The sequence below is a fragment of the Kluyvera chengduensis genome, assembly GCF_044197065.1.
Lineage (GTDB): Bacteria > Pseudomonadota > Gammaproteobacteria > Enterobacterales > Enterobacteriaceae > Kluyvera > Kluyvera ascorbata_C.
The window spans coordinates 337,793-394,410 of record NZ_JBIQOI010000002.1 but is presented as its reverse complement, the minus strand read 5'-3'; the positions used below and the strand labels follow the sequence as shown (position 1 = coordinate 394,410).

Annotated in this window: 54 protein-coding genes and 1 pseudogene (2 of these 55 running past the window's edge); 43 read left to right on the top strand and 12 right to left on the bottom strand. The window is 56.4% G+C overall.

From position 1 onward, the window contains the following. A protein-coding gene (gene nhaB, locus ACH1XZ_RS07530; protein WP_395595035.1) for a Na(+)/H(+) antiporter NhaB crosses the window boundary here: on the bottom strand, positions 1-800 show its 5' portion. It extends 745 nt beyond the left edge of the window; the window shows 800 of its 1,545 coding nt (coding positions 1-800); it begins with the start codon at positions 798-800; its stop codon lies beyond the left edge, outside the window. Positions 801-1,012: 212 nt separating this feature from the next. Here nhaB and fadR point away from each other — a divergent pair, with 212 nt between their 5' ends. Continuing rightward, a complete protein-coding gene (gene fadR / locus ACH1XZ_RS07525) occupies positions 1,013-1,732 on the top strand; it encodes a fatty acid metabolism transcriptional regulator FadR (protein ID WP_395595034.1) in 720 nt (239 codons plus the stop codon). 160 nt (positions 1,733-1,892) lie between these two features. Here fadR and ACH1XZ_RS07520 read toward each other — a convergent pair whose 3' ends face one another. Further along, on the bottom strand, positions 1,893-3,425 hold the full coding sequence (locus ACH1XZ_RS07520; protein WP_395595033.1) for a SpoVR family protein: 1,533 nt from the start codon (positions 3,423-3,425) through the stop codon (positions 1,893-1,895). Between the two features lie 320 nt (positions 3,426-3,745). Between ACH1XZ_RS07520 and ACH1XZ_RS07515 the strand changes: the two genes are divergently transcribed. From ACH1XZ_RS07515 to ACH1XZ_RS23355, 3 genes and pseudogenes are all read left to right on the top strand, one after another. Beyond that, complete coding sequence (locus ACH1XZ_RS07515; protein WP_395595032.1) at positions 3,746-5,044, top strand: D-amino acid dehydrogenase; 1,299 nt, start codon at positions 3,746-3,748, stop codon at positions 5,042-5,044. Between the two features lie 9 nt (positions 5,045-5,053). Beyond that, on the top strand, positions 5,054-6,124 hold the full coding sequence (dadX, locus tag ACH1XZ_RS07510) for a catabolic alanine racemase DadX (protein ID WP_395595031.1): 1,071 nt from the start codon (positions 5,054-5,056) through the stop codon (positions 6,122-6,124). A 10-nt stretch (positions 6,125-6,134) separates the two neighbouring features. Then, a pseudogene (locus ACH1XZ_RS23355) lies at positions 6,135-6,263 on the top strand (hypothetical protein); the annotation flags it as partial. Here ACH1XZ_RS23355 and ACH1XZ_RS07505 read toward each other — a convergent pair. Beyond that, entirely contained in the window at positions 6,204-7,937 is a 1,734-nt protein-coding gene (locus ACH1XZ_RS07505; RefSeq protein ID WP_395595030.1) for a potassium/proton antiporter, read from the bottom strand. The pseudogene ACH1XZ_RS23355 and the gene ACH1XZ_RS07505 sit on opposite strands and share 60 nt — an antisense overlap. Before the next feature lie 95 nt (positions 7,938-8,032). Next, positions 8,033-8,947 carry a muramoyltetrapeptide carboxypeptidase gene (gene ldcA / locus ACH1XZ_RS07500; RefSeq protein ID WP_395595029.1) on the bottom strand — a complete coding sequence of 305 codons (915 nt, stop codon included), beginning with the start codon at positions 8,945-8,947 and terminating at the stop codon, positions 8,033-8,035. A 93-nt stretch (positions 8,948-9,040) separates the two neighbouring features. Between ldcA and emtA the strand changes: the two genes are divergently transcribed. After that, on the top strand, positions 9,041-9,652 hold the full coding sequence (gene emtA / locus ACH1XZ_RS07495) for a membrane-bound lytic murein transglycosylase EmtA (protein WP_395595028.1): 612 nt from the start codon (positions 9,041-9,043) through the stop codon (positions 9,650-9,652). On the opposite strand, the gene ycgR is transcribed toward emtA, so the two are convergent. Further along, entirely contained in the window at positions 9,653-10,384 is a 732-nt protein-coding gene (gene ycgR / locus ACH1XZ_RS07490; RefSeq protein ID WP_395595027.1) for a flagellar brake protein YcgR, read from the bottom strand. A 269-nt stretch (positions 10,385-10,653) separates the two neighbouring features. On the opposite strand from ycgR, the gene ACH1XZ_RS07485 reads away from it, so the two are divergent. Both ACH1XZ_RS07485 and ACH1XZ_RS07480 read left to right on the top strand, forming a co-directional pair. Next, the gene (locus tag ACH1XZ_RS07485; protein WP_035893566.1) at positions 10,654-10,908 is read left to right on the top strand and encodes a GlsB/YeaQ/YmgE family stress response membrane protein; all 255 of its coding nucleotides are present in this window, start codon (positions 10,654-10,656) and stop codon (positions 10,906-10,908) included. 147 nt (positions 10,909-11,055) lie between these two features. Continuing rightward, entirely contained in the window at positions 11,056-13,170 is a 2,115-nt protein-coding gene (locus ACH1XZ_RS07480) for a TonB-dependent siderophore receptor (RefSeq protein ID WP_395595026.1), read from the top strand. Between the two features lie 130 nt (positions 13,171-13,300). Here ACH1XZ_RS07480 and hpaX read toward each other — a convergent pair whose 3' ends face one another. Then, on the bottom strand, positions 13,301-14,713 hold the full coding sequence (hpaX, locus tag ACH1XZ_RS07475) for a 4-hydroxyphenylacetate permease (RefSeq protein WP_395595025.1): 1,413 nt from the start codon (positions 14,711-14,713) through the stop codon (positions 13,301-13,303). A 260-nt stretch (positions 14,714-14,973) separates the two neighbouring features. Between hpaX and ACH1XZ_RS07470 the strand changes: the two genes are divergently transcribed. The 14 genes from ACH1XZ_RS07470 (at position 14,974) to catA (ending at position 26,767) form a co-directional block, all read left to right on the top strand. Next, on the top strand, positions 14,974-15,435 hold the full coding sequence (locus tag ACH1XZ_RS07470; protein WP_395595024.1) for a MarR family winged helix-turn-helix transcriptional regulator: 462 nt from the start codon (positions 14,974-14,976) through the stop codon (positions 15,433-15,435). Positions 15,436-15,768: 333 nt separating this feature from the next. After that, the gene (locus ACH1XZ_RS07465) at positions 15,769-16,893 is read left to right on the top strand and encodes an amidase (protein ID WP_395595023.1); all 1,125 of its coding nucleotides are present in this window, start codon (positions 15,769-15,771) and stop codon (positions 16,891-16,893) included. 101 nt (positions 16,894-16,994) lie between these two features. After that, positions 16,995-18,122: an acyl-CoA dehydrogenase family protein gene (locus ACH1XZ_RS07460; RefSeq protein WP_395595022.1), complete on the top strand. Its 1,128-nt coding sequence runs from the start codon at positions 16,995-16,997 to the stop codon at positions 18,120-18,122. Between the two features lie 22 nt (positions 18,123-18,144). Beyond that, positions 18,145-18,504 (top strand): IacB protein, encoded by a 360-nt coding sequence (locus tag ACH1XZ_RS07455; RefSeq protein ID WP_395595021.1) that lies wholly within the window; start codon positions 18,145-18,147, stop codon positions 18,502-18,504. Between the two features lie 8 nt (positions 18,505-18,512). After that, positions 18,513-19,067 (top strand): nuclear transport factor 2 family protein, encoded by a 555-nt coding sequence (locus ACH1XZ_RS07450; protein WP_395595020.1) that lies wholly within the window; start codon positions 18,513-18,515, stop codon positions 19,065-19,067. Then, the gene (locus ACH1XZ_RS07445) at positions 19,057-20,367 is read left to right on the top strand and encodes an aromatic ring-hydroxylating oxygenase subunit alpha (protein WP_395595019.1); all 1,311 of its coding nucleotides are present in this window, start codon (positions 19,057-19,059) and stop codon (positions 20,365-20,367) included. The genes ACH1XZ_RS07450 and ACH1XZ_RS07445 overlap by 11 nt, the downstream gene beginning before the upstream one ends. After that, positions 20,368-20,850, top strand: a complete 483-nt coding sequence (locus ACH1XZ_RS07440) for an aromatic-ring-hydroxylating dioxygenase subunit beta (protein ID WP_395595018.1) — start codon at positions 20,368-20,370, stop codon at positions 20,848-20,850. 10 nt (positions 20,851-20,860) lie between these two features. Continuing rightward, complete coding sequence (locus tag ACH1XZ_RS07435) at positions 20,861-21,601, top strand: SDR family NAD(P)-dependent oxidoreductase (RefSeq protein ID WP_395595017.1); 741 nt, start codon at positions 20,861-20,863, stop codon at positions 21,599-21,601. Between the two features lie 10 nt (positions 21,602-21,611). Then, positions 21,612-22,544, top strand: a complete 933-nt coding sequence (locus tag ACH1XZ_RS07430; protein WP_395595016.1) for a PDR/VanB family oxidoreductase — start codon at positions 21,612-21,614, stop codon at positions 22,542-22,544. Positions 22,545-22,555: 11 nt separating this feature from the next. Next, the gene (locus ACH1XZ_RS07425) at positions 22,556-23,050 is read left to right on the top strand and encodes a flavin reductase (RefSeq protein ID WP_395595015.1); all 495 of its coding nucleotides are present in this window, start codon (positions 22,556-22,558) and stop codon (positions 23,048-23,050) included. A gap of 21 nt (positions 23,051-23,071) precedes the next feature. Next, positions 23,072-24,415: an MFS transporter gene (locus tag ACH1XZ_RS07420; protein WP_395595014.1), complete on the top strand. Its 1,344-nt coding sequence runs from the start codon at positions 23,072-23,074 to the stop codon at positions 24,413-24,415. Further along, complete coding sequence (locus ACH1XZ_RS07415; RefSeq protein ID WP_395595013.1) at positions 24,402-25,514, top strand: muconate/chloromuconate family cycloisomerase; 1,113 nt, start codon at positions 24,402-24,404, stop codon at positions 25,512-25,514. Before ACH1XZ_RS07420 ends, ACH1XZ_RS07415 begins: the two co-directional genes overlap by 14 nt. Before the next feature lie 12 nt (positions 25,515-25,526). Next, entirely contained in the window at positions 25,527-25,805 is a 279-nt protein-coding gene (gene catC / locus ACH1XZ_RS07410) for a muconolactone Delta-isomerase (protein ID WP_395595012.1), read from the top strand. Positions 25,806-25,840: 35 nt separating this feature from the next. After that, positions 25,841-26,767: a catechol 1,2-dioxygenase gene (gene catA, locus ACH1XZ_RS07405; RefSeq protein ID WP_395595011.1), complete on the top strand. Its 927-nt coding sequence runs from the start codon at positions 25,841-25,843 to the stop codon at positions 26,765-26,767. Positions 26,768-26,860: 93 nt separating this feature from the next. On the opposite strand, the gene proX is transcribed toward catA, so the two are convergent. Then, positions 26,861-27,856: a glycine betaine/L-proline ABC transporter substrate-binding protein ProX gene (gene proX, locus ACH1XZ_RS07400; RefSeq protein ID WP_395595010.1), complete on the bottom strand. Its 996-nt coding sequence runs from the start codon at positions 27,854-27,856 to the stop codon at positions 26,861-26,863. Between the two features lie 392 nt (positions 27,857-28,248). Here proX and ACH1XZ_RS07395 point away from each other — a divergent pair, with 392 nt between their 5' ends. The 11 genes from ACH1XZ_RS07395 (at position 28,249) to ACH1XZ_RS07345 (ending at position 38,756) form a co-directional block, all read left to right on the top strand. Next, the gene (locus ACH1XZ_RS07395) at positions 28,249-28,557 is read left to right on the top strand and encodes a fimbrial protein (protein ID WP_395595009.1); all 309 of its coding nucleotides are present in this window, start codon (positions 28,249-28,251) and stop codon (positions 28,555-28,557) included. A 628-nt stretch (positions 28,558-29,185) separates the two neighbouring features. After that, positions 29,186-29,758, top strand: a complete 573-nt coding sequence (locus tag ACH1XZ_RS07390; RefSeq protein WP_395595008.1) for a fimbrial protein — start codon at positions 29,186-29,188, stop codon at positions 29,756-29,758. A gap of 53 nt (positions 29,759-29,811) precedes the next feature. Beyond that, positions 29,812-30,357 carry a fimbrial protein gene (locus tag ACH1XZ_RS07385; RefSeq protein ID WP_395595007.1) on the top strand — a complete coding sequence of 182 codons (546 nt, stop codon included), beginning with the start codon at positions 29,812-29,814 and terminating at the stop codon, positions 30,355-30,357. Positions 30,358-30,398: 41 nt separating this feature from the next. Further along, positions 30,399-31,115 (top strand): fimbria/pilus periplasmic chaperone, encoded by a 717-nt coding sequence (locus ACH1XZ_RS07380; RefSeq protein WP_395595006.1) that lies wholly within the window; start codon positions 30,399-30,401, stop codon positions 31,113-31,115. A gap of 24 nt (positions 31,116-31,139) precedes the next feature. After that, positions 31,140-33,770 carry a fimbrial biogenesis usher protein gene (locus ACH1XZ_RS07375; protein ID WP_395595005.1) on the top strand — a complete coding sequence of 877 codons (2,631 nt, stop codon included), beginning with the start codon at positions 31,140-31,142 and terminating at the stop codon, positions 33,768-33,770. A gap of 15 nt (positions 33,771-33,785) precedes the next feature. Then, the gene (locus ACH1XZ_RS07370; RefSeq protein ID WP_395595004.1) at positions 33,786-34,799 is read left to right on the top strand and encodes a fimbrial protein; all 1,014 of its coding nucleotides are present in this window, start codon (positions 33,786-33,788) and stop codon (positions 34,797-34,799) included. A gap of 6 nt (positions 34,800-34,805) precedes the next feature. Next, positions 34,806-35,345 carry a fimbrial protein gene (locus ACH1XZ_RS07365; RefSeq protein ID WP_395595003.1) on the top strand — a complete coding sequence of 180 codons (540 nt, stop codon included), beginning with the start codon at positions 34,806-34,808 and terminating at the stop codon, positions 35,343-35,345. Positions 35,346-35,376: 31 nt separating this feature from the next. Continuing rightward, a complete protein-coding gene (locus ACH1XZ_RS07360) occupies positions 35,377-35,868 on the top strand; it encodes a fimbrial protein (protein ID WP_395595002.1) in 492 nt (163 codons plus the stop codon). Next, positions 35,868-36,377: a fimbrial protein gene (locus ACH1XZ_RS07355; protein WP_395595001.1), complete on the top strand. Its 510-nt coding sequence runs from the start codon at positions 35,868-35,870 to the stop codon at positions 36,375-36,377. The genes ACH1XZ_RS07360 and ACH1XZ_RS07355 overlap by 1 nt, the downstream gene beginning before the upstream one ends. Positions 36,378-36,391: 14 nt before the next feature. Beyond that, on the top strand, positions 36,392-37,063 hold the full coding sequence (locus tag ACH1XZ_RS07350) for a fimbrial biogenesis chaperone (protein WP_395595000.1): 672 nt from the start codon (positions 36,392-36,394) through the stop codon (positions 37,061-37,063). 4 nt (positions 37,064-37,067) lie between these two features. Then, positions 37,068-38,756 carry a PglL family O-oligosaccharyltransferase gene (locus ACH1XZ_RS07345; RefSeq protein WP_395594999.1) on the top strand — a complete coding sequence of 563 codons (1,689 nt, stop codon included), beginning with the start codon at positions 37,068-37,070 and terminating at the stop codon, positions 38,754-38,756. Between the two features lie 2 nt (positions 38,757-38,758). Here ACH1XZ_RS07345 and ACH1XZ_RS07340 read toward each other — a convergent pair whose 3' ends face one another. Then, on the bottom strand, positions 38,759-39,445 hold the full coding sequence (locus ACH1XZ_RS07340) for a helix-turn-helix domain-containing protein (RefSeq protein WP_395594998.1): 687 nt from the start codon (positions 39,443-39,445) through the stop codon (positions 38,759-38,761). A gap of 240 nt (positions 39,446-39,685) precedes the next feature. Between ACH1XZ_RS07340 and ACH1XZ_RS07335 the strand changes: the two genes are divergently transcribed. The 3 genes from ACH1XZ_RS07335 to ACH1XZ_RS07325 all read left to right on the top strand — a co-directional run bounded on the left by ACH1XZ_RS07335 (position 39,686) and on the right by ACH1XZ_RS07325 (position 42,606). Beyond that, positions 39,686-40,285 (top strand): hypothetical protein, encoded by a 600-nt coding sequence (locus ACH1XZ_RS07335; protein WP_395594997.1) that lies wholly within the window; start codon positions 39,686-39,688, stop codon positions 40,283-40,285. Between the two features lie 121 nt (positions 40,286-40,406). Then, a complete protein-coding gene (locus ACH1XZ_RS07330) occupies positions 40,407-41,333 on the top strand; it encodes a LysR family transcriptional regulator (RefSeq protein ID WP_395594996.1) in 927 nt (308 codons plus the stop codon). A 115-nt stretch (positions 41,334-41,448) separates the two neighbouring features. Then, positions 41,449-42,606 (top strand): NADH-dependent flavin oxidoreductase, encoded by a 1,158-nt coding sequence (locus tag ACH1XZ_RS07325; protein WP_395594995.1) that lies wholly within the window; start codon positions 41,449-41,451, stop codon positions 42,604-42,606. A gap of 9 nt (positions 42,607-42,615) precedes the next feature. Here ACH1XZ_RS07325 and ACH1XZ_RS07320 read toward each other — a convergent pair whose 3' ends face one another. Continuing rightward, positions 42,616-43,572: an AraC family transcriptional regulator gene (locus ACH1XZ_RS07320; protein WP_395594994.1), complete on the bottom strand. Its 957-nt coding sequence runs from the start codon at positions 43,570-43,572 to the stop codon at positions 42,616-42,618. Positions 43,573-43,687: 115 nt separating this feature from the next. Between ACH1XZ_RS07320 and ACH1XZ_RS07315 the strand changes: the two genes are divergently transcribed. Together ACH1XZ_RS07315 and ACH1XZ_RS07310 are read left to right on the top strand one after the other, a co-directional pair. Then, entirely contained in the window at positions 43,688-44,884 is a 1,197-nt protein-coding gene (locus tag ACH1XZ_RS07315) for an MFS transporter (protein WP_395594993.1), read from the top strand. Positions 44,885-45,112: 228 nt separating this feature from the next. Further along, complete coding sequence (locus ACH1XZ_RS07310) at positions 45,113-45,289, top strand: hypothetical protein (protein ID WP_395594992.1); 177 nt, start codon at positions 45,113-45,115, stop codon at positions 45,287-45,289. Positions 45,290-45,637: 348 nt separating this feature from the next. On the opposite strand, the gene ACH1XZ_RS07305 is transcribed toward ACH1XZ_RS07310, so the two are convergent. Together ACH1XZ_RS07305 and ACH1XZ_RS07300 are read right to left on the bottom strand one after the other, a co-directional pair. Continuing rightward, a complete protein-coding gene (locus tag ACH1XZ_RS07305) occupies positions 45,638-47,641 on the bottom strand; it encodes a heparinase II/III domain-containing protein (RefSeq protein WP_395594991.1) in 2,004 nt (667 codons plus the stop codon). Beyond that, on the bottom strand, positions 47,638-48,879 hold the full coding sequence (locus tag ACH1XZ_RS07300; RefSeq protein WP_395594990.1) for an alginate lyase family protein: 1,242 nt from the start codon (positions 48,877-48,879) through the stop codon (positions 47,638-47,640). Before ACH1XZ_RS07300 ends, ACH1XZ_RS07305 begins: the two co-directional genes overlap by 4 nt. 528 nt (positions 48,880-49,407) lie before the next feature. On the opposite strand from ACH1XZ_RS07300, the gene ACH1XZ_RS07295 reads away from it, so the two are divergent. From ACH1XZ_RS07295 to ACH1XZ_RS07275, 5 genes are read left to right on the top strand one after another with little or no spacing between them, the layout of a single operon-like run. Continuing rightward, a complete protein-coding gene (locus tag ACH1XZ_RS07295) occupies positions 49,408-50,697 on the top strand; it encodes an ABC transporter substrate-binding protein (RefSeq protein WP_395594989.1) in 1,290 nt (429 codons plus the stop codon). Between the two features lie 13 nt (positions 50,698-50,710). Next, complete coding sequence (locus ACH1XZ_RS07290; RefSeq protein WP_081918560.1) at positions 50,711-51,652, top strand: carbohydrate ABC transporter permease; 942 nt, start codon at positions 50,711-50,713, stop codon at positions 51,650-51,652. Between the two features lie 9 nt (positions 51,653-51,661). Further along, positions 51,662-52,501: a carbohydrate ABC transporter permease gene (locus ACH1XZ_RS07285; RefSeq protein WP_115074719.1), complete on the top strand. Its 840-nt coding sequence runs from the start codon at positions 51,662-51,664 to the stop codon at positions 52,499-52,501. Positions 52,502-52,511: 10 nt separating this feature from the next. Next, entirely contained in the window at positions 52,512-53,606 is a 1,095-nt protein-coding gene (locus tag ACH1XZ_RS07280) for an ABC transporter ATP-binding protein (RefSeq protein ID WP_395594988.1), read from the top strand. 7 nt (positions 53,607-53,613) lie between these two features. Further along, positions 53,614-54,756 carry an alginate lyase family protein gene (locus ACH1XZ_RS07275; protein ID WP_395594987.1) on the top strand — a complete coding sequence of 381 codons (1,143 nt, stop codon included), beginning with the start codon at positions 53,614-53,616 and terminating at the stop codon, positions 54,754-54,756. Between the two features lie 105 nt (positions 54,757-54,861). Here ACH1XZ_RS07275 and ACH1XZ_RS07270 read toward each other — a convergent pair whose 3' ends face one another. Continuing rightward, the gene (locus tag ACH1XZ_RS07270) at positions 54,862-55,206 is read right to left on the bottom strand and encodes a RidA family protein (protein ID WP_185667672.1); all 345 of its coding nucleotides are present in this window, start codon (positions 55,204-55,206) and stop codon (positions 54,862-54,864) included. A gap of 127 nt (positions 55,207-55,333) precedes the next feature. Here ACH1XZ_RS07270 and ACH1XZ_RS07265 point away from each other — a divergent pair, with 127 nt between their 5' ends. Beyond that, positions 55,334-56,618, top strand: the 5' portion of a protein-coding gene (locus tag ACH1XZ_RS07265) for an ATP-dependent DNA helicase (RefSeq protein ID WP_395594986.1). 626 nt of this gene lie beyond the right edge of the window; only the first 1,285 of its 1,911 coding nucleotides appear in the window; it begins with the start codon at positions 55,334-55,336; its stop codon lies off the right edge, out of view.

The window sequence follows — 56,618 nt, the reverse complement described above, 5'->3', positions numbered from 1 at the left end:
CCGAAGGCTTTGCACTTCTCCAGCAGCCAGCAGGTCAGCAGCCCGCAGATAAACACCGGCACGGTGACCGGCGACATGCGCAGGAAAAACTCGCCGAAGTGCCAGCCAGCCACTTTGGCAATAATCAGGTTCTGTGGCTCGCCAACCATCGTCATCACGCCGCCAAGCGCCGTACCGACGCCCGCATGCATCATCAAACTACGTAAGAAGGCGCGGAACTGCTCAAGCACGATGCGGTTATGCTTGTCGATATGGCTGTCGTCGAGCAGGTCGTCATCATCGGGGCGCGATGATGCCACCCGATGGTAGATGCTATAAAAACCAACGGCGACGCTGATAATCACTGCCACTACCGTCAGCGCATCAAGAAACGCCGACAGAAATGCGGCTGCCAGACAGAACGCCAGCGACAGCAGGCGCTTGCTGCGAATGGAGAGCAACAGCCGGGTGAAGATAAACAGCAGCAACTGCTTCATAAAATAGATGCCGGCGACCATAAAGATCAGCAACAGCAGCACTTCGAGGTTGGCCGCTATCTCATCGCGCACGTGGTTAGCGGAGGTCATGCCGATAAACACCGATTCGATAGCCAGCAGCCCGCCGGGAATAAGCGGGTAGCACTTCAGCGCCATCGCGAGCGTGAAGATAAACTCCACGACCAGCAGCCATCCGGCGACAAATGGATTAATTAAAAACACCAGCGGGTTGATGATTAAGAAAATAATCAGCAGCAGCTTGTACCAGTCCGGTGACTGACCAAGAAAGTTACGCCACAGCGCGCGACCGTAAGAGATTTCCATGACAACCGTTTCCCTTCTGAAAAGATGTCATTTTTTACCACTAAATCAGTGGTACTGCCAGAATTCAGCCCGTGTGGGGATTTTCTCATACAAAAAAGAAATGTGAAAAATGAAACGGCGATCCCTTTTTAATTCATTTGTCCTGCTACCTGCACTATGTTGCCTCTGGTATGATGAGTCTAATTGCAACGCTGTGTAATGGAATTCTTACTATGGTCATTAAGGCGCAAAGCCCGGCGGGTTTCGCGGAAGAGTATATTGTTGAAAGTATCTGGAATAACCGTTTTCCTCCAGGGTCTATTCTTCCCGCTGAACGTGAACTCTCTGAATTAATTGGTGTGACTCGCACCACCTTACGTGAAGTGTTGCAGCGTCTGGCTCGTGATGGATGGTTAACCATTCAGCACGGTAAGCCGACGAAAGTGAATAACTTCTGGGAGACGTCCGGTCTGAATATTCTGGAAACGCTGGCGCGTCTCGATCACGATAGCGTACCGCAGCTGATTGATAATCTGCTGTCCGTGCGCACCAATATCGCGACCATCTACATTCGTACCGCTTTCCGTCAACATCCAGAAAAAGCGCTGGAAGTGTTGGCGGCAACCCGCGAAGTGGAAGATTACGCCGATGCGTTTGCTGAACTCGATTACGGGGTGTTCCGTGGTCTGGCGTTCGCTTCCGGCAACCCTATTTATGGGTTGATTCTGAACGGGATGAAGGGGCTGTACACGCGTCTGGGGCGTCACTATTTCTCTAGCCCTGAAGCACGTAGTCTGGCGCTGGGTTTCTACCACGAACTGGCGAAGCTGTGTGAAGAAGGCGCGCACGATAAGGTGTATGAGACGGTGCGTCGCTATGGTCATGACAGCGGTGAGATCTGGCATCGGATGCAGAAGACGTTGCCGGGGGATTTGGCGATTCATAGCCGCTAATCTCTGCGTTGTTTTCGTTCCCTGAAGGCCGGATAAGCGAAGCGCCATCCGGCACTCTGTAGCACATTGCCGGATGGCGCTTCGCTTATCCGGCCTACAACAGAGACGGTAAGCCACCCCGGAGTCGGCGTTCTGCACCTCGTCCGGGCTACGATAGAGGTTACAGCGTATTCGGCCGCGGTGGGCAACGCTCCAGCAACTCCACGCTACCATCCGCATTCTGCTGCTCCAGATGCACATCAAACCCCCACAGACGATGCACATGCTTAAGCACCTCGCGACGCCCCTTATCCAGCGGCGCGCGGTTATGCGGCACATAGCGCAGCGTCAGCGAACGGTCGCCGCGCAGATCCACGTTCCACACCTGAATATTCGGCTCCAGATTGCTGAGGTTATACTGGGACGAAAGCTGCGAACGAATCTCCCGATACCCCTCCTCATTATGGATAGCCGAAATCTCCAGATAGTTATTACGATCGTCATCCAGCACCGTGAACAGACGGAAATCGCGCATGATCTTCGGTGACAGGAACTGGCTGATAAAGCTCTCGTCTTTAAAATCACGCATCGCGAAGTGCAGGGTAGTGAGCCAGTCAGAGCCCGCGATATCCGGGAACCAGTACTTATCTTCCTCGGTCGGGTTCTGGCAGATGCGCTTAATATCCTGGAACATGGCAAAGCCCAGCGCATACGGGTTAATACCGCTGTACCATGGGCTGTTGTACGGCGGCTGGTACACCACGTTAGTATGGCTGTGCAGGAACTCGAGCATAAAGCGCTCAGTCACTTTTCCTTCATCGTACAGATGGTTAAGGATGGTGTAGTGCCAGAAGGTCGCCCAGCCTTCGTTCATCACCTGGGTCTGCTTCTGCGGATAAAAATACTGGCTGACCTTGCGCACGATGCGCAGGATCTCACGCTGCCACGGCTCCAGCAGCGGGGCGTTTTTCTCCATAAAATAGAGCAGGTTTTCCTGCGGCTCAGACGGATAGCGGTGGGCCGACTCGATGGCTTTCTCTTCATCACGCTTCGGCAGGGTGCGCCACAGCATATTCACCTGGCTTTGCAGATACTCTTCACGGCTCTTCTGCCGCGCTTTCTCTTCCTGCATGGAGATTTTGGATGGCCGTTTGTAGCGGTCCACCCCGTAGTTCATCAGCGCATGACAAGAGTCCAGCAGGCGCTCCACCTCGTCCACGCCATAGCGTTCTTCGCAGTCGGCAATGTATTTGCGGGCGAACAGCAGATAATCGACGATGGAGCTGGCATCGGTCCAGCTACGGAACAGATAGTTGTTTTTAAAGAAGGAGTTGTGGCCATAGCAGGCGTGCGCCATCACCAGCGCCTGCATGGTCACGGTGTTCTCTTCCATCAGATAGGCGATACACGGGTTGGAGTTGATGACGATTTCGTAGGCCAGCCCCTGCTGCCCGTGCTTATAGCCACGCTCGGTCTCAATAAATTTTTTGCCAAACGACCAGTGGGTATAGTTAATCGGCATCCCGACGCTGGAATACGCGTCCATCATCTGCTCGGAGGTGATGACTTCAATCTGATGTGGATAGGTGTCCAGCCGGTACAGCTTCGCCACCCGGTCGATTTCCGCCAGGTAGGTTTCGAGCAGCGGAAACGTCCAATCGGGTCCATCGCTCAGACGAGTGGTGTCCTTATTCATCGAGTCAATCGTAGCCATTAGCGCGCCCTCATTGTTGGCGACTCTCTCTGTCTGGAGAGCCTCTCTTCAAGAATAGAACACCGCAGAAATTCTGTAACAAGCGCCATTTCTTTTCTTCATGATTTATTCATTTTGATAGCGACTATTTTTCAATTTTGCAGAATTTTATGCTGACAAAAAATAGAGGGTAGCAGGAGATATCAAATTCTCCGCTAGCCCGTGTGATGGGCACTCTGTGAGGTAAGTCACCATAAAAAAAGCATATGTTGAATAATATTTTCACCTGGGTTATCAATTTGTAATTAGAAGATTGTTCTTTTACTTGTTCTGGAGTGGCTATGCACATTGTCATACTGGGAAGTGGCGTGGTTGGCGTAACCAGCGCCTGGTATTTAAGTCAGGCGGGGCATCAGGTTACGGTCATTGACAGGGAAGCCGGTCCTGCGCTGGAAACCAGCGCAGCCAACGCGGGGCAAATTTCGCCAGGGTATGCGGCTCCCTGGGCGGCACCCGGCGTGCCGCTGAAGGCGATTAAGTGGATGTTCCAGCGCCATGCGCCGCTGGCGATCCGTCTGGACGGCACCGGTTTTCAACTGAAGTGGATGTGGCAGATGCTACGCAACTGCGACACCCGCCACTATATGGAAAATAAAGGTCGGATGGTGCGGCTTGCCGAGTACAGCCGTGACTGCCTGAAGACGCTGCGTGAAACTACCGGTATCGCTTACGAAGGGCGACAGGGCGGCACGCTGCAGCTATTCCGTACCGAACAACAGTATGAAAACGCCACCCGCGATATCGCGGTGCTGGAAGAGGCGGGCGTTCCGTATCAGCTGCTGGAGGCCTCGCGCCTGGCGGAAGTCGAACCGGCGCTGGCGGACGTGGCCCACAAGCTGACCGGCGGCCTGCGTCTGCCAAACGATGAAACCGGCGACTGCCAGCTTTTCACCCAGCGTCTGGCAAAAATGGCCGAACAGGCGGGCGTGCAGTTCCGCTTTAATACGCCGGTCGACAGCCTGATTCAGGAAGGGGATCGCATCGTCGGCGTGAAGTGTGGCGATGAAATGGTGAAAGCCGATGCCTACGTGATGGCCTTTGGCTCTTACTCAACCGCCATGCTGAAAGGGCTGGTGGATATTCCGGTTTACCCGCTGAAAGGCTACTCGCTGACCATTCCGATTGTTGAAGAGCGCGGTGCGCCGGTCTCGACCATCCTCGACGAAACCTACAAAATCGCTATTACCCGTTTTGATAACCGCATCCGCGTCGGCGGTATGGCGGAGATCGTCGGCTTTAACACCGAACTGCTGCAACCGCGTCGTGAAACGCTGGAGATGGTGGTGGGCGATCTCTTCCCGCGCGGCGGCAAAATTGAAGAGGCCACTTTCTGGACCGGGCTGCGCCCGATGACCCCAGACGGCACGCCAGTGGTGGGAAAAACCGCGTTCAAAAACCTGTGGCTCAATACCGGGCACGGTACGCTGGGCTGGACCATGTCCTGCGGTTCCGGTCAGCTGCTGAGTGATTTAATGTCTGGCCGAATGCCGTCTATCCCCTATGATGATCTTAGCGTTGCACGCTATTCGCCGGGCTTTACGCCGGCACATCCTCAGCATTTGCATGGCGCACACCAATAAGGAGAACGCATGTCACGTCCCGTGCTCGCCACGATTGATTTGCAGGCGCTGAAGCAGAATCTGGGCATTGTCCGCCGCGCGGCGGGCGGTGCTCGCGTCTGGTCGGTGGTGAAAGCCAACGCCTACGGCCACGGTTTGGATCGCATCTGGAATGCGCTGCGGGAAACCGACGGTTTTGCGATGCTCAATCTTGAAGAGGCCATTTTGCTGCGCGAACGCGGCTGGAAAGGGCCGATTCTATTGCTGGAAGGCTTTTTCCACGCCGATGAGCTGGAGCTTTTCGATAAATACCGGTTAACGACCAGTGTGCATAGCAACTGGCAAATTAAGGCGCTGCAAAACGCCCGCCTGCATGCGCCGATTGATGTCTACCTCAAAGTCAACAGCGGTATGAACCGCCTCGGTTTTGCGCCGGAACGCATCCATACCGTGTGGCAGCAGCTACGGGGCATCGGCAACGTCGGCGCGATGACGCTGATGTCGCACTTTGCCCAGTCGGAACTGACCGACGGCGTAGCGGAGCCGATGCAGCGTATTGAGCAGGCCGCCGAAGGGCTGGAGTGTCCGCGCTCGCTCGCCAACTCGGCGGCAACGCTCTGGCACCCGGAGACCCACTTCGACTGGGTGCGCCCAGGAATCGTGCTCTACGGCGCTTCGCCGTCCGGCCAATGGCAGGATATTGCCAATACCGGCCTAAAACCGGTCATGAGCCTCAGCAGCCAGATAATCGGGATACAGAACCTGAAGCCGGGCGATGCCGTCGGCTATGGCAGCCGCTATCGCGCCAAAGAGGAGCAGCGTATTGGCATCGTGGCCTGTGGCTATGCTGACGGCTATCCGCGCATTGCCGCTAACGGCACGCCGGTGCTGGTGGACGGTATCCGTACCGGCACCATCGGGGCGATTTCGATGGATATGTTGGCGGTGGATTTAACGCCGTGTCCACATGCCGGAATTGGTACCGCCGTTGAGCTGTGGGGGCAGGAGATTAAAATTGATGAAGTGGCCGCCAGCGCGGGAACCGTCGGGTACGAGCTTATGTGCGCGCTGGCGCCGCGTGTGCCAGTTGTGACAGTGTAACTTTTATGGCATTGCCCGGTGGCACTTCGCTCACCGGGCCTGTAGGCCGGATAAGCGCAGCGCCATCCGGCACAACAAACTACTCCGATTCTTCCTCAGCCACCCGCACACCGACTTTCAGCACCTGATTTTCCGCTTTCTCCGCCACCGTCCACACCATACCGGCAAACTCCACCTGGTCACCCACAACCGGCGCTGCGCCTAACAGGTGCTCGACAATATCCCCCAGCGACTGCTGGTTATCGCGGAACTCTTCACCGCCATCCAGACCATAAATCATGGCAACGTCGGCAAACTTCGCCCCGGCTTCCAGAATAAAATCACCAAAGAAGCTTTGATCCAACGCGACCGGCGGCGACTGGCTGAACATTTTACCCAGCGACGGCAGGTCACGTTCGCGGCCAATCACGCACAGAATATCGTTTTCACGCAGACGTGTGCTGCCGGTCGGGTGTAGCAGCACATTGTCGCGGAACAGCGCGGCAATCCGCGTTTCCGGCGGCATATGCAGGTCGCGCAGCGCGGCACCAACGCACCATTTCTCGGCACTCAGCTGATAGACAAACTGCTCCCACGGATTTTCCGGATGGATATCAAGCCCGACGCGAGAGATAGGCCAGCCGACCGGCGGTACCACCACTTTGGCTTTTTTCGCCGCCCAGGAGAGCGATGTCCCTTGTAACAGCAGCGACACCAGCACCACGAAGAAGGCGACGTTAAAGAATAGACGCGCGTTATCGAGCCCGGCCATCATCGGGAAAACGGCGAGAATGATGGGCACCGCGCCGCGCAGACCAACCCAACTGATAAACGTACGCTCGCGCAGGTTAAACCCGCGGAACGGCAGCAGCCCGGCGAACACCGACAGCGGACGGGCGACGAAAATCATCCAGATAGAAAGCAGCAGCGCCGGAATGGCGATTGGCAGCAGGTCGGACGGCGTCACCAGCAGCCCCAGCACCAGGAACATAGCGATTTGCGCCAGCCAGGCCAGCCCATCGAAGTTTTGCAGAATGCCGAAGCGGTTGCGAATTGGCCGGTTGCCAAGCAGGAAGCCGCACAGATAGACCGCCAGAATACCGCTGCCGTCAAGCGAAGTGGTCACGGCGAAAATCATGATCCCGCCGCTCAGCGCCAGCAGCGGATACAGCCCGGCGGGCAGGGCGATGCGGTTGATCATCTGCAGCAGCAGGTAGCCGCCAGCGCCGCCAATCAGAATCCCCAGACCGAACTGCTGAATAATGTGCACCAGGAACATCCAGCTCAGCCCGCTTTCGTGCTGCTGGATCATCTCGATAAGCGTAATGGTCAGAAACACCGCCATCGGGTCGTTACTGCCGGACTCAATCTCAAGGGTAGAGCCTACGCGTTCGTTCAGCCCTTTGCCGCCGAGCAGCGAAAACACCGCTGCCGCATCGGTTGAGCCGACGATAGCGCCAATCAGCATCCCTTCCATGATATCGAGTTTGAACAGCCACGCTGCCATCATCCCGGTTAGCCCGGAGGTGATTAGCACCCCGACGGTCGCCAGCGACAGCGCCGGGCCTAGCGCCACGCGAAAGGAGCTGGCCTGGGTACGCATCCCGCCGTCAAGCAGGATAACCGCCAGCGCCAGGTTACTGACCATATAGGCGAAAGGGTAGTTATCGAAGGGGATACCGCCGATGCCGTCAACGCCCGCCAGCATGCCGATGGCTAAAAAGATAACCAGAATAGGAATACCGAGGCGGGAAGAAAATGAGCTTAAGAGAATACTGCAGGTTACTAAAACTGAACCCAAAATAAAGAGACTAATGACTGCCGTGGCGTCCAATGTTCACGCACTCCCCGATAACGTACAAGCTAGTTACAAAACGTTACCATACTTGCGGCGCGAACATTGGACTAATAAACGGTGATTATTGTTTTTTATTCAACTAATACAGGATGGCCGGTTATTGTCAGCCGGGATTGCCCTGCGGCGTGGGTCAATTGTGCCTGTGCGCCGAGCGCCAGCGTCACCGTGCGCTGTTCATGACCAAAGTCGAGGCCGGTGATGACCGGAATAGACAGCCGTGAACGGAGGTACTCATACATTGACTCGAGGGAATAGCCGGCGTCGTAGTCGTTCGGCGCCGCGCCGGTAAAACTACCCAATACGATGGCGCGCTGGCGCGGCAGAATACCCGCATAGAGTAGCTGTAGCAGCATACGCTCGACGCGGAACGGATGTTCGTTGATATCCTCCAGCACCAGAATCCCGCCTGCAATATCCGGCATCCACGGCGTGCCAATCAGGGAGACGAGCATCGCCAGATTGCCGCCCCACAGCGTTCCTTGTTCATCACATACCGGGCCATCGCCGTTCCACTCAACGCTATAGCGGGGCTGACGCAGGGCGCGCCAGAAGTGCTGTTCGGTAAACGCATTCAGGGTTTCCGCGCCGAAGTTTCCGGCCAGCATCGGGCCGCTGAAGGTAATCACGTTGCTTTTGGCCAGCAGTCCGGACTGAATAGCGGTGAAGTCGCTATGGCCGCAGATAAGCAGCGGGTCCTGCCGCTGGCGGGCAGCCAGCGCCTGCCAGTCAATGCTGTCCAGCAGACGGCTGGCGCCGTAGCCGCCGCGTACCGCCAGCACTATCTGATTCTTCTCCTTGAGGGTCGCCAGCGCGTTGATGTCGTGCAGGCGCTCCGCTTCCGTTCCGGCAAAGCGGCGATCGCGACGAGTGATAACCTGCTGATTATTGACCCGATGCCCGGCCTCTTCTAATCGCTTAACCCCGCACTGCGCGGCGGACTGATTGATGCAATAACCGGAAGGGGCGACGAGATGAAACTGAGACATGGCATTTCCTTGCAGAGAATGAAACGAGTATCATGCCGCCTGAGCCCATGGTTGTCATTAACGGCGGCAAAGTTCAGCTAAAAGGATAGATGCGTGAAATTGAGATGGTTTGCTTTTTTAATTGTATTACTTGCAGGGTGTAGTTCTAAATCGGATTACCGTAACCCGCCCTGGAATCCCGAAGTGCCGGTGAAACGAGCAATGCAGTGGATGCCTATCAGCGAAAAAGCCGGTGCGGCCTGGGGCGTCAGCCCGCGCCTGATAACCGCGATTATCGCCGTAGAGTCCGGCGGTAACCCGTCGCTTGTCAGTAAATCGAACGCAGTGGGTCTGATGCAGCTGAAAGCTTCCACCTCTGGTCTGGACGTTTACCGCTATATGGGCTGGAGCGGGCAGCCGTCAACCAGCGAGCTGAAAAACCCGGAGCGTAATATCTCAATGGGAGCCGCTTATCTGAGCATTCTCGAACATGGTTCGCTTGCTGGGATAACCGATCCGGAAGTGATGCAATATGCGCTGGTGGTCTCGTATGCCAACGGTGCCGGTGCGCTGCTGCGCACCTTCTCATCGGATCGTAAAAAGGCCATTGCCAAAATTAACGACCTAGATAAGGATGAATTCTTCGAGCACGTCGTGAAGAATCACCCTGCGCCGCAGGCGCCTCGCTATATCTGGAAGGTTCAGAAAGCGATGGACGCCATGTAATCAGCGGACGTTATTCGCCCGTTCGCGCGCTTCACGCTCCAGCGCAAAGATAATGCGCTGGAGCGAGCGCTCAAGCACCGGATTCATATTCAGAAAACGGAAGCTTAAGCGCGGCGTGACGATGGTTTCGTTCTTGCTATCCACCACTTTGCGCTCGCTTATTCCCAACAGCTGCGCATCAAAGCGAAAGCGCCCCCACTGCGCCATATCCAGCTCAATCTCTTTAAGTTGCATACCCGGCACTAATCCCTCCGGCGCTGGCGCATCCAGCAGTGCGCCCATACCGCCGAGCGAAAGATCGTACAGACGGAAGCGCAGCGTGCTTTTATCCGGCAGCGTGGCTTTACCAAAATAGGGCGGATGCAGCGGGGCGGGAATGCGGAAAAACTCCCGACGCTGAATAAACCAGACCGCCGCAGGCGTAGGCATCACGAAGGCAGGCAGGTTCTGATAATCTTCGACCGCCATGGCTGGCACCGTGAATTCAATTTTGGCACCGTTAGTTTCGGCAACGATGGTGATATTTTTTGCCGTTCTGGCCGCAATGTTATCTTCTTCCCGGCTGCCAAAATCAATCACCAGCCGCTGCTGGCTGGCATCAAGAATACGGCTAATAAACTGTCGGGACGACCAGCTGACGCGCAGCGCGGCGTTAGCCTGCTGAAGATCGCGCAGAATACTCAATACGGCTAATGGGTTTTGCTTTAGGAACTGTGTGTTGTGCTCACTCACGTGGAATGGCTCCTGAATGGCAGAGGCTTAATTATCTATCGGCGTAGCAATCTATAACTTCAGCGCCCAAATGAAAATATTTAACATCTTCGCAGCTTTAGGCTGACGTAAGCACTTAAGACAGTGCTTACGTCAATATTCGTATTTATCCGTATAAAATATCATCGCCATTCCAGGTTTTTTAAGAACAATTACCTATACTTGAAGTATTAGCGGCGCAGAATGTCGGCGCTTTTATGGCTGTTTAATGGAACTGAAGAGGTGGGAAAATGGGTATTATTACCTGGATTATTTTTGGTCTGATTGCCGGTGTTATTGCCAAACTGATTATGCCGGGGCGTGATGGGGGTGGATTCATCCTCACCTGCATCCTGGGGATAGTTGGTGCGGTTGTGGGCGGCTGGTTAGCAACCACGTTTGGCCTCGGCGGCAGCGTCACCGGTTTTAACCTGCACAGCTTCCTGGTCGCCGTAGTGGGTGCCATCGTTGTGCTGGTGGTTTTCCGCCTGATTCGCCGCGAATAATGTCTCGCAACGGCCCCGTAAGGGGCCGTTCTTCGTTTTATCCCCCGCGTTTTTCCACTTTTCGTCGTTGCCTGCATTTTTATGTTGAACTAAAAACACAAATGATAATAATTATCGTTCTTTGTGCGTTTTGGGTTCACTTATAAAATGAAAAAAACCGTTTTTCGTCGTTGTACGCTTTCAGGGATGATTGCCGTTGCGCTTTCCACATCGGCCTGGGCTGATAAAAATGAAACCACGATGATAGTTACCGGGTCAGGCGAGAGCGGTGAGCTCCCGGCCTGGACCAACAGCGCCACCAAATCCGCAGTGGCGGAGAGTAAAACGCCGCAGGTGATCAACACCATCAGTCAGCATGAAATCAGCGAACGCCATGCGACATCGGTGAATGAGATCCTGCGCTATGCGCCGGGCGTCTCGACCGAATCCCGCGGCAGTACCACCTATATGAGCGAATACAAAATCCGCGGTTTTACCGTTGATAATGAGTTCTACAATGGTCTGCAACTGCCTTATAACGTTACCGGCAATACTAAAGCGCGTATCGATCCATTGCTGATCGAGAGCGTCGATATTCTGAAAGGGCCCTCTTCCGTGCTGTATGGCAACGGCTCGCCGGGCGGGTTGGTTAACATTCAGGGCAAAAAACCGCAGACGACGCCGCGCACCGAAGTGGGTTTTAATACCGGCACCCGTAATCTGAAAGAGGGGTATCTCGATTCCACCGGGCGCATTGCCGACAGCGACTGGAGCTACCGCCTGCTGGGTAAAGCGACGGAAGGCGACGATCAGCCGCACACCACCCGCACCGAGGATTATCTGGTGGCACCGAGCGTCACCTGGCAACCGAGCGATAAAACCCGGCTGACGATTGATGCGCTGGCGCAAAACACCCCAAGCCTGACGCCGTCGAACCCGCTGCCGCTCTCTTATCTGCGCTCAAGCTATGCCGACAAGCGCGATTATGCCGGTGACAAATGGAACGGTTTTAAACAGCGCCAGTGGATGGTGGGTTATAGCTTCGAGCACGAATTTGATAGCGGCTGGGGCATTGCGCAGAAAGCGCGTTACTTTGATATCGATACCCACCAGAAGAGCATTTACTCCACGGGGAATACGGACAATCCCGTTTATGACTTAGACCGTTTTGCTTACACCACGGATGAAGACCTGCATAGCTTCAACATCGATAATCAGGTGACGCGCACCTTCGCCTTTGGTGAGTGGCAGCACCACCTGCTGGCCGGGTTTGATTACCAGAAGCTGAACTCGCATTACCACTATCGCTATGCGCCTGCGTCAACGACGCCGGGTATTGATATGCGCAACCCGGATTTCGGCCTGGTCAATGAAGACGCGCTGGGGTTGTATACGGAACAGAAAAACCGTCTCTCCTATAACCAGAAAGGGTACTACCTTCAGGATCAGGTTGAGTTTGGCGGTCTGAATCTTCTCGCCAGCCTGCGTTACGATGAGTACCAGTCTGCCACTACCGATTATCTTAAAGACGACCAGAAAACGTGGATTTCTCAGGACCGGGTAACGAAACGGCTCGGGGCGCTGTACGCCTTTGATAACGGTATTTCGCCGTTTATCAGCTATTCCGAAGGGTTTAAGCCGGTATCACCGGCGCGTAACCTGACGGCCGACCAGGTGAAACCGACCACCAGTAAACAAGTGGAGGGTGGTGTGAAGTACCTGCTGGCGGAATATGCCACCACCTTCACCGCCTCGGTATTTAACATTAAGCAGAAAAACGTGCTGAGCCTGGACCCGAGCTGGAACTACCATCAGACGGGGGAGATTGAATCAAACGGTGCGGAGCTGTCGGCCATTAGCCGACCAACCGATAACATCAATCTGATAGCCAACTACGCCTATACGCACGCCATTAATACCGAAGATGAAACCTATCAGGGTAAACGTCCGACGCAGGTTCCGGAAAACGCGTTTAACCTGTGGGGGGATTACACCTTCGATCAAAGTCTGGTGCGCGGGCTGACGGTGGGGGCCGGGGTGCGCTATACCGGGCCAATGGAAATTGCGCCGGATAACACCGCAGGCAAACTCGGTGGCACCACGCAGTACGATATGTCGCTCTCTTACGATATGTCGGCGGTGGACAGCAGCCTGGCAGGGCTGATGCTGAAAGCCAGCGCGCAGAACCTGACCAATAAAGAAACGCTGACCTGCTATGACAGCACCAACTGCTGGATTGGTCGTGACAGGACGGTGCAGGTTGGGGCAAGTTACACCTTCTGAGCGTAGGCCGGATAAGCGTAGCGCCATCCGGCACCGTGCGGCCTGGTGCCGGATGGCGGCGAAACGCCTTATCCGGCCTACAAATAGCTTCCGGGCTACGGGATGGTTTACTGTAGCCCGGACGAGGCGTTTACGCCGACTCCGGGGCGGCACCAGCGGTAACAGACTGTCGCTGCGACGCCTTCATCGGAATAAACGCGATAATCACCGCGCCCAGCACCAGGAACCCGGCGACCATATAGATCCCCGCGTTGAAGCTGCCGGTCACGTCTTTCATCAGTCCCATCAGCAGCGGGCCGAGCGCGGCGCCGGTCATCCCGGTGCCGTTAATCACCGCAATACCCAGCGCACGGGCGCGCAAGGAAAGCGCTCTGTCCGGTGTGGTCCAGAAAATGACCATCGCGGCAAAGGCCCCCATCGACGCCATCACGATGCCGGTAAACTGCAGCGGCGGATACGGACTGGTGGCGGTGAGTACCCAGCCCGCGGCGGCGAACAGATAGGGCAGCAACGTGTGCAGCTTACGCTCGTTATGGCGGTCTGAACGCTTGCTCCACCAGATCATCCCGATAATGGTACAAACCTGAGGAATGGCGCTGAGCAGGCCGATGGTCACGTTGCTGCTCTCGGCGTTGAAACTGCGCAGGATAAGCGGCGTCCAGACGCTCAGGGCGCTCAACGTATTGGTCAGGCAGAAGTAGGCCAGCGTATAGAGCATGATGGTCGGCGTCATCAGCTCGCGCATCACGCTCTTTTGCCCCACCGATGCCGCCTGGATCGCGCTCTGGGTTTGCAGCGCACTCTGGCGGTCGGCCTCCATCATCTCTTCAAGGCAGGCCTTATCGTCGTCGGTCAACCATTTGGCTTTCGACGGACTGTCGTCCAGCCAGAACCAGACCACCAGACCGAGCAGCACGGACGGGAAGCCTTCCAGCAGGAACAGCCACTGCCAGCCCTTAAGGTTCAGCAGACCGTCCATGTTGAGAATGTAGCCGGAGGCCAGCGACCCCAGCGCCATGGTCACCGGCATGGCAATCATAAACAGGGCGTTGGCGCGGGCGCGATAGTGCGCCGGGAACCAGTAGGTTAAGTAGTAGAGCAGGCCGGGCAGGAAACCGGCCTCGGCAATACCGACCAGCATACGCAGTGCGTACAGGCTATTTGGCCCGGTGGCGAACAGGGTGGCGGTCGAGGCGATGCCCCAGACTATCATCAGGATGGCAATCCAGCGGCGGGCGCCGACGATGGTCAGCATCACGTTGCTGGGGATACCGCACACCACGTACATCACATAGAACAGGGTTGTTGCGAGACCGAACATGGTACTGGTCAGCCCCAGGTCTTTGCCCATGGTCAGGCCGGCAAAGCCGATATTAATACGGTCGAGATAGGAGAAAACAAACAGCACAAATAAAAACACGATCAAGCGGCGGAAAAGCTTATTGATAACCGCCTGTTGGCGAGGGCTCAGCGGCTGCTGCGCCGGGGGCGGAGTGGCAAGCTCCCCGTCGCGTTTGTGTCCCAGAGAAGGGCTATCGTTCATGAAAAGCTCCACATTGTGTTTATTAGTATGGGTACCGAGATGCAGGCTGCTAACGTATAGAAAATCGCCATCATAGATGTCAATTTTACGTAGATAAAATGATACGTATTTGTTATGCGTGTGGCATTTGTGAATCATAATGAGATCTGCGTCGCGCTAATTCCCAAGCCGCCGGTATTCGGGGCGAAAAGGGGTCAGGACGGGCGTAACGACTCAGGGTATAATCGAAAAATCTGTGGTTTGATGGGGTAAGGAAACGCATGAGTCATACAAAAAAAGTATCGGACGATACCGCCTTTCATCGTGAAGAGTTTCCGTTCTACTGGATTGTTAACGTCTATGCGCGTTACACCCAAACCGTAGAAGTGGCGCTGAAAAAGATTGCGCTGGACGTGTCGCGCTTTCGCGTGTTGATGATCACGCACCAGTACGGCGAGGCGAGTATCTCGCAAATATCCGAATACGCGCTGGCGAAGATGCCGACGGTCACCAAAATTGTTGGCCGCCTGCGCGATGATGGCCTGGTGACCACCGCAAATAGCGCAAGCGACGCGCGGGTAACGGTGGTGATGCTCACCGAAGCAGGCCAGCAGAAAGTGGCGGAAGCGATGCCGCTGGTGGGGAAGATTTTCGACAAAGGCTTTAAGGGAATGAGCGCAAGTCAGGTGGAAAAAATGAACCAGTCGCTGTCGAAAGTGCTGGATAATCTTAATGAGCTGTAGCCCCAATACGACACAATGACAAAATTGTGACCCGCGTAGAAAATTATCATAACCCCCTGTAAATACACTCTTTTCTTATGACTACCGTCGGCCTCGCCGCCAACGGTAGCGCCCGCCTGTATTCGCTATTTTGCGTTGTAATTCATCAAACTGCGTGATTAACCCTTATCAATAAAAGGTTAATTAATTGTTATTTTACCGTAAATTTAACGTGAAAATTTACTTGAATTTTCATCTAAATATTCCATAGTGATTACACATTGGTCATGGCAAAAAAGCAGCAATGACTGCGCGCCTGAATATGATTCATTTTTTCTGGTTAAGGTGTTAATCATGCAGCCAGTTTGTGAGAGCAATGGGTTTGTCGAACGGTTCACCCTCGGCGAGGGCGACCTGAGTTTTGCCGTCAAAGACACCCTGGACGTGGCGGGATTCCGCACCCAGGCGGGTTGTCAGGCGCTGGCGGATACGCCGGTCGCCGCGCAGCATGCGAGCGTTGTTGCCACCCTGCTGGCGAACGGCTGCGTGCTGTCAGGAAAAACCACGTTACATGAACTGGCGTTTGGCGTGACTGGGGTAAATCCCTGGAGCGGTACCCCGCTGAATCCACGTTTCCCGTCGCTTATTCCCGGCGGGTCTTCCAGCGGTTCGGCAGCGGTTGTGGCGGCGGGCGAGGTCGATTTTGCGCTCGGCACCGATACCGGTGGTTCGGTACGCATGCCGGCAGCCTGCTGCGGCGTTCTTGGCCTCAAGCCCGGCTATGGCGTGCTGAGTCGACACGGCGTGATGCCCGCCGACAGCTCGCTCGACAGCGTCGGCCTGTTTACCCGCGATGCGGACACCCTTCGTCAGGCGCTAAACCGCCTGGACATTGCCGTCTCATCCCCACTGGACGCGTTGCCAGCCATCACCTTTATCTCTGCGGCGCTGCCGGAAATTGATGCCGCACTGCTGCGTTTCCTTGCTGACGCGCACGTGCAGCCAGAGCACGGCGAACTGCCAACGCTCACCGATGCCCATCTTGCGGGTGTCGCCATTATCAGCCATGAAAACTGGCAGGCCTTCCGCGCGCTACTGGCGAAAAACACTGTCTCAGCTGATGTGGCAACCCGCATTCGTGCCGGGGCTAACATCAGCGCCGAGGCGCTGTCCCAGGCGGAAAAGGTGCGGCAGCGCTTCAGCGACGATGTCGATGCGCTGCTGGCGACCACGCCGCTAGTGGCGCTTGCCACGTTGCCAGAATTGCCACCGACGCTTACCGAGGCGAAAGACCCGCTCAGCGTGGTCAACCTGACCCGGCTGGTGAGGCCGTTCAACCTTAGCGGACATCCGGCGCTTACGCTGCCTGCGGGCACGCATGATGGTCGCCCGATTGCCCTGCAACTGGTGGCCCGTAAAGGTGCCGAAGGGTTGCTGGTACAGGCCGCCGAATGGCTCACGGCGCGACAACGCCGCTAAGCCAACCCGTTTTACCTTTTCCCTGATGACTCAGTGAGTTCGACTCATTGCGGCCTCGTTCGCCCTGCGAACGGCTGCCTATAAAAATTGTGGAGAAAGCCATGTCTGCCATCCAGGTTCGTGAATCGCTGGTTCCGCTGCTGAGCGAAGTGAGCGCGCGCAGTGCCGATTTTGAGCATCAACGCCATATTTCCGACGACATCATTACCGGCTTTAAACAGGCGGGCGTTTATCGCGCGTTGGTGCCAAAAATCTACGGCGGTGATGAGTGCTCCCCGGCGCAGTTCTGCGAACTGATTGAACAGATTGCCACCGCGGACGGTTCCGCAGGCTGGGTGGCGAGCTTCGGCATGAGCCCGTTTTACCTCGGTGCGCTGCCGGTAGACACGTTAAAAGAACTGTATCGCGACGGCCCGGACGTGGTCTTTGCGGGCGGGATTTTCCCGACGCAAAAGGCGCGTCAGGCCGACGGCGGCTACCGGGTCAGCGGACGCTGGAGCTTTGCCAGCGGCAGTATGGGCGCGTCGGTGCTGGGGGTAGGCATTCTCCCCGATGGCGACCAGGCGCTTCCGCGCATGGCGGTACTGCCTCGCGCCAGCGTGCAGATTGACCCGGTCTGGGACACCGTGGGCCTCGCCGGAACCGGCAGCCACGACCTGCTGGTAGACGACGTGTTTGTGCCACAGGAGTGGACCTTTATACGCGGCGGCGCGCTGAACCTTGAAGGCCCACTGTACCGCTATCCGGTACTCTCGTTAGCCACCCAGGTGCTCTCGGTGGTGGCGCTCGGTGTGGCCCGCGCGGCGCTCAACGAAATTTACGCCATTGCCCATCGTCAGCAGTCAGTAACCGGCGCGCCGCGTCTGGCGGACCGCCCGCAGGCGCAGATGCAAATTGCCCGCTGCGAGGCCGACCTGCGATCCGCGCGCGCCTGGTTCTATGACGCCATCGACGACGTCTGGCAGCAATTGCACAGAGGCGATGACGCAGACTGCGCGCAGATCAACGCCTTACGACTTTCCTCAACCCACGTGACCCGCGTCGCTGCCGAAGTGGCACGCCAGGCGCTGGCACTGAACGGTATGGGCGGCGTCACCATGACCAGCCCGCTGCAGCGCTACGTCCGCGACACGATGGTGATTACCCAACACGCCTTTATGGGCGACCTCTCGTACCTCAACGCCGGTACGGTCTTTTTCGGCGGTAAACCGATGCCCGGTTACCTGTAATTTTTAACCTAAGGAGCAACCAATGAGCCAATCAACCACACTGCGCGTGCTGTTTTGCATCGGCGTGAACCAGAACTTTTTTGACGCCAGCGCGGCGGAAGCCAAACAGGTATGGGCCGCTTTCGGCGTGATGATGAAAGGAATCGAAGAGACCCCGGGGATCACGGTTATCGGCAATATGGACGATGACCAGTTGATGGTCGGCCCGTCCACTACCGCACCATGGACCACCTACGTACTGGCAGACGCCCAGGCGCTGGAAAACGTGGCCGCGGTCTGCAACCTGTTCCGCACCACCCCGGTCGGCGACAGCGGCAGCAAGCTGTGGAAGTACTGCAAAATCGAAGCCCGCGTCGGTCGCGAGCTGATTATCCAGGGCTAAGGGGGCAGATGATGACCTCTCAGGATGCGCTGCGCCTTCAGCAGCTCGAAGACCAGCAGGCCGCGCGGGTGTGTATCAGCCACTACATGCACCTGTGCGACCGGCTGGATTCACTCGACACGGTGCAGGCCATTGGCGCGCTGTTCAGCGTCGATGCCTGCTGGCAAGGCGTCGGCGAACCCTACGCCACGCGACTGGGGCGTCATCAGGGACGCGCGGCGATTATTGCGATGATGGCGGGCTACGTCCGAGAGCCCGCGCACTTCGCTATGAACGCGCACTTTCTCTGTTCAGAGGCGCTGACGATGGCAGCAGGTGGAGAGGTACAGGGCCGCTGGCTGATGCTGCAAACCTCGGCCTTCAGCGCGGGCGGCGCGCACCTCAACGCCGCCGAATTAAACGTCACCTTCCGGCGCGAAGCGGGGGAGATGGTGATGCACCATTTCACCACCCGCAACCTGTTTAGCCGACCCGTAAGCCACTGGCACGCCGAGGATACCCTCCCGGTGCCGGACCAAAATCAGACCGTCGAAGACGTGCAGGAGAATGGACATGCAGTGTGACCACCTGATTCATGTGAAAAATATCGATACCACGACGCCAAACGCGCCGAGCCGCGACGAGATTGCCTCGCTGGTACAGCACGACCGTGTACACACCTCGCTGTACACCTCTGATGCACTGTTCAATCTGGAGCTGGATCGCGTGTTCGGCAAAACCTGGGTCTGGGTGGCGCACGCCAGCGAAATCCCGGAGACCGGCAGCTTCAAAACCACCGAAATTGGCACCCAGCCGGTGATTGTGGTGCGTGACCGTAAAGGCACCATCCACACCCTATTGAACCGCTGCCGCCACCGCGCGGCTACCGTCTGCGAACACCGCAGCGGCAAAACCAACAGCTTTGTCTGTCCGTACCACGGCTGGGGCTACGCGCTGGACGGCAGCCTGCGCGGCGTGCCGCACCCGGAAAGCTATGCCGACCAGTTAGAAAAAGGCGAGCTGGGGCTGGTGTCCCTGCGTACTGAACAGTACGCGGGCATGATCTTCGCCACCTTTAACGACCATATTGAACCGCTGGAAGATTTCCTCGGCGCGGCGAAAAAGTGGATGGATCTGTTTATGAAGCAGGGCGCGGGCTACCCGATAAAAACCGGCCCGGCGCACCGTTTCCGCTTCCCCGGCAACTGGAAAATCCAGCTCGAGAACACCACCGATGGCTACCACTTCCCGGTGGTGCACCGCTCGTTCTTAAGCTCGGTCGATAAGCAGACCGAAGATATGCTCAACTTTGTCGACGGCAGCGGCTACGTTGAAGACCTCGGCAATGGCCATAGCGTGATGGTGATGATCCCGGAACTGGTGGATCTGGAAGCCAATCTGGACGCGCCGATCCCGGAGCGCTTTACCGAACTGGCCGACGCGCTGCGCACCGATCACGACGAGGATCAGGTGCGTCGTATCGTCCGTGCGGTCGGTGGCTCTGGCTTCAACCTCAATATCTTCCCGAATATTGCCTGCTCGATGGCCTTCTTCCGCGTATTGCAGCCGGTGTCGGTAAACGAAACCGAAATTCACCATGCGGTGATCACCATGGACGGCGGCCCGGAAATCGCTAACCAGGCGCGTTTGCGTCTGCACGAGCACTTCCAGGGGCCGATGGGCTTTGGCACGCCGGACGACTCGGAAGCGTGGGAGCGCGTCCAGCGCGGGGCTACCGCCGGTGACGACCTGTGGATCATGCTCAACCGTGGTCTGGCGGGGGAATACCGCACCGACGATGGCCTGCGTAGCGACGTTAGCGCCGAAACCGGCATGCGCGCGGCCTACCAGCAGTGGAAAAAACTGATGACGGAGATGGAATAAATGACGACCGCTGAATCTGTACTGTTTAACGCCATCGCGGTTATCAACCTCGAAGGCGACCTGCTGGATCAGGGCGAGTTCGATGCCTGGCTGGATCTCTGGCAGCACGACGGCTTGTATGTGGTGCCGATCGACCCGACCGAGACCGACTTCAAAAACACGCTCAACTACGCCTGCGACGATCACGAAATGCGCGCCAAGCGCGTAAAGCGCCTTTATAGCGGCGAGTCTATCTCCACCACGCCGCGTGCCAGAACCCTGCGCACGCTGTCGCGCTTCCGCCTGCTGGAAGCCAGCGAAAACGAAGTGGTGATACGCGGCGCACAGTCGCTGTGGGAACACCGCAAGGGCCACAGCCGCCACTACGCCGCCGACATCACCTGGCACTTGCGCCCGCAGGAAAGCGGCTGGCGCATTACCCAGAAGGTGATTCGCCTGGTCAACAGCGACGATGTGCTGCACAGCATCGGCTACATCCTGTAAGGAACCGTTTATGACGCAAACCGCATTAGTGACCGGGGCGGCTTCCGGTCTCGGCAACGTGATTGCCGCTCATCTGCTGGCCGAGGGCTTTCAGGTGGTGCTGACCGATGTCGACGCCGCCCGCGCCGAAGCCGCGGCGGCAAACCTCGATAACGGCGAAGGCAAAGTCCTGGCGCTGGGGCTGGATATCCGCCAGCCGGAGGCCTTTGACCGTGCGCTGACGGCGACGATTGAGCGCTTTGGCACCCTACAGGTGCTGGTCAATAACGCCGCGCTGACCCTCGCGACCCCGGTAATGGAGATCACCGCAGAGGAGTTTGACCAGGTGATTTCCACCAACCTGCGCGGCACGTTCGTCGGCTGCCAGACGATGGGGCGCTACTTCGCCCGCCGTGGCTACGGTCGCATCATCAACCTGGCGTCGCTCGCCGGGCAGAACGGCGGCACCGCATCCGGGGCGCACTACGCGGCGTCAAAAGGCGGCATTCTGACGCTGACCAAAGTCTTTGCCCGCGAGCTCGCGAAATCCGGCGTGACGGTCAACGCCATCGCGCCGGGGCCAATGGACCTGCCGACGGTGCACGCGCTGGTGCCGGAAGAGAAGATGCCCGGCCTGTTGCAGATGATCCCGGTCGGCGAACTTGGCGACGCGGCGTTTGTCGCCGAAGCCGTAGCGCTGCTGGCCTCTCAACAATCGTCGTTTGTCACCGGGGCCACCTGGGACATTAACGGCGGGCTGTTTATGCGTTAAGGAGGCGGAAATGCTGACATTACAGGTTATCCGCCGCGAGCTACAGGGCGAGGTGCTGCTGCTGACGCTGGCGAAAACCGACGGTACGGCGCTGCCCGCGTTCACCGCCGGGGCGCATATCGACGTGCATCTGGGCGACGATCTGGTGCGTCCGTACTCGCTGTGCGGCGATCCGTTTGAACGCCATCACTACCAGCTTGGCGTGCTGAAAGACAGCCAGTCAAAAGGCGGCTCGCTCGCCGTGCACCGGCTTCAGGAAGGCGATGAGATTCAGGTGAGCGAGCCGCGCAATCTGTTTGCGCTGGATGAAAAGGCCAGCCACAGCCTGCTTATCGGCGGCGGTATCGGCATTACGCCGATGCTGGCGATGGCGGCGGAGCTGCTGGCAGCCGGGCGCGCTTTCAGCCTGCATTACTGTGCGCGAAGCCGCGCCCAGGCCGCGTTTGTCGCCCAGTTGACGGCATCGGCCTATGCCCCGCAGGTGCATCTGCACTTTAGCGACGAGCAGCGTATCAACCTTGCTGCGGTGCTGTGCGACGTGCCTGCTGGCACTCACGTCTACGTCTGCGGCCCGACGCGGCTGATGGATGCGGTCAGCGAGCAGGCCACCGCACAGGGCTACGCGCCGGAGCAGATCCACCAGGAGTGCTTTAGCGCCGAGGTGGAAACCGGCGGCCAGCCGTTTGAAGTGGTGGCAGCCGCCAGCGGCATCACCGTTCAGGTGGCGGCAAACCAGACCATCGTTGAAGCGCTGGCGTTGGCGGGGCTCAAGGTCTGCGTCTCCTGCAAACAGGGGATCTGTGGCAGTTGTCTGACCGACGTGCTGGAAGGTGAGCCGGATCATCGTGACCACTATCTGACCGACGAAGAGAAGGCCGATGGCGATCAGATCCTGCTGTGTTGCTCCCGGGCGAAAAGCGCCCGTCTGATAATCGATCTTTGAGGATCTTCTCTATGACTCTGCAAACCGAATTTCGTAACGCCATGGCGCAGTTGGGCAGCGCGGTATCGGTGATAACCACCGACGGCCCGGCGGGTAAATTTGGCTTCACCGCCTCTGCCGTGTGTAGCGTGACCGATCAGCCGCCGACGCTGCTGGTGTGCATGAACCGTAACTCTTTTGCCCACGCGCACTTCAGGCAAAACGGCGCGCTGTGCGTCAACGTGCTGTCGAGCGACCACCAGGCGCTGTCGGGCATTTTTGCCAACGCCAGCCTGCGCTCTGAAGAGCGTTTCTGCCACGACAACTGGCAGGTGATGGCCAGCGGCGCGCCGGTGTTGAGCTCTGCGGTAGCAAGCTTCGACTGCCTGATTGATGACTGCCACGAAGTGGGCAGCCACTCGGTCTTTTACTGCCGGGTGCAGGCGATTCGCATCAGCGAGCAGCCGCGCGGGCTGGTTTATTTCAACCGCCGCTACCACACGGTTGGCTGCGACGTGGAAGCCTGATAACGAGAAGAGGAAGGTCGGATGAGCAATGTCGTTTCTGAAACTACCGTCACATCAACCACCGTCCACCATGACGCGCAGCAAATGCGCAAGCTGGTGGTCGCGTCGGTGCTGGGTAATGCGCTGGAATGGTATGACTTCTTTCTCTATGGCACCGCCGCGGCGCTGGTGTTTGGCCCGCTGTTCTTCCCGGTCGGCGGCGACCCGTTACAGGGGACGCTGCTGGCGTTTTCCGGCTTTGCGGTTGGCTTTCTGGCGCGCCCGCTCGGCGGCATCCTGTTCGGCCATATCGGTGACCGCTATAGCCGCAAGATGACGCTTATCATGACGCTGACGCTGATGGGCGCAACGACATTTGTGATTGGCCTGTTGCCGACCTACGCGCAGATTGGCATTTGGGCACCGCTGACGCTCATCATCCTGCGCTTCTTACAGGGCGTGGCGTCCGGCGGCGAGTGGGGCGGCGGCGTGCTGATGCTGAGCGAAAACGCCCCGGCCTCACGCCGGGGATTCTATACCGCGTGGAGCCAGATGGGCGTCTCCGGCGGCTTTGTGCTCTCGGCCTTCGCCTTTTATCTCGTCCAGCAGTTGCCGGAAAGTGATTTTCTGAGCTGGGGCTGGCGCGTACCGTTTTTGCTGAGCATCGCCATCTTCCTGGTCGGCGTGTATATCCGCAAAAACATCCGCGAGAGCAAAGCCTTCACCCAGGCGAAGCCGGAAGACCAGCACGAAAAGATCCCGCTGCTGGTGCTGGTACGCGAGCACCCGAAAGCGCTGTTGCAGGCGATAGCTCTGCGGCTGCCGGAAAACGGGGCGTCCTATATTTTCTTCACCTTCTCGGTGGTCTACGCCAAACACATTGGTATCGGCACCGGGGAGATCATCAGCGCGGTCACGCTGGCGATGCTGATTGAATTCTTCTCGATCCTGTTCTGGGGCGCGCTGTCGGACAAGATTGGCCTGAAGCCCGTTTACTACATCGGCGTGATTGGCCTGCTGGTGATGGCGTTCCCGTTCTTCTGGCTGCTATCCACCGGCAACTACGGCGCGGTGATGCTGGCGATGTTCCTCGGCCTGCCGGTGTGCCACGGCGCGATGATTGGTACCCAGCCGTGCATCATGAGTGACCTCTTCCCGGTGCGGGTGCGCTACTCCGGACTGGCGCTGGGCCACGAAGTGGGGTCGATCTTCTCCGGCGGCCTCGGCCCGATGCTGGCGGTGGCGCTGCTGATGGCTTTTGATGCCTCGTGGCCGGTCTCTTTATTGTTGATGGCCTACGCGCTGCTGGCATGGATTGCCCTGAGAAGCCTGCCTTCAACCTCCTTACAACACAAAAATGCAGGAGCAACGGATGTTAACGATTGAATCACTGACCTGCTGGCTGGTGGATATTCCCACCATTCGCCCGCACAAACTGTCGATGGCCACCATGGGCTGCCAGACCCTGACCATCGTGCGTATGCAGTGCGCCGAGGGCGTGGTCGGCTGGGGGGAAGCCACCACCATCGGCGGGTTGAGCTACGGCGCGGAAAGCCCGGAGGCCATTCGCTCGGCCATTGAAACCTACCTGTCGCCGCTGCTGTGCGGCCAGACCTTCAGCGGCGTGGCGTCACTGGCGGAGAAGATGAATGCCAGCGTCAAGGGCAACACTTTTGCCAAATCGGCGCTGGAAACCGCGTTTCTCGATGCGCAGGGCAAGCTGCTGGGGCTACCGGTTAGCGCCTTGCTCGGCGGGGCGATAACCGACCGCCTGCCGGTGCTGTGGACGCTGGCGAGCGGCGATACCGACAACGACATTGAAGAGGGCAAACGGCTGCTGGCGGAAGGGCGGCACGATACCTTCAAGCTGAAAATTGGCGCCCGGGATCTTAAAACCGATATTCGCCACGCGCTGGCGATTAAGGCGGCGCTCGGTGACGAGGTCAGCGTTCGCGTTGACGTGAACCAGGCGTGGGACTTCACCACCGCGGTGAAAGGGATGAGCCAGCTACAGGACGGCGGCATTGACCTCATTGAACAGCCAACCCCGCTGTGGGACCGGCAGGGGTTGATTACCCTGAGCCAGCGTTTTGACGTCCCGATTCTCGCCGATGAAGCGGTGGCAACCAGTTACGACGGCTATGCGCTGGCGCACGGCGGTTTTAGCGGTGCCTATGCGCTGAAGATTGCCAAAGCGGGCGGCCCGGCGCAGGCGCTGAAGCTGGCGCACGTCGCGCAGGCGGCGGGCGTGGCGCTGTATGGCGGCACCATGCTGGAAGGCACGCTCGGCACGGTGGCTTCGCTGCACGCCTGGTCCACCGTACGGATGCAGTGGGGCACCGAGATGTTCGGCCCACTGCTGCTGAAAGACGACATCGTGGTCACGCCGCTCGACTACCGCCAGGGGCAGGTTTCGCTGCCGCAGGGGGCGGGGCTGGGCGTGGAAATTGACCTCGACAAACTGCGTTATTACGCGCGCCACTAAAAGGACACCCCGATGCTGTTCAAAGTTGAAATGACCGTCAATATCCCGTCGTCGCTGCCCAAAGCCGAGGCCGATGAGATTAAGGCGAAAGAGAAAGCCTACTCCCAGCAGCTTCAGCGCGAAGGGAAATGGCTGCATATCTGGCGCGTCGCCGGGCTCTACGCCAACGTCAGCATTTTTGACGTGACCGATAACCAGGAACTCCACGACCTCTTAACCGCGCTGCCGCTGTATCCGTTTATGGAGATCAGCGTGCAGCCGTTATGCCGACACCCGTCGGCCATTGATTAAAACAACAACCCTTACCCTACGAAGAGGAATACGCAATGTCCGTTAATCCCGCAAAACAGACCGAACTGGAATCCTTACTGGCCATCAGCAGTGGACTGAACGCCGAGCAGGGCAACGATCGCTTCAAAGCTATCATGCATCAGTTACTGAGCGACCTGTGTCAGACCATCCGCAAATTTGATATCACCGACGAAGAGTTCTGGCTGGCGGTGAACTACCTGAACGAGCTGGGCGAGCGCAAAGAAGCGGCGCTGCTGGCGGCTGGGCTGGGGTTGGAGCACTACCTGGATATGCGCGCCGATGAAAAAGAGGCCGCCGCCGGTCACAACGTGGGCACGCCGCGCACCATCGAAGGGCCGCTGTACGTGGCGGGCGCACCGCTCAGCAAGCAGTTTGCGCGCATGGACGATGGCAGCGAGCAGGGCGAGCCGATGTGGCTGCACGGGCAGGTGACTGACCTCGACGGCAATCCGGTGGCGGGTGCGGTGGTGGATATCTGGCATGCGAACACGCTGGGAGGCTACTCGTTCTTTGACCAGTCGCAGAGTGAATACCACCTGCGCCGTCGCGTGGAAACCGGCGCAGACGGGCGCTACGCGGTGCGGAGCATTGTGCCTTGCGGTTACGGCTGCCCGCCGGATGGCCCAACGCAGAAGCTGCTGAACCAGTTAGGCCGTCACGGTAATCGTCCGGCGCACATTCATTTCTTCGTGTCGGCACCGGGCTATAAGCACCTGACCACGCAGATTAACCTCAATGGCGATGCCTACCTGTGGGACGATTTTGCCTTCGCCACCCGCGAAGAGCTGATTGCCGACCCGGTGAAAATCACCGATGAGGCGCTTTCTCAGCAACGCAACATCAACCAACCTCATACCGAGGTAAGCTTTAGCTTTGCGCTGGTGGAATCCGCTGAGACCAGCGAAGAGAGCCGGATTAAGCGTGCGCGTGTGATGGAGTGATTTGAGGCGCGGTGCCGCCCCGGCGGCGCTGCGCTTGGCCGGGCTACACTCTATGGTAGCCCGGGCGAGCGAATGCGACCCCGGGACTGCGCCTTACTTCGCCGCCAGCGCCTCTTTTATCCAACCATCAAACGTCTGCTGGTGGGCTTTAATCCACCCGTCAACGTGGCTCTGAATATCCTCCGGCGTTGATTTCCCGGTATGCATCAGCTGATTCTGGGCATTCACATCCGCCAGCGGCAGTTTCGCCACGGCAAACAGCTTCGCCGCCGCCGGGTTTTTCGCCGCCCACTCTTTATTGGCGACGATGTACTCGTTGTTCACCGCAAAACCGTAGTTCTTGCCGTTTGGCAGCTCGGTATTCAAATCCTTAAGCGTGCCCGGATTCGCCGAGAACGGCACGGTCAGCCACACCACGTCTTTCCCCGGTTTTAGCTCATCGCTGACCCAATACGGCGTCCAGGTCCAGTAGAGTACCGGCTTTCCGGCCTTATAGCGGGAGAGAGTGTCGGCAATAATCGCCGCATAGTTGCCCTGGTTTTGCGTCACCGTCTTATCAAGACCGTACGCTTTAATTTGGGTATCAATCACCGAGCCGCACACCCAGCCGGGGTTACAGCCTGCTAAATCCGCTTTGCCGTCACCGTTGGCGTCAAATAGCTGCGCGAGCTTAGGGTCTTTCAACTGCGAAATATCGCTAATGTGGTATTTGTCGGCGGTTTTTTTATCGATCAAATAGCCCTGCGCCGCGCCACTAATATAGGTGCCCTGACGGTAGAATTTTTTATCGCCGCCGCTGGCATTGTACATATCCTGCTGTAGCGGCATCCAGTTGACTGCCATATACGTGGCGTCACCGGAAGCAATCGAGGTATAGGCAACGTTGTACTCCACCTCTTCGATAGGGGCGACATCGTAGCCAAGCTGCTTCAGCGCGCGGTTGATAATCTCGGTTTGAAAGGTCTCTTCCGGTAGGGGACTTTGCACCGGATGCACCGTAATACCTGTGCCGGGAAGGTCTGCGGCATAGAGTGTAGAAGAGGTTAGTATGGCGACCAGAGTAAAGGCGCTTTTTGTTGTAGTTTGCATAATAGACCTTGTTATTTTCGCGTGTTAAGCCAGAAGTGACAGGTTATTCCCGCTTGGATAAAAGGTGGAAATAGAGAAAGGTGTGAAAACAATTCCTTAGTTAATTAACAATAATAACTTTACCATAACATATCGTGACGGGCTGGCAATCCGGAATACCTGCAAAATGACCGTTTTATTGTGTTTTTAGGCTAGGGTTAATCTTAAAATTAATATGATACAGCTCGCAAAATTACGGATAAAACCGATAAATACGACAAATAACGGATACCGGAAAAAATGATGGGAGCTATAGTTATCTGGATGACTTTTTCTTTGCGAAACAGGCATTAAAAGGAGGCAGGGCGAAAAATCGCGTTGCCGGTATTGCTCACAGGATGTGGGGTCTGAAAATGAATACAGCACGCGTAGTTTGTCTGGCCTTGGCCGCTTTAACCTTATCACCAATGGCTCAGGCCCAGGACCGAGCCACATCGGGAAGAATTCACTTCGTTGGCAGCATCGTTGAGGGCGCTTGCAATGCGGTCCCCCAGAGGCAAACCCTGCAGGTTACCTGTTATCGAAACGGCAAAAAACAGATGCAGCAGATGGTGGTTCCGACCTCTGGTGATTCGATTTCTATGCAATCGTTGGGTTCCGTCAGTCAAAGAACGTTACCCGGTCATCCTGAACTTCGCGAAGTAACCATTAACTATTTTTAAGTTTTCGATAAAAAACGGCTCTTCTCCTGCCAGGTGGGAAGGCCGTTTTTCCGTTCTTTTTGTACATTATCTCGTTCATCAGACGGTAATCCCCTACTAAACTAGTAAGAAAACGACGAGTAAAAAAGTCTTTTCCTATGAATGTCCTGCAAACATTTTTATAAATAAAAAATGCATTATTATTTACTGTTATTTTTACCCGAAAGGTTTATTTTTGGGGTATAAAATAATAAATATTATCTACCGCTGAAACGCTATTCCATTTCATCATATAAATACTACCTAGGTGGTATTTAAACACAAAATTAACATTTTTCTGTTTTTTCATGTTGATGAAAAACAATATGTTATGTCACCAGCTTCGAATGAAGCATCAATCAAAGAAAAAATAACTGTCCACTATCGGAAAAAAACGGCGTTGTAAATCAATAGTCCTATTGTGGATAATCGCCGCCATCAGGTCAGGACGATCTGACGACAGAATATTATTAGTAGCGATTGCTGCGAGAAAAATTATCCAATTCAATAATTACTTTGCAGACTATTTAATTCATTAAATGGGAACGTTCCCTTATTTTGTCTTAAACATCACGGAAATATTAATTTTGACAACCCAAAGGCAATGAGAATGAAAAATTTTACGGTTAAAGGACTGGCACTGGCATTAATGATGGTGGGGACGTCCGCAATGGCAATGGGCGGTTCTAGCGATGCAACGGGTCCAACGACTGTGACCGGTGGTTCCGTTCACTTTACCGGTTCGGTGGTTAACGCGGCCTGTGCTGTTGCGCAAGACTCCGTCAACAAAACTGTTGATATGGGTCAGGTTCGTCTGGCGGCCTTCGGTGAACAACCGGTGGCGGGCACGGCGGCAAACCAGAAAACCCCGTTCAGCATCACGCTGACCGACTGTGACACTCAGGTGTCTACCGAGGCAACCGTGACCTTTAACGGTGCGGCGGCGGAAGGCAGCGCTGGCGTACTGGACAACATGGCCGGTGCGGGCGGTGCGCAGGGGGTTGGCGTGCAGATTTATGACACCGACGGCACTGCGCTTGATCTGGGCAAAGCGTCTAAAGCCGCCACGCTTATCGACGGTGATAACGTCATGAGCTTCTCTGCGGACTACGTCAGCACTTCCAGTACGCTGACCGCCGGTAACGTCGACGCAACGGCGACCTTTAACGTTACCTACCAGTAATTTTTCAGGAAGGGCCAAAGCCACGGACGGCTATTTTGTGAAGGGGAGTAGGGATGAAGCTATCGCAACCGGGTCTGGCGCTGCTGCTGAACGTCCTGATACCGCTCGCCTTGGCCGGTAATCACCATGTGGTGACCGTACCTGGTGGGGACGTGCATTTTACCGGCGCGGTGGTGGAAGCCGCCTGCGCGGTGGATACCAATAGCGATGCGCAGACGGTGGACATGGGGCAGGTGCGCTCCAGCCTGTTTAGCGGCACCGGCACCTGGGGAAACCCGCAGCCGTTCACCATCGTGCTCAAGGACTGTGACATCACCATCAGCCAGCAGGTCGGCGTGGCGTTTAACGGCGTGACCGATGAGAACGATCCAACCGTACTGGCGGTGACCAGCGGCGCAGGCAGCGCGGCTCACGTGGGCATCGGCATTTTTGATAGCAGTGGGAATACGATTGTACCGAATACATCGCCGCAGCTGTTTACCACGCTAAAAGATGACACTAACGTGCTGAACTTTGTTGCCAAATACCGGGCTACGGCGGAAAACGTCTCGCCTGGCGAGGCGGATGCGCAAACCTGGTTCACGCTGACTTACATGTAATTATTCCGCCGCGGCGGGCGTATTTTATTAAAAGGTAACTCATGTCTATTTTTTCCCGAACCGGCTTATGGGCGACGGCGCTGACGTTAGCCAGCCTGCCGTTATTCTCGCCGCTCGCTCAGGCTGCCGACTACGGCGGTATTGCGTTGGGCGCCACGCGGGTTATTTATCCTCAGGGAAGCGAGCAAATTTCATTGTCGGTTAATAATACCGATAGCCAGGGCGTCTTTTTAATTCAGTCGTGGGTGGAAAACGCTGACAGCAAAAAGAGCAGTGATTTTGTGGTCACACCGCCGCTGTTTGTGATTAAACCGAAAAAAGAAAATACCCTGCGGGTGATGTATATCGGCCAGGAGGCATCATTGCCTAAAGACCGTGAAAGTTTGTACTGGATGAACGTCAAAGCCATTCCGGCAGCGACGAAGGAATCGCAAAATAAAAATACGCTGCAAATTGCCGTCCTGAACCGTATCAAACTGTTTGTCCGCCCGAAAGGGCTGAGTATGTCGCCTGCCGACGCACCCGCGAAGCTGCGTTTTCATCAGACTGGCTCGCAGCTGACGATTAAAAATCCCACGCCGTATTACGTGACGCTCATTGAGCTTACCGAAGGCACCGCCGTGCTTCCCGCCACGATGGTTCCGCCATTAGGACAGAGCAGCCTCAGCGTGCCATCAACGGCGCACGGTGAGATCACCTTCCAGACGGTGAATGATTACGGCGCGAATACGCCAAAACAGCATGCGGTAATGGACTAATTCGTGGGACAGGTCGGCGAAATAATGACACAGCGCATTCGTTATGCCACTCGGTCAATCGCGCGGGTTTTGCGCTGTCGACAGTATGGCTACACCTTTATTTTGCCGGCAGCGCTAGGCGCTATTCCCTATACGGCGTGTGCGGATAACTATTTTAACCCCGCATTTTTATCCGGTGATAATTCTGCGGTGGCGGATCTGTCGCGTTTAGAAAATAGCAATGGACAAGCTCCGGGGAAATATCGGGTTGATATCTATATCAACCAGCAGTTTATTTCCAGCGAAGATGTCGACTTTAAAACGGATAAAAAAAGCCAGGACGATACCGGCCTGTCACCGTGCTTCACCCTTACGCGTCTCGAAGCGATGGGGCTTAACCAGAACGCCTTCCCGGCGCTAAAAACGCTGGCTGCCGACCAGTGCGTGCCGTTTGCCGCCATTCCTGACGGCAGTACGCGTTTTGATTTTGAACACCAGAAGCTGGACGTGAGCATTCCGCAGGCCGGGATGAAGCAAAGCGCGCGCGGCTATATTCCGCCTGAACAGTGGGATCAGGGAATTAACGCTATGACCCTGAACTATGACTTTTCCGGCAGCAACAGCGGCGGGAGCAGTAGCCAGGACAGTTATTACCTGAACCTGCAAAGTGGACTGAACCTTGGCGCATGGCGTTTGCGCGACTATTCGACCTGGAACTACAGCCACGGCGAGGGGGATTCGCAGAACCAATGGGAGCATATCAGCACCTACGCTGAGCGAGCCATTATTCCTTTAAAGGCCGAGCTGACGCTTGGCGAAAGTTATACGCCGTCGGACGTGTTTGACTCGCTCGGCTTTCGCGGCGCGCAGATAGTCTCTGACGACAATATGCTGCCCGACAGCTTGAAAGGCTTTGCGCCAACCGTGCGCGGTATTGCCCGTAGCAATGCCAAAGTGACCATCAAGCAAAACGGCTACGTCATATACCAGACCTACGTGTCGCCGGGGGCGTTTGCCATTACCGATCTCTATCCCACCTCATCAAGCGGTGATTTACAGGTGACGGTGCAGGAGACTGACGGCAGCGAAAACAGCTACACGGTGCCGTATTCGGCGGTGCCGTTGTTGCAGCGTGAAGGGCGCGTGAAATATGCGCTAACCGCCGGGAAATACCGGAGCAGCAACGATCAGCAGGATGAGGTCAACTTTACCCAGGGGACGATCATCTGGGGGTTGCCGAAAGGTTTTACCGCTTATGGCGGTAGCCAGGTGTCATCGGACTACCGGGCATTTGCCTTGGGTGTCGGGCTCAATATGGGCGATTTTGGCGCGGTATCGACGGATATCACCCAGGCCAACAGTACGTTGGTGGACGGCAGCCAGCACGAAGGACAATCCGTGCGATTTCTGTACGCCAAGGCGTTGAACTCGCTGGGGACTAACTTCCAGCTACTGGGCTATCGCTATTCGACGCAAGGGTTCTACACCCTTGATGAAACCACCTATCAGCATATGGACGGCTATACCGGCGACGACGCTTTTCAGGATGAGGACCATGATGGCAAGCAGGATAAGCCGGACTGGACTGATTTTTACAATCTCTACTACACCAAAAAAGGCAAGGTACAGATCAACATTTCGCAGTCGGTAGGCGATAACGGATCGCTTTTTGTCACTGGTTCGGAACAAAGCTACTGGCATACCGATGAAACTGACCGGCTTATTCAGGTGGGCTACAACGGTAGCTGGAATAACATTTCCTACGGCTTGAGCTGGAACTATGACCGTTCACCCGGGGAGAGCGAGGCTGACCAGGTTTACGCCTTTAACGTGTCGCTGCCTATTGGCGAATGGCTATCTGGGCGCGGAAACGCTGACGTGTATCACGCGGCAAATACCCTGAATGCGTCGTACAACATGAGTACCGACCGTCACGGTAAAACTTCACAGACGGCGGGCGTCAACGGCACGCTGCTGGATGAAAACAACCTGAGCTACAACGTGCAGGAGAGCTACGGCAACCATGGCACCGGTGACAGCGGCAACGCCAGCCTGAGCTATCAGGGCACCTACGGTAACCTGAAAGCGGGCTACAACTACAGCGACGGATATCACCAGCGTAACTATGGCATGAGCGGCGGCGTGGTGGTGCATCGCAACGGCGTCACCCTCAGTCAGCCGCTGGGTGACACCAATATTCTGGTGAAAGCGCCGGGTGCTGCGGGCGTTGAACTGGAAAATACCACCGGCATTAAAACCGACTGGCGCGGCTATGCGGTCGTGCCTTACGCCACTACCTATCGCCAGAATCGCGTGGCGCTGGACACCAACTCCATGGGGCAAAACGTTGACATCGATGACGCGGTGGTGAACGTGGTACCGACGCAGGGCGCGATGGTACGTGCGGAATTTAATGCCCACATCGGCGCGCGGGTGCTGATGACGCTCAATCACAGCCACAAACCGGTGCCGTTTGGTTCGACGGTGACGTTGAGTGATAGCCAGCAGAGCAGCCTGGTGGGTGATGACGGGCAGGTGTATCTCTCCGGTCTGCCGCAGTCTGGCACGCTGACAGTGCAGTGGGGGCAGGGCGACGATAAACGCTGCTCGGTGGCGTATCAACTCTCAGCTGACCAGATGACCACATTTAACCGAGTGGCGGAAACCTGCCAATAACTCTGCGGAAACCACATGAAAATATTAATTAAAATGCTGTTTAGTTTACTGCTGCTGAGCGCAGCCAGCACGGCGTTTGCTGGCTCGTCGGACAGCTGTTCCAACGCCACAGGGTCGACACAAAACGAGAACTTTGACGTTTCGTCGTCAATGACGGCGGATACGAACGTGGCGGGTAAAACCACCCAGGTAGTGCGTTCTGGCGATATCAATATGAGTGCAAAGTGCCCAAAGGTGATCGCTAACCAGAACAATTACACCTATCGTTCCTACGTCTCAAACTACCCGGTGGTTGAGACGTCCGGCAACTGGAAATACCTTCAGCTCAACGACTATCTTGAGGGGGCGCTGCGGGTCACTGATGCGGTCGCGGGTGATATTTATGCTCCGGCAAACTACGCCAAAATGGGCCAGGATGGCTGCGTTTCCGATGGCTGTGACTTCCCGGTTTCAGACTCTAACATCACGTTGCAGATAAAAATCGCCAGGCCTTTTGTTGGTAACGTGACGATCCCCCAGACGCGGTTATTTAACGTCTACATCAACCGTAACAACAGTTCGCCGTTCGGCACGCCGGTTTATACCATCTCGTTTAGCGGTTCGATTACCGTGCCGCAAAGCTGTGAGGTGAATAGCAACCAGGTGATCACCATCGACTTTGGCACCCTCTCCTCCGGCAACTTCAAAACCAAAGGGCAAAAACCTTCAGGATTTACTCCAGTGAGTAAACAGGTGCCGGTGAAGTGTTCGGGGGGCGTGAGCGAAATGGCAAGCCTGAGCTTCCGTTTTCAGGGGCAGGCTGACGTCAATGAACCGACGGCGATTGCCAGCGACAACAGTGATATCGCCGTTCAGTTCACCGATATTCTCGGCAACGTGATTACCCCTAACACCGGCACAATTGCGTTCCAGCTTGATAACTACGCCGCGACGGTACCGTTTACCGTCTTTCCTATCAGCGCCACCGGTAAAAAGCCGCAGCAGGGAGTGTTCCATGCGCAGGCCTATATCGTGGTCGACTTTAACTGAGGCGTCATGATGTTCGGGAAGCAGAAATACTGGCTGGCGGCAAGCTGGGCGCTGTGCCTGTCCACCGGTTATGCGGCGGATAACGGTGTGGAAATTGATATGAGCGGTACCGTCGTGGCGTCCACCTGCGATGTTGAAACGGCAGACACGCTGCAAACCATTTTTATCGGCAACTTCAGCAGCAACGCGTTTCATGCGGTAGGGGACGTCTCAGCCACGGCGGACCTGCTGATTCGGCTGAATAACTGTAGCAGCGGCATCGCCGGAGCCTCGGTGATGTTTAGCGGTACGCAGGATAACGATAACAGCAAGCTTCTCGCGTTATCCGACACCGCAGGCAAAGGTGGGATGGCCTCCGGCGTCGGCGTGGAGATCCTCGATGCCAATAAAAAAAGCGTGCCTATCAACACTGCAAGCGACAGCCAGACGTTACAGGAAGGTGACAACAATACGTTGACCTTCTTCCTGCGCTATCAGGCGACGAAGATCCCGGTCACCGCCGGTAACGCCTCGTCGGTGATGTATTTCGATGTGACCTACCAGTGAGCGGACGATGAAAGCCTGTGTCTTTTTTTTGATGAGTACGCTAAGCCTGGCGGCAATGGCCCATGACGGCACGGTCAATATTACCGGGTCAATTTATGCCAGCAGCTGCGACGTGGACAGCAACAGCCAGACTAAAAATATTCGCATCGGCGATTTTGCCGCCAACAGCTTTAGCAGCGTCGGTGACGTCCAGGGCAAAGCGCTATTAAGCATTACCCTCAATAACTGCACGGCAGAAATTGCGGGTGGGGCCATTACCTTCAGCGGCGATGCTGATACCGATAACACCACGCTACTGGCGCTCAGTGATACCAGCGGCGGCGGCAATATGGCGAGCGGCGTGGGGGTCGAGGTGCTGGATAAAGACGGCGGGCAGATCCCGCTGAATAGCCAGAGCAAGCCTTTTGCGCTAGGCGAAGGTGACAACACGTTGACCTTTTACCTGCGCTATATGGCGACGAAAATCCCGGTTACCGCCGGTAACGCGTCGTCGGTTATGTACTTTGACCTGAGTTACCAGTAATGAAAGTTAACCTCATGCTTCTCCTGCTGGCCTGTGCGGGCGTTCAGGCTCACGACGGCACCGTTAACGTCAGCGGTACCATTCAGGACAATACCTGTATTGTGGCGCCGTCCTCACAGGCCCAAACTGTGCCGCTGGGGGATATCTCCGCGAAACAGTTTGCCACCCAGGGTAGCGGTTCGCAGCCGGTGGCCTTTGTCATCGACCTGCAAAAGTGCGGTGCGGCCGCCACGGGCGTCGATTTTACCTTCAGCGGCGCGGCGGATAACGACGATAAAACGCTGCTGGCTGTCGATAGCGACCGCGATGCGGCGCAGGGGATTGGTATCGAACTGCAAAATGCCGATCATACCCGTCTGCCGCTGAACCAGGCCTCCGCGCGTTATGCGCTGGACCCGACGCTCACCGACAATCAGTTTACTTTCTACGCTCGCTATATTGCGACGGCGAATAGCGTGACCAGCGGTACGGCAAATGCAACCGCGACGTTTACGCTGACCTGGCAATAGTGAGGGACGCTGTGATGAAAAAGACCGTTTTTGCGCTGCTGGCTTGCTGCTTTGGGGCCCATGCGGGCGTCACCGTTGACGGTACCCGGTTTATTTTTGATGCCGACAAACCGAGTATCACCTTTACGGTGAATAACACCGCGCAACAACGTTATCTTGTCCTGTCGAAAGTGTTGAATGCGCAGGGCCAGGCGGGTAATGACGTGCCGTTTATGACTACGCCGCCCCTATTTCCACTGCTGCCAGGCCATAGCAATATTGTGCGCATTATGCGTATCGGCGGCGACCTGCCAGCCGACCGGGAAAGCCTGTTCTGGCTGAGCGTGGCCAGCATTCCAGAAACGCAGGGGAAACAACCGCCAAACTCGCTGCAGGTGGCTATCCGTAGTCGGATGAAGCTTTTCTATCGCCCGGCAGGCCTGAAAGGGCGCGAAGAGGAGGCTTATCGTCAACTGGTATGGAAAAAGCAGGGGCGGCAGGTTCAGATAAGCAACCCGACGCCGTATTACGTCACGCTGTTTAATCTGCGGGTGAACGGTAGCACGGTTGACAATGCAGGGATGATCGCGCCGTTCGCAAGCGACGCGAAAAACGGATGTCCGGCGGCGGGAGCCTGCGTGGTGCAGTGGCAAACTATCAATGATTATGGGCGCGTCATGCCCGAACTGACGCAGACCTTGAGGTAAGGCGATGGAGAAGCAAAACAGGGACGTTACCCACCCGATTTCCACCATGTTAGTGGTTATGTTGGCCGTGATTTACCTCGTCGTGATGCATCTGGTGATACCCAATATGGGCGGCACTGGTAGCGAACTGCCGACCTCGCTGTGGGTCTGGTTTTGCCTATTGGTGATGCTCGGCTGCGGCTGGTCATCGTTGATTCGCACCACGTTAATCCTGATGCCGGGCACCCGGTGGATAATCTTCGGCGCGCTGTTGATGAGCGTACCGCTGGCGTGGAGCCCTGGCGCTGATTGGCGGCTTGAGGCGCTGCCGCGCTTCGCCGGACTGTGGGGAGGCGTGTTTCTGCTGCTACTGATGACAAACTGCCGCTTTAGCCTTCGTCAGCGGCAGATAGTGCTGTATCTGGTGGCGCTGGCCGGGCTGATACAGGCGGTCTACAGCCTGTTGGGGCTGCATCTTCCGGTCATGCTCCCGGGGTTTGAACAACAGGTGCTGGCAGCGTCACCGGGAAATATCAGCGTGTTTCAGCAGCGAAACGTGGCGGGATCGTTTCTGGCCTGTGGCGCGGCGGTGTGGTTATACAGTATCGGGTCCCCCTTTTTTCGCTGTCAGGATCCGCGTCTGGAGACCTGGCGTATGGCGCTGGCCAGCGCGGCGATTCTGGTGATGTTCTGCGCGCTAACTGAGATCCAATCGCGCATTGGTTGGCTTAGTGCGCTCGGCGTGTATGGTGGAATGGCCGGTCTCTACTGGCGAGAGAATCCCGTCTGGCGACGGGTTGTGCTGCTGGGGCTGCCGGTGGTCGGGGCCTATGTCGGGGCGCTGATGATGCCCATCTCACTGACCGATGCGCTGGCACAGCATCAAGGCTCCACGCTGCAACGGCTGATGATTTTGCGCGAAACCGGGCGCATGATTGCAGAACATCCCGTGTTCGGTTGGGGATATGGTGGCTATGTCTGGCACTTTAGCCACTTTATTGCCGACCGCGCGGTGCCGATTGACAACGGCATACGCGTCATCCCGCATCCGCATAATGAAATCCTCTACTGGTGGGTGGAAGGGGGTGTTGTCGCACTATTGGGGCTGGTGATGATGGCGTGGGCGGGCGGGGTGATATTTCTACGGCGAACCACCCGCTCAAGGCTGTCGCTGTTGTGCTGCTTACTCCCTTTGCTGCTCCATACCCAAGTGGAATACCCGTTCTACCAATCGACCGCGCACTGGCTAACCTTTATTTTATTGCTGAGTCTTGCCAGCGCTGAGCAGGACGCTGCGCGTACGTTGACGTTTTCACGGCTCCCATGGTTTTCTGCGCTGATATTGAGTGGCGTCTGGCTGTGGGCGTTTGTGGTTTTAGCGACGCTGCGCCAACAGGAGGTTTTAACCGGTTTTGAACAACAGCCCGACAACGATTACCGTGAGGTGCTAACGCTACATGAGACGGGGTTAGGTATTGAGCGGTTAAAGAAAGATCGCGCACAGGCATTGATTGTGGAATATCAACATTCCGGCGATCGGCAGGCGTTATTGGCGTTCACCGCTCAGGCGGATAATTGGCTAAATATCTGGGTTGATGACGACATGTACGATAATATGATCAACGTTAATTTATTTTTGGGTAATACGTTTGCCGGCCAAACGTTAAAATCTGAAGCGCAACGATTATTTAGCGAAGAACCTCGTTTTCAATAATATCAGAAGGCGACAGGTAATTTATCCATAGCGGTCAGGACACCTGATTTCATTTCGATATAATTTCCTTTTTTTAATTCAGCGAGAACGTCCATGATTCGGCTGCGCGAAATTCGCGTGCGGCGTTGAATAAATGAAGAAACTTTAATTTGCAGGCGGATATCTTCAGGGTAAAGCCATAATTCCATTAACAGTGAGCGAATTTTACTGTAGGCATCGTTGCCCACCAGTTCGCTGTCGCGGGCGCTCATCACCATGACGCGCTGCGCCAGAATCCTGGCAATATCATGCCATAAATTAAATTCATCACACTTCTCAACAAAGAGATCCAGCGGAATAATCCATCCGGTACAGTCTGTTTCCGCGCGAATATAGTGCTGCGGGCGTGCCTGAACATCGTAGTATAGGCTGTAGCCGTCGATGAGACCTACGACGGTAGGCGCGAATACGGTAGCCATATGCAAATCAACCTGCGCGTGACTCACGGAAAAGCATCCGGTGGTCACCAATAAAATAAACGCTGTTTCCCTGTCGTTACTGAGCAACATTTTAGTGGCGGCATTCAGGGTAAAGGCCGTACCAAAAGGTGCTAATACTTTATGTAAATCCATTATTGCCTTTAGTGGCTTAGTTTTTTGGCTAAACTCGAAGGCGTGCAATGGACGAGGTAAATCATCTGATTGCGACATGCATTATTTCTCGGTGAAGTAATATGAAAAGAGTATAGCATGCCGAAATTGGATTATATAGCTGATGTTAATGATTGTTTTTGATTTATTATGTCGAATAAGACTAATCCTTTAATGGAGTCCGAAATCGGTATTTTAGATGCAAAGAATGAGTCCAATAATGGACGGCGGCATCTGTTGTAATAATATTTCTTGCTGGTTAATATTTTACAGTGAAAAAGGCTACCGGGAGTAATGTAGATGGAGGTTGTCAGCTTTAGTGATAATATATTTCTTAATTATGGTGTTAAAGAAATATTAAATTTTTCGTCTTCTGAAGCACCTCAGTATAAAATTAACAATGCGCCGATAGACGCTATTATCGTACTCAATGACCTGGATATTCGCCAAACGATTGATGCCCTGAAGGCAGAGCCCGCTCGATTTTTGTACCAGAACGTCATGGTACTCACGGAAGCAATATCACCCTTGATAGTTGGCTATTTATTGCGCAAGTGCCGGGGGCTGGTGGTTTATAGTATTAAAAACAACGTGAGCCACGTGCTGATAGATGTGCAGAGTCGGGAGCCTCGCGAGGAAATTGAACAGGCGCAGTATTTTTCGTTGTCGGATAATGAACTGTTTATTCTGCTATCGCTCAGCATGGGAATGAAGCCGGAGCTATTAACCCGCATCACGGGACGCTCGGAAAAAAGAGTCAGCGCTATCAAGCGCGATGCAATGCATCAATTCAACATCAGAAACAGCCATATTTTTTATGATGTGATTAAGGCGATTTTCATTCCGCAGGCGGGCGCTGCCCCGTGTGAAAAGCGCAAACTGTCGCGTGAAAAAGCCTGACGGTATCACTCGCGAAATATTGGCTGTTTCCTGACGCCGATGTTGTCGCTATCCGGGGATGTTTGCGCTCGCTATACTGCTCGTATTTGGGGAATATTTTTCCCGTATAAGTGAGGCGGACATGGAACTCAACCGTATTGGCGATATTGCGGCGTTTATCGCCGCGGTCGATGCTGGCAGCTATACCCGGGCGACGACCAGCGTGGGCCTGTCGCGTTCGGCCATTGGTAAAAGCATTACGCGTCTTGAAGCGCAGCTCGGCGTGCGGCTGCTCACCCGTACCACCCGTCAGCTTAGTCTGACAGAGGAAGGGTGCATTATGTATGAGCGCTGCAAACGTATCCTGGAAGACCTTGAAGCGGTCGATGACGCCATGGCGCTGCGGCGTGAAAAACCGACAGGGACGCTACGGTTAACCGCACCGCTTTCCTTGGGGCAGCGCCATATTTTACCGGTTATTGACCGCTTTTTACGGGCATCGCCTGCGCTACGTGCCGATGTGGTTTTTACCGATCGTTTTGTGGATCTTATCGATGAAGGGTTTGATATCGCCATTCGTATTGGCGCGCCGCGGGTGGATTCGCGCATCCTGACCCGTACCATCGCCACCCAGCATATGATTACCTGCGCATCGCCCCGCTATCTCGCTGAGCGCGGTATGCCGATCACCCCCGAGGCGCTGCGCGAGCATGACACTATTTTCTTTCGCAGCGCAGAGCGGCGGCGGAGCTGGCGCTATGCAACGCCCGACGGTGAATTTGTCTATGAAGGGCCGGGGCGTATTGATATTGATAGCTCGGAGGCGATGCTCTCCTCTGCGCTGTCTGGTTTTGGCATTATTCAACTGCCGGACTACCTTGCTGCCGAGGCGCTGGCACAAGGCACGCTGGTGGCTATTCTGACCGAATTTAAGATCCCGCCGGACCCGGTACGTATTATTTATCCCAGCAAACGCTACCTTTCTCCGCGCATCCGCGGCTTTGTCGACCTGATTGCGGAAGAGTGGCAGGCGCTCGGTGCGCCCTGGGAGCGCATTACCCCTGCGTAAGCCTTTTCTGCGCCTTGTACGCCCCCGATATGGGACACACATTCCCGAATGTTTGTTTTAGTATGCCCACCATCGATGACCATTCCGGTCTGAGTATTTTTATCGTGGAGCAGACATGAAGGACTATCGTTTTCTTAAACCTATTACCTTGCCTAATGGTGTAGAAATTAAAAACCGCGTGGTGTTGCCGCCCATGACGGAGCAGATGTCATTTGAAGATGGCTCCGTCACCCTGGAAGAAATTCACTATATGCAGCAGCGTGCCGGTGGCGTAGGGCTGTTTATTACCCCGGTGGCCTATATCAACAAAGAGGGCAAAGGGTTTGAAGGGCAATTAGGCGTTGAGGATGACGGTAAAATCGCCGGGCTGGCAAAACTGGCCTATGCGATAAAAGCCCGGGGCGCCAAAGCCATTCTGCAAATGTTCAGCGCCGGTCGTATGACCAACCAGTGGATCACTCGTGGTCTCCAGCCGGTCAGCGCCAGCGCGGTCGCTGCACCGCGTCAAGGGGCTGAAACGCCGCGTGAATTGAGCGGTGATGAAGTCGTCAGCCTTATCAATGATTTTGCCGAAGCGACCCGCCGCGCCATTCTGGCCGGTTTCGACGGGATTGAACTGCACGGTGCGAACACCTATCTGCTCCAGCAGTTTGTGTCGCCGCACTCTAACCGCCGTACCGACCAATGGGGCGGTTCGCTGGATAAGCGACTGGCGCTGCCGATGGCGGTGATTGACGCGGTGATGAAGGTGAAACAGCAGTACGGCCGCGCGGATTTCATCATCGGCTATCGCCTGTCGCCGGAAGAGATTGAAGAGCCCGGCATTACCCTCGACGATACCCGTTATTTTGTCGAGAAGCTGCAGGAGACGGCGCTGGACTATATTCACGTCTCGCTAGGTTCCGTCTGGCGACCATCCCTGCGTGATAAGCACAATACGGCGCCGATTGTCACTCAGCTTAAAGCGGCGAGCCCGCGCAAACCGATTATCGCTGTCGGTAATATCCGTACGCCGGAACAGGCGGAAGAGGTGATGCAGAGCGGCATTGATTTTGTGGCACTGGGGCATCAGCTAATCATTGAACCGAACTGGGTGGAAAAGGTGGCCGCGGGTAACGAAGAGACGATTCGCTATCAGCTGCACGCGGCGGATTTCGACCTGCTCGGCATTGCGCCGCCGTTCCTCGAATTCATTCGCGATATGCCTGGGTTTGATATCCAGGGGCTGAATGATGAAACGCAGCGCCAGATTGATAATGTGACCTACCTGTAGGCGAGAAGGCTACACCTCTTCGGGGACAGGCAGCGCGTCGCGTAATGCCCCCGGTGAGTGGCCAACCACCCGCTTGAACGCCCGGCTAAAGGCGGCGACCGAACCGTATCCCAGACGAAGGGCGACGGTTTCAATCGCCTGCTGTTCCTGGCCGATATACTGAATAGCGAGCCGCATCCGCAGCTCGCCGAGGTATTTTGCCGGGGTGGTGCCGGTGGCGGAGAGAAAACGTTCGGCAAACACGGAGCGCGACGTTCCCGCCTCTTTGGCGAGGTCGGCGACGCTCCAGTTTACGCCCGGCTGCTGGTGCATGGCGTAGATCGCCCGGCTCAGGCGCGGGTCGCGCAGTACCTGTATCCAGCCGGTTGCTTTCCCGCAGCCGCTCTCGACCCAGCCGCGTACAATCAGCGCGGCAACGACGTCAGCCAGCCGCGCTAAAATCCCGGCAAAACCCACCTGACGGCCCAATGACTCGCGCTCCATCGCGGAAAGCAGCGCCTGTATTTCTGGCCGCGACGACATCAGGCTGCTGACCATCATCACTTCCGGCATCGCTTTGATAAGCGGCTGCATCCCGCCTAGTTCGAAATTCATACAGCCGGTAAAGATAACCACGTTTTCGCCGTCCGGGCAGGTCTGACAGTGAATATCGTGGACCTGGCTGCAGATAGGCTCGCTGGGAAAATCGGTAATGGGCGTGACCGCAGCGGCGTCATCAGAGAGCAGAGCATGGCCTTCACCGTTGGGAATAAACACCGCGTCACCGCTGTTCAGGGTAAAGCGCTCGCCGCTCTGCATACGCAGAATCGCGGGTCCACGGCTGACAAAATGAAACTGTGCTTTTCCAGGGACATCGCCGAACGACACGCCAAAGGGTGCGCTGGCTTCAAAGCGGCGATAGTTGACGCCGGAGAGGCGCATGCCGCGCAGCAGTTCGCTAATCATATCAGGGGCATTCAGGGCCATAATCGCAACTCCGGACGAATTATCAAAAAATGAAGATTATCCATCATAGATCGTCCTGACGTAACTTTCTATGCTTTGTGACACTCATCACAATTGTATAACCGGAGATTAACCGATGAATTCATACGTCGCAGAAAGCGAGTCATCAGCCCCCGCTAAACCTGCCTGGCGCGCCGTGTGGTCACTGGGCCTTGGGGTGTTTGGGCTGATTACCGCCGAGTTTTTACCTGCCAGTCTGCTTACGCCGATGGCCTCAAGCCTGGGCGTGACCGAAGGGGTGGCCGGGCAGACGGTAACCGCCACGGCGCTGGTTGCGCTGGTGACCGGTCTACTGATTACCTCGGCGACTAAAAGCATTGACCGCCGCTGGGTGCTGATGTTCTTCACGCTATTGCAGATTATCTCTAGTCTGCTGGTGGCCTTTGCGCCGTCGTTGCAGGTGCTGCTGATGGGACGATTGCTGCTGGGGGTCGCTATTGGCGGTTTCTGGGCGATGTCGACGGCGACCGCCATGCGTCTGGTGCCAGCGCGCGATGTGCCAAAGGCGCTGTCGATAATCTTTGCCGGTGTCTCTATCGCCACCGTCGTTGCCGCGCCGCTGGGGAGTTTTCTCGGTAGCCTGATTGGCTGGCGTAACGTCTTTATCCTCTGTGTGGTGCCGGGTGTGCTGGCGCTGCTGTGGCAACTGTGGGTGCTGCCGTCAATGCGTCCGGAAAACGGCGGCAGCCTGCGTACGCTGCTGCATGTGCTGCGTCGTCCGGGAATGATTGGCGGGCTGCTGGCCACCATCTTTATCTTTAGTGGTCACTTTGCCTTCTTTACCTATCTGCGTCCGTTCCTGGAAACGGTAGGCCGAGCCAGCGTAGAGACGATTTCGCTTATCCTGCTGGGCTTTGGTCTGGCTAACTTTGTCGGTACCTCGATTGCCGGGCATCTGCTGGCCCGTAACCTGCGTCTGACGCTGGCGTTGGTGCCATTTGGCATGGGCGTGCTGGCGTTGCTGATGGTGGCGTTTGGGCATCTGGCACTGTTGGATGGGCTGCTGGTGACGCTGTGGGGCTTTGCCTTTGGGCTGGTGCCGGTAGGTTGGTCAACCTGGCTTGCGACCACCGTGCCGGATGAAGCGGAGAGTGCAGGCGGGCTGATGGTGGCTTCTATCCAGTTGGCTATCAGTGCGGGTGCTGCGGGGGGCGGGCTGGTGTTCGATCTTAATGGTGCCAGCGGTGTGTTTACCGTGAGTGGGGTGCTGTTGGTGGCGGCGATGGTGATGGTGTTTGCGGGGGTGAGGGTGAAGCCGGCGGCGGCTGATTAACACGCTTTGCTGTATACGCGTTTGTGGGCGGTTATCGGGTAAGGGGGGATGTATTTGGGTTTATTACTCCGTTGCGCTCTCTTCCAGTACTAGCCATATAAATTGCACTGGCGCAGAGAGCGCGCAAGGGGCGGCCAATCGCCGCCGCCCCCTGCACCCCCGGGCTCTGGCGGCAAAATCGCCGCTGCGCGGTTCCCTCAGCTTATTCCCTCCGGCTTCGGGTCGGGCGTGAGTTCACGTCCCTGTGAACCACGCCCTCAGCCCACATCCCTGTGGGCTGACCCGGCCTACGGGAAACGCTTCGGCGATTTAGACGCCACCAAAAACCGTGCGGCCTTTAAGCTCACAGCAAAAACCAAAGTCACTGAAACCGATGAGTCCCCGCTGGAAATCGGCGAGCCGTAGCACGGAAGACAAGGTCAGGACGCCAGGGATGGCGGACTGAGGCGAACCGAGACAGGACAAAATTGCCGGGAGCAATTTTGAACAACGCTTGCGTTGGCCCCGAAGGGGCGAGGCCCATGGATGGGCCGAGTAATCTCGAGTTTCGCCGCGCCGCAGGCTGGAGTCGTAGGCGAGCGTAGTGCGAAGCACCGATTTCCCTGCGGGGCCGCGGGGATTGCGAAGGGGTGCGCGGCCGCACCCCTTGGCCCGTTCACCGGTGAAGGGACTTCATATTCCACCCAACGTAAAGTGAACAGAACCTTTTACCAATCCAAAATGAACGGAACCGCCGTACTAAACTGACATATATCAGGCTCGCCCCACGAACTCAGGCCGCAGCGCAGGATCCTCATACAACGTCACATTCGCCACCCGTTCCCCACGCCAGATAGTCAGTTGAGTACCAACAGCCGTGTGATGCACGAGAACCTCCGTCAGCGGTGACTGCTTCGCCAAATCCCACACGCAGACAAAACGCGCCTGCGGCAGATGATTACGCAGCACCAGATAGCTCAAATCCCTGACCGCCGGATTATCGTCCGCCAGCCCCTGCCAGAGCTCGCCGTCGCCAGACAGCCACAGCGCAAAGGTCTCGCCCTGATGGGAGAAGTGGCGCGGCTGACAGCCGTGCAGCGGCGTGACGGTCGCGTTGCGCATTGCTTGCAGCGGGCCGCTGAGTGAGAAGGGCTGTGGCTCCCCGCTCTGGTCCAGCGCATCGGCCGCCAGATGCAGCGTCCAATCAAGCTGCTGGCGGTGCGGGTTTTCCACCGTCGACAGATCAATCAGCACATCATCCAGCCACAGCAAACGACGGCGAAAACGCACATCGCGCCAGGCCTCGACGTCCCACTCCACGCGGGTATGGCTGTTTAGCTGCGGCGGCGGTTTCCCCCAATCGGTTTCGGTATCCAGCCACAGATACTCCTCGCCCATATGCCAGCCGAGCACGTCGGAGTTAGCAGGGGGCTGGTTGGTCTGGTTGACCGTTAGCGTATTGTGGGTGGCGCTGTTTTTGTAATAGTCATAGTGCATCCTGGCCCCGTAACCGGTGGTGCCGAGGTCCGGCAGCAGCCAGCCGTCGCGCTGCCACAGCATCAGGCTCTGGCGGTCGTAATGGTCGTGCTCGCCGCCCCACGGGCTGTGCTTAATCAGCACCGCCTGTTGCTGATGCGGCCGTCGCCACAGCGTGAGCCCGGCGCCGGGCGCGTACAGCGACTGCTGCGGAATCAGATTCAGATGAGTTTCCGGCAGCGGCTGATGTCGCCAACGCAGCGTCTCGCGCTCATCAGGCTCTCCGGCGGTAAACTGTAGCACCGCCGCGTATCGCGGGTCGCGCCAGATAAACCACGCAAACTCGTACAGATCCCGATGGTGCAGCTTTTCCTGCCCGGCGAGGCAGTCGTTGAGCCGGGGAAAGGTGCCGTCCGGCAGCAGCAGCTCAAGCGGGAAGTGCAGCATCTGCGGATACCACGGGCCATCAATCAGGCTCCAGCGGGTGCCGCGCGCCAGCTTCTCAAAGGCAAAGAACCCCTGAAGCGCGTAATAGTGATAATGAACCGAACCCTCAAACCACAGCCCCTCCGCTAACAGGCCGTGCTCAAGCTGCCAACGCAGGCCGTAGGGCGCATTGACCGCAAACTCCAGCAGACTGTCGTCCTTTAGTACAAAGCCGAGCACCCCCAGCGCTGCGCCGATTTTGACCTCGTGATTGTGGATTTGTGGGCTGCGATGCTCGCATAGAAACGTTGCCGCGCAGCGCAGCAGGTTGTCGCTGATATGCTGACGCTCATCCGCTGTCAGGCCCTCGGCAATAAAGTCATAGCCCAGCGCCATATCCAGAATGCAGTTGGCTTCGCACAGGGTCTGGGCATTCATTTTCCCGGGGCCATTGTGCGGAATATCACCGTGTACGGCGTAGTCCGGGTAGACATCCGCATAGCCCATCAGCAGGGTGCGCACTTTATCGCGGTACGCGGCGTTGCCGGTAAGCTGCCAGAGCAAGCCCAACTGCTGGCAGGCGCTGGCGTTACGGCCGTTCATTTCCCGCCACCAGGCGCCGTCCCACGGTTCGCCGCTGAACACCTCACCGTCTACCGGGCAGGCGTGGTGGTGCGGTGAGTCTGGCTGCCAGGTCAGCCGCACCCCGTGGTGCGGGCAGAAGTAGTAGAGATTCCAGCTGGCGATCCCGGTTTGCGGAATGCACACGGCGGCGTCAAGCATCGGTTGTGCGTCCTTCACGAGCTGTTCAATCAGGCCCTGTTCGCCGACAGCACGCGCGGCGATCTCCGGCCATAGCCCAGAAAATTGTCTCATTTTTGGTTTTCCCTGACCTCTGAAGACACGGTAAGCGGTACAGTGAGCGTGATGATATCGTCGGGGTATTTCGCCCGCAGCCAGCGCGCTTTCTCGCGGAACAGCGCGTCGTCAGGCCAGGCGTGGGCGGCAGTGGCGATGTTACGCAGCGCCTTCTTGTCATCCATTTTGTCGAGGTCTTTCCACGGCCACGGCGTATCGCTATTAATAAACCCGGCGATGTACTGATAGCCCTTGCGCAGGCTGTGGTCGTCGAGGGTAAAGTTCCAGATATCCACCCCGGCTTTTTCGCCAAGACGGCCCAGACGGCTGTAAGCATCAAGGTTAAAGTTGCTGTAGTGCCATGGGCGGGTGCGTTCCAGTTCGGCCATCTGGCGGCCATCAACGTCAAACTGCCCGGCAATGCGGCGCAGTTGGGTGACATAAAGGCGTTTTTTGGCCTCTTCCGGTTTGCCGCTGAACAGCGCAAAGGTCGCCGCCTGCATATCGAAGTAGGTGCCGTGGTTGTTGTGCCAGTTCTCTTCTTCAAACCCGTTCTGGCTGGTGGTCATCCAGTGATAAAAATCGCCAAACCATTTTTTCAGCTCGGTCACGTCGGCATCGCTCAGCGTGCCGGAGGCTTGCAGCAGGGCAATGGCATCGACCACGTCAACCAGCGCGCGGCTGTCGATGATGCCGATGCCCCGTCCCGTATTAATGCCTGGAATGGCCTGCGCATGTTGCAGGTTTGGCGTCATGCGGGTTTCCGGTGCGAGGAACCAGCTTTTCAACTGCGCGGCGGCTTTCTGTGCGTAGCGCTCGTCATGCGAGAAATACCAGGCCAGCGCTAGCGTGGAGACGTCATTGCTCATCTTCACCAGGCGGTTTTTATCGGTGGCGTCGCTGTTGGCATCCGGGTTGGTTTGACCATCTTTGCGGATGTACGGCAGGCCGTCTTTGGTCTCCGGGTTTGGCCACCAGTAGGGGGGGAAGCTGTAGTAGTCGTGCTTGTTGCCGCTGGCGGCGACCAGCGTTTTGTCCATCACCGAATAGAGTGGGTGCTTCAACGCCCCGTCCGCCTTTTTCAGCAACGCGCTTTCCGCCTGTAAAAACAGCGGGTCTTTGGCCGCAATCTGCTCACGGCTGAACGCCAGATCTTTGCCATCGAGCGTATAGGGCTCTGCTGCATACAGTGAGGCGCTGAACCCAGAGCAGAGTAGCGCAATGCCTAATATTCCACGGCGGTGTATTGAACGCATAGTGATAACCCTTCTGCAAATAGAGAAAAGATAACAAGAGAATTTTGCCTTTAGTGTATTTTAATAACACTAAAAGCAGGTGAATTAATTAACGAATAACACATTCATAAATAGGTTGGCGTGCAGTGTAAAAGACAAAGTGATTTTTTTTGTGATGTTCATCATGGTTATCGCGTTGAATAAAAAATGACGTATTTAATGCAGTATAGCTCACATTTTTAGCCGTTTTTCTTATTTTGTTGAATTAATCAAAAAACAGAGCAAAATGTTAATTCATTGAATTTAAATGATAAAAAATTAATGTCACTTTTTTCGTCACTTCTGTGTGTGATCTTGTTCAACTTTTGCGTTTCTGAAATGCGATTTCTTTTTTGTGTGGTTGTATTGAAAAATATATTTCTATTTAATGTTCGGAAATAATTTTTTAAGCATGTTGTATTCACCTCCAGATGTTAATCCGGATCACGGAAATGCATGTGGCAAGAATTTAATTACCTTTGTGCCCTACACAATAAAGGATATGCAACCATGTCTGCGAATAAATTACGTTCATTATTACTTCTTTCAGCTCTAGGTCTGGGTATCGGGCAAAGCTATGCCGCCACGACCCTTAACGTCTGGATCCGTGCGAGCAACGATTCCAAAAATATCTACAAGCAAGAAGCCGAGAAGTTTGAAGAGAAGACCGGCATTAAGATTGAGTACTTCAATGCCACTACCGACTTCGAACAGCGACTGGCGCGTGCAACGGCGGGCAATGCCTTACCGGATCTGATCTTCAACGATGCCGCTTCGCTCGGTCAGTTTATTCAGCTCGGCATTGCCGATGAGATAGACCCGAAAGCCATCAGCGGCGGCGACCAGTTATACCAGACCGCCTGGAACAGTACCCGTAACATCGACGGCAAATATTACGGTGTGCCAACGTCCGCACAAACCTTCGCGCTGTTTGTACGTAAAGACTGGCGCGAGAAGCTGGGCCTGCCGCAGCCGAAAAGCTGGGATGATATCCAGAAATTAGCCAAAGCCTTCACCACCCAGGACCCGGACGGCAACGGTAAAAACGACACCTACGGCTTTATCGTTCCGGCCTCTACCACCCGCGGCTACGCCAGCTGGTTTATGAGCAGCTTTATCTGGCAGGCGGGCGGCGATTTCGTCAAAGAGAACGGCGGCAAGTTCAGCGCCTCACTCGATACCCCAGAAGTGGTTCAGGCGATGACCTTTATGCGCACCATGATGTGCGAAAAAGTGACCCAGCCGGGGGCGATTAACGCCACCACCGCAGACGTTATCCCCTCGTTCCGTTCCGGCCAGAGCGGCATGTTCTTCAGCGGCCCGTACCACATTGCGCTGTTTGATAAAGACCCTGGCAAAGACAACTTTGAAGTCGTACCGGTGGTCGGGCCGAAAGGCGAAGCCACTCTCGCCGAAGGCACCACCGTCTTTATGATGAAGAGCAGCAAGCAGAAAGAGGCGGCGCGTAAATTTATCGAATTTATGATTTCACAGGAGGGCCAGGAGATTGGCATGGGCAAAGGCAGCCAGCATATTCCAGTGGTGCGTCTGCCGGTGAACAAGAACGTCGATGTGAAAGCCATCTACCAGGACGCGCGTTGGGAGACCTTCGCCAGACTGTATAACGAGCAGGGCCGCTACGTGCCGCAAATACCAAACTGGACGCCGGTGCGTCAGGTGGCAGCAGATGGCTTCAACCGTATCTTCGCCGACTGTAATAGCAATATCAGCGCTGAGCTGAAGGCGGTCGACGTGAAGGTCAACGCCGAGCTGGAAAAACAAAACGTGCTGGCTAAGTGAGAGGGAGTAAGTGATGACGCTGCATGAGACGAAGTCCGCGCCGCTAAAGCAAGCCGCTTCGCCTGACGCGACCGGCTGGCTGACGGCAAAACGCAAGCGGGCGCTGATTCCGTGGCTGTTCCTGGCTCCGGCGCTGATTATCTTTAGCTGGTTTAAGTTCATCCCGATGATTCAGGGGCTGGTGATGAGCTTTTACAAGGTCAACTTTAATCAGCCGGATGAGTGGGTCGGGTTTGATAACTTTACCCGCGCTTTTGCCGACGTAGAGCTGCACGCGGCGGTGGTGAATACGCTCTTGTACGTGGTGGTGACGATGTTCGCCGCCGCAATACTCGCCTTCTTCCTCGCTATGCTGCTGGAAGGCCCGGCGCGCCACCTGCGATTTATTCGTACCGCCATTTTCTTACCGGCGGTGACCAGTGCGGCGATCGTTGCCGAGATGTGGCGCATTCTGTTCAACCCAACGCCAAACGGCGTGGTGAACCACATTCTCAGCTGGTTTGGCGTGGCGGATCAGGGGTTTCTTGCCAGTTCCGATCAGGCGCTGGGGGTCATCATGTTGCTGCATATCTGGAAAGCGGTGCCCTACAACATGGTGATTTTTATCGCCGGTCTGGCGGGTATCAGCCGTGACCTGTACGACGCCTCGAACGTCGACGGGGCGAACTGGTGGAACCGTCTGCGCTACGTGACGCTGCCAGGGATGATCCCGGCGCTGTCGGTGGTGCTGATGCTCTCCTTTATTCGTGGCTTCCGCGTGTTTGCCGAGGTGTATGCCACCACCGGCGGCGGGCCGTCTAACGCCACGGAAATGGTCATGACCCATATCTATAAGCTGGGCTTTGAGCAGTTTGACTATGGCTATGCCTCGGCGGTGTCGTTCCTGCTGTTTACCTTCACCGTAATCTTAACCATTTGTCATTTGACGCTGAAAAAACGTATCGCACGTTACTAAGGAGCCGTGATGTTGAGTAAACGTTGGGATACCGCAGGGCGCTGGTGCATCTACGCGCTGCTGCTGATTGTCTTCGTCGGGCCGTTCTGGGGCATTGTGGCTACCGCCTTTAGCGGCGCGCCGGTTAAGCCGGGCGAGCTGCTGGCCTGGCCGAATCAGTTCTCGTTTGAAAACTTCATCTTTGCGTGGATGGACATCGGCGTCTGGCAGTATCTGCTGAACTCCATTCTGGTGGTGTTCTTCGGCACCATCCTGCAGGTGTCGGTCAGCGCGCTGGCGGCCTATGCGCTGGCCCGGAAGAAGTTTCGCGGCGTGGCATTGGTGAGTCTGGTGATTTTATCCACCATGATGCTGCCGGAAGAGGTTATCGCCATTCCGCTGTACATGATTATCAACTGGCGGCTGCCGTTTATCGATGCGTCGCTCTACAACAGCTACCTCGGGATGATTCTGCCGGTAGTGGGCTGGGCCTTCTCCATTTTCGTACTGACCGAATTTATGTCGGCCATCCCGAAAGAGCTGGAAGAAGCGGCGCGTATCGACGGCGCGAATGAGTGGCAGATTTTCTTCCACGTCATTCTGCCGCTGGTGAAACCGGCGCTCGGGACGGTGGTGACTTTCGGCTTTATTATGATTTGGGACCAGTACCTGCTGCCGCTGATTGTGGTGAACCAGGACAGCCTGAACACTATTCCGGTCATTCTCGGCACGCTGCGTACCGATGAGAGCATCACGCCGAACATTTTTATCGCCATTACGCTACTGGCGATGCTGCCAAGCATCATCGTCTATCTGGGTCTGCAAAAACATTTCAACCGCGGGATTATGTCCGGCGCAGTCAAAGGATAAGGGGTTACCGATGGGATCTGTTGTATTAAATAGCGTGCGCAAATCATACGGTGATGCTCACGTCATTAAAGATGTATCGCTGACTATCCCTGACGGCGAGTTCTGCGTGCTGGCGGGGCCGAGCGGCTGCGGGAAATCGACGCTGCTGCGCATGATTGCCGGTCTGGAAGAGATTTCCGCCGGGGAAGTGCACATCAACGAACGCGACGTCACCGAGGTGGAGCCGAAGCTGCGCGATATCGCGATGGTATTCCAGAGCTATGCGCTCTACCCGCAGATGACGGTGCGTGAAAACATGGGCTTTGCGCTCAAGATGGCGCGGCTGCCGAAAACGGAAATCAAACAGAAAGTCGATGAAGCGGCGGCGCTGCTCGGGCTAGAACCGCTGCTGGAGCGTTTGCCAAAAGATCTCTCCGGCGGCCAGCGTCAGCGCGTAGCGATGGGGCGCGCCATCGTGCGTAAGCCGCAGGTGTTTCTGTTCGATGAACCGCTGTCGAACCTCGACGCCAAGCTGCGTACCCAGGTGCGTGGTGAAATTCGCGAGCTGCACCGTCGGCTGAAAACCACCTCCGTCTACGTGACCCACGATCAGATTGAAGCGATGACCATGGGGCAGATGATCGTGGTGCTGCGCGACGGGCGCATTGAGCAGGCGGGCACGCCGCTGGAGCTTTACGATCGGCCCGCCAACCTGTTTGTTGCTGGGTTTATCGGCTCGCCGGAAATTAACCAGTTGCAGGGCGAAGTGGTGCTCAGTGGCAATACCACGAGCCTGCGCCTGAAAGATGGTTCGCTGCTGGCACTGCCTTCTGGGCTAAAGGTATCCGACGGCCAACAGGTGGTCTACGCCATTCGTCCGGAGCAGGTCAACGTGGTACACGAAGCCCGTGACGATGCGCTGTCGGCGAAGGTCACGGCGGTGGAGAATACCGGTTCGGATATGCAGCTGTTTTGCGATACCGGCGGCGGGGCGTTTACCTCGGTGTTCAAGCAGCGTCTGGCGGTGAAAGAGGGGGACACTATCTGGCTGCAGCCGAAGCTCTCCGGCGTGCATCTGTTCGATGCCCAAAGTGGTCTGCGCATAGCGTGTCTGGAGGGCCAGTAAGGTGGCGATGAAGCTGTACACCCTTGATGAAACCTGCCTGGAAAATGCCCGTGCGGGCCTGAAGCAGCCGTTCTCTCCGCTGCAACTGGCCCTGAGCAAACTGGTGGCTGAAGCAGATTTGCTTAAGCGTGAGCCACCGGAAAGCGTGGTGCACAAAAAGCTGCGCCCGGCGAGCGGTGATGCGCACGATTACTACAGTCTGGGCACCTACTGGTGGCCAAATCCACGGCGGCCCAACGGGCTGCCCTATATTCGCCGCGATGGGCATATCAACCCGCAGTGTGAGAATAACGATACTGATACCTCGCGCATTATCCGCATGTGCGAGCGCTGCCTGACGCTGGGGCTGGCATGGTACTTCACCGGCCAGCGTCAGTACGCACAGGCCGCTGCCGCGCAGATTCGTTGCTGGTTCCTCGACGGCGACACGCGCATGAACCCGCATTTGAACTACGGCCAGGCGATCCCTGGCGTCGTTTCCGGGCGTGGCACCGGGCTTATCGACACGCGCCTGCTGTGGATGGTGGTCGATACTATCGGGCTGATTAACGCGGCCAGCGTGTTGGATACCGACGATATCATCGGCTTGCACCAGTGGTTCCGTGACTTTAACCACTGGATGTATTTCAGCGATATCGGTCACTCTGAATACGTCTGGCACAATAACCACGGTACCTGGTACGACGCCCAGCGTGCGGTCAATGCGCTGTTTTACGGTGATAAAGGGCTGGTAGCGCGGATTATTGAGCAGGGGATCACCCAGCGCATGGCCGCGCAGATTGACCAGGACGGCAAGCAGACGATGGAGCTGGAGCGTACCATTCCGTTCCACTACTCGCTGTTTAATCTCGAGGCGCATCTGCTGCTTAACCGCTATGCCGAGCACGTTGAGTTCGATCGCTGGAATCACATTCGCGACGGTCGTGGGGTGAAGCAGGGGATTGATTACCTGGTGCCGTTTATCCGCGAACCGGATCTGTGGCCGTACAGTGATTTGCAGGGGATCGTCTGGGATAGCGCGCTGCGGGTGCTATTACAGACGGTGCGCGGGTATCCGAAGCAGTCGGCGAGCTATCGCGACGTGCTGAAGTGCTTGCCGCAGGAGACGTTGCAGTTGAAAGAGCAATTGATGTGGTACCCCGGGGTGTAGGCCTGATAAGCGCAGCGCCATCAGGCAATAGGCGCACGTTGCCGGATGGCAGCGTGCCGCCTTATCCGGCCTACAGAGCGCCCCGGGGAGGCACGGTATACCGATTTACACCGCCGCGATAATCTTAATCTCAACCTTATATTTCGGGTTCATCAGCTTCGCCTGGACGGTGCAGCGTACCGGCGCGTGACCGGCAACCACCCATGCATCCCACGCTTTGTTCATGGCGGCAAAATCATCGCCGTCCGGCAGGAAAATGGTGGCGTCGAGAATGCGCGACTTATTGCTGCCCTGTTTTTCCAGCACCGCATCAATTTGCGCCAGCGTATTTGCTGTCTGCTCAAACGCATCGGCGTCCAGGTTTGCCGGTACGCCGGTGTAGTACAGCGTATTGTTATGGATGACGACATCAGACCAACGGGCTTCGGCATCAATACGTACAATTGTCATTTCATTTTCCTTTTAACATCACGTAAACGCGCTAAGACTGCCACAATGTCGACGCCGCGTCACGACTTCGACTGGCATAAGCGGGGTTCGCCTGACATAATCACTGGGAATTTTTCCAGGGGGTAACGTGACGGACGATTTTGCAGAAGATGGCCAGCTAGCGCAGGCGATAACCGGCTTTAAACCGCGTGAACCGCAGCGTCAGATGGCGCACGCCGTCGCGAAGGCGATTGATAACGGTCAGCCGCTGGTGGTCGAAGCGGGAACCGGGACCGGGAAAACCTACGCCTATCTGGCCCCTGCGCTGCGCTCGGGCAAAAAAGCCATTATCTCTACCGGCTCGAAGGCATTGCAGGATCAGCTCTACAGCCGCGACCTGCCGACTGTTGCCACCGCGCTGAGCTTTACCGGCAAGTTGGCGCTGCTGAAAGGGCGCTCAAACTACCTCTGCCTCGAACGTTTAGAACAGCAGGCGATGGCGGGCGGCGACCTGCCGGTACAAACCCTCAGCGACGTCATTTTGCTGCGCAGCTGGGCTAATCAGACCGTGGATGGCGACATCAGCACCTGCGTCAGCGTGGCGGAAGATTCCCAGGCCTGGCCGCTGGTCACCAGCACCAACGATAACTGTCTGGGCAGCGACTGCCCGCAGTATCAGGACTGCTTCGTGGTGAAAGCGCGTAAAAAGGCGATGGATGCCGACGTGGTGGTGGTCAACCACCACCTGTTTCTTGCCGATATGGTGGTGAAAGAGAGTGGCTTCGGCGAGCTTATCCCCGAGGCCGACGTGATGATCTTCGATGAAGCCCATCAGTTGCCGGATATCGCCAGCCAGTATTTCGGCCAATCGCTCTCCAGCCGTCAGCTGCTGGACCTCGCCAAAGACGTGGTCATTGCCTACCGTACCGAACTAAAAGACACCCAGCAGCTGCAAAAATGCGCCGACCGTCTGGCACAGGCGACGCAGGATTTCCGCCTGCAGGTAGGCGACCCTGGCTATCGCGGCAACCTGCGCGAGCTGTTGGCGGAAACCACCGTCCAGCGTTCACTGCTGCTGCTCGATGACGCCCTCGAACTGTGCTACGACGTGGCGAAGCTCTCTCTCGGCCGCTCAGCCTTGCTCGATGCCGCTTTCGAGCGCGCGACCCTGTATCGGGCACGTTTAAAGCGCCTTAAAGAGATCAACAAGCCCGGCTACAGCTACTGGTACGAATGCAACTCGCGCCACTTTACCCTGGCGCTGACGCCGCTCACCGTGGCGGATAAATTCAAAGAGGTGATGGCGGCCAAACCGGGCAGTTGGATCTTCACCTCCGCGACGCTGTCGGTGAACGATGACCTGCACCACTTTACCGAACGCCTCGGCATTGAAGCGGCGGAATCGCTGCTGCTGCCAAGCCCGTTTGACTACG

Excerpts from the sequence above, each read along its gene's own strand:
- ACH1XZ_RS07315 (WP_395594993.1), top strand. The coding sequence starts at position 43,688 with ATGAATTCATACGTCGCAGAAAGCGAGTCATCAGCCCCCGCTAAACCT.
- ACH1XZ_RS07320 (WP_395594994.1), bottom strand. The coding sequence starts at position 43,572 with ATGGCCCTGAATGCCCCTGATATGATTAGCGAACTGCTGCGCGGCATG.
- ACH1XZ_RS07325 (WP_395594995.1), top strand. The coding sequence starts at position 41,449 with ATGAAGGACTATCGTTTTCTTAAACCTATTACCTTGCCTAATGGTGTA.
- ACH1XZ_RS07390 (WP_395595008.1), top strand. The coding sequence starts at position 29,186 with ATGAAAAATTTTACGGTTAAAGGACTGGCACTGGCATTAATGATGGTG.
- ACH1XZ_RS07375 (WP_395595005.1), top strand. The coding sequence starts at position 31,140 with ATGACACAGCGCATTCGTTATGCCACTCGGTCAATCGCGCGGGTTTTG.
- ACH1XZ_RS07275 (WP_395594987.1), top strand. The coding sequence starts at position 53,614 with ATGAAGCTGTACACCCTTGATGAAACCTGCCTGGAAAATGCCCGTGCG.
- ACH1XZ_RS07305 (WP_395594991.1), bottom strand. The coding sequence starts at position 47,641 with ATGAGACAATTTTCTGGGCTATGGCCGGAGATCGCCGCGCGTGCTGTC.
- ACH1XZ_RS07465 (WP_395595023.1), top strand. The coding sequence starts at position 15,769 with ATGCAGCCAGTTTGTGAGAGCAATGGGTTTGTCGAACGGTTCACCCTC.
- proX (WP_395595010.1), bottom strand. The coding sequence starts at position 27,856 with ATGCAAACTACAACAAAAAGCGCCTTTACTCTGGTCGCCATACTAACC.
- ACH1XZ_RS07340 (WP_395594998.1), bottom strand. The coding sequence starts at position 39,445 with ATGTCGCAATCAGATGATTTACCTCGTCCATTGCACGCCTTCGAGTTT.
- ACH1XZ_RS07420 (WP_395595014.1), top strand. The coding sequence starts at position 23,072 with ATGAGCAATGTCGTTTCTGAAACTACCGTCACATCAACCACCGTCCAC.
- ACH1XZ_RS07350 (WP_395595000.1), top strand. The coding sequence starts at position 36,392 with ATGAAAAAGACCGTTTTTGCGCTGCTGGCTTGCTGCTTTGGGGCCCAT.
- ACH1XZ_RS07360 (WP_395595002.1), top strand. The coding sequence starts at position 35,377 with ATGAGTACGCTAAGCCTGGCGGCAATGGCCCATGACGGCACGGTCAAT.
- ACH1XZ_RS07480 (WP_395595026.1), top strand. The coding sequence starts at position 11,056 with ATGAAAAAAACCGTTTTTCGTCGTTGTACGCTTTCAGGGATGATTGCC.
- ACH1XZ_RS07455 (WP_395595021.1), top strand. The coding sequence starts at position 18,145 with ATGAGCCAATCAACCACACTGCGCGTGCTGTTTTGCATCGGCGTGAAC.
- ACH1XZ_RS07460 (WP_395595022.1), top strand. The coding sequence starts at position 16,995 with ATGTCTGCCATCCAGGTTCGTGAATCGCTGGTTCCGCTGCTGAGCGAA.
- ACH1XZ_RS07355 (WP_395595001.1), top strand. The coding sequence starts at position 35,868 with ATGAAAGTTAACCTCATGCTTCTCCTGCTGGCCTGTGCGGGCGTTCAG.
- ACH1XZ_RS07425 (WP_395595015.1), top strand. The coding sequence starts at position 22,556 with ATGACTCTGCAAACCGAATTTCGTAACGCCATGGCGCAGTTGGGCAGC.
- fadR (WP_395595034.1), top strand. The coding sequence starts at position 1,013 with ATGGTCATTAAGGCGCAAAGCCCGGCGGGTTTCGCGGAAGAGTATATT.
- catC (WP_395595012.1), top strand. The coding sequence starts at position 25,527 with ATGCTGTTCAAAGTTGAAATGACCGTCAATATCCCGTCGTCGCTGCCC.
- ACH1XZ_RS07280 (WP_395594988.1), top strand. The coding sequence starts at position 52,512 with ATGGGATCTGTTGTATTAAATAGCGTGCGCAAATCATACGGTGATGCT.
- ACH1XZ_RS07295 (WP_395594989.1), top strand. The coding sequence starts at position 49,408 with ATGTCTGCGAATAAATTACGTTCATTATTACTTCTTTCAGCTCTAGGT.
- ACH1XZ_RS07470 (WP_395595024.1), top strand. The coding sequence starts at position 14,974 with ATGAGTCATACAAAAAAAGTATCGGACGATACCGCCTTTCATCGTGAA.
- ldcA (WP_395595029.1), bottom strand. The coding sequence starts at position 8,947 with ATGTCTCAGTTTCATCTCGTCGCCCCTTCCGGTTATTGCATCAATCAG.
- ACH1XZ_RS07445 (WP_395595019.1), top strand. The coding sequence starts at position 19,057 with ATGCAGTGTGACCACCTGATTCATGTGAAAAATATCGATACCACGACG.
- hpaX (WP_395595025.1), bottom strand. The coding sequence starts at position 14,713 with ATGAACGATAGCCCTTCTCTGGGACACAAACGCGACGGGGAGCTTGCC.
- ACH1XZ_RS07435 (WP_395595017.1), top strand. The coding sequence starts at position 20,861 with ATGACGCAAACCGCATTAGTGACCGGGGCGGCTTCCGGTCTCGGCAAC.
- ACH1XZ_RS07450 (WP_395595020.1), top strand. The coding sequence starts at position 18,513 with ATGATGACCTCTCAGGATGCGCTGCGCCTTCAGCAGCTCGAAGACCAG.
- ACH1XZ_RS07395 (WP_395595009.1), top strand. The coding sequence starts at position 28,249 with ATGAATACAGCACGCGTAGTTTGTCTGGCCTTGGCCGCTTTAACCTTA.
- catA (WP_395595011.1), top strand. The coding sequence starts at position 25,841 with ATGTCCGTTAATCCCGCAAAACAGACCGAACTGGAATCCTTACTGGCC.
- ACH1XZ_RS07430 (WP_395595016.1), top strand. The coding sequence starts at position 21,612 with ATGCTGACATTACAGGTTATCCGCCGCGAGCTACAGGGCGAGGTGCTG.
- ACH1XZ_RS07385 (WP_395595007.1), top strand. The coding sequence starts at position 29,812 with ATGAAGCTATCGCAACCGGGTCTGGCGCTGCTGCTGAACGTCCTGATA.
- ACH1XZ_RS07370 (WP_395595004.1), top strand. The coding sequence starts at position 33,786 with ATGAAAATATTAATTAAAATGCTGTTTAGTTTACTGCTGCTGAGCGCA.
- ACH1XZ_RS07380 (WP_395595006.1), top strand. The coding sequence starts at position 30,399 with ATGTCTATTTTTTCCCGAACCGGCTTATGGGCGACGGCGCTGACGTTA.
- ACH1XZ_RS07300 (WP_395594990.1), bottom strand. The coding sequence starts at position 48,879 with ATGCGTTCAATACACCGCCGTGGAATATTAGGCATTGCGCTACTCTGC.
- ACH1XZ_RS07330 (WP_395594996.1), top strand. The coding sequence starts at position 40,407 with ATGGAACTCAACCGTATTGGCGATATTGCGGCGTTTATCGCCGCGGTC.
- ACH1XZ_RS07335 (WP_395594997.1), top strand. The coding sequence starts at position 39,686 with ATGGAGGTTGTCAGCTTTAGTGATAATATATTTCTTAATTATGGTGTT.
- ACH1XZ_RS07270 (WP_185667672.1), bottom strand. The coding sequence starts at position 55,206 with ATGACAATTGTACGTATTGATGCCGAAGCCCGTTGGTCTGATGTCGTC.
- ACH1XZ_RS07290 (WP_081918560.1), top strand. The coding sequence starts at position 50,711 with ATGACGCTGCATGAGACGAAGTCCGCGCCGCTAAAGCAAGCCGCTTCG.
- ACH1XZ_RS07485 (WP_035893566.1), top strand. The coding sequence starts at position 10,654 with ATGGGTATTATTACCTGGATTATTTTTGGTCTGATTGCCGGTGTTATT.
- ACH1XZ_RS07520 (WP_395595033.1), bottom strand. The coding sequence starts at position 3,425 with ATGGCTACGATTGACTCGATGAATAAGGACACCACTCGTCTGAGCGAT.
- ACH1XZ_RS07285 (WP_115074719.1), top strand. The coding sequence starts at position 51,662 with ATGTTGAGTAAACGTTGGGATACCGCAGGGCGCTGGTGCATCTACGCG.
- ACH1XZ_RS07415 (WP_395595013.1), top strand. The coding sequence starts at position 24,402 with ATGTTAACGATTGAATCACTGACCTGCTGGCTGGTGGATATTCCCACC.
- ACH1XZ_RS07440 (WP_395595018.1), top strand. The coding sequence starts at position 20,368 with ATGACGACCGCTGAATCTGTACTGTTTAACGCCATCGCGGTTATCAAC.
- ACH1XZ_RS07345 (WP_395594999.1), top strand. The coding sequence starts at position 37,068 with ATGGAGAAGCAAAACAGGGACGTTACCCACCCGATTTCCACCATGTTA.
- dadX (WP_395595031.1), top strand. The coding sequence starts at position 5,054 with ATGTCACGTCCCGTGCTCGCCACGATTGATTTGCAGGCGCTGAAGCAG.
- ACH1XZ_RS07365 (WP_395595003.1), top strand. The coding sequence starts at position 34,806 with ATGATGTTCGGGAAGCAGAAATACTGGCTGGCGGCAAGCTGGGCGCTG.
- ACH1XZ_RS07515 (WP_395595032.1), top strand. The coding sequence starts at position 3,746 with ATGCACATTGTCATACTGGGAAGTGGCGTGGTTGGCGTAACCAGCGCC.